The sequence below is a fragment of the Streptantibioticus parmotrematis genome, from assembly GCF_019890615.1.
GTDB classification, from domain to species: Bacteria; Actinomycetota; Actinomycetes; order Streptomycetales; family Streptomycetaceae; genus Streptantibioticus_D; species Streptantibioticus_D parmotrematis.
On record NZ_JAINVZ010000016.1, the window covers coordinates 1 to 57,671 of the forward strand.

The window sequence follows — 57,671 nt, forward strand, 5'->3', positions numbered from 1 at the left end:
CCGCCCCCCCCCCCCCGCCCCCCCCCGGCCCCCCCCCCCCCCCCGCGCCCCCCCCCCCCCCCCCCCCCCCCCCCGGGGGGCGGGCCCCCCCCCCCCCCCCCCGCCCCGCCCGCCCCCCCCCGCCTCAAGCGCGACCGCGACGGCCTGGTGCCCGCCATCGCCCAGCAGTACGACACCGGGGAGGTGCTGATGCTCGGCTGGATGGACGACGAGGCGCTGCACCGCACGCTGACCACCGGCCGCTGCACGTACTGGAGCCGCAGCCGCCAGGAGTACTGGGTCAAGGGCGACACCTCCGGGCACGCGCAGCACGTCAAGTCCGTGGCGCTGGACTGCGACGGGGACACCCTGCTGGTCAAGGTCGACCAGGTCGGCGCCGCCTGCCACACGGGCGAGCGCACCTGCTTCGACGCCGCGCCGCTGCCGCTGGGCTGAGCCGCGCGGAGCCGGACGGCCCGCGCCGCCGTGTGAGCCGGACGGCGCGGGCTCCGGGACGCACTACGCTGCCTCGCATGACGACGGGCACTGTCACCCCTGATCTTGAGACGTTTCGGGCGCTGGCGCGCGACCGCCGGGTCATCCCGGTCACCCGGCGACTGCTCGCCGACGGCGACACCCCGGTCGGGCTGTACCGCAAGCTGGCGGGGGAGCGGCCCGGGACCTTCCTGCTGGAGTCCGCCGAGCACGGCCGCTCCTGGTCGCGCTACTCCTTCGTCGGGGTGCGCAGCGACGCCACGCTGACCGAACGCGACGGCCGGGCGCACTGGCTGGGCAACCCGCCGGTCGGCGTGCCCGTCGACGGCGACCCGCTGGCCGCCCTGCGGGCCACCGTCGAGGCCCTGCACACCCCGCGCGACCTGCACTCCGACGGCACGCTGCCGCCGTTCACCGGCGGCATGGTCGGCTACCTCGGCTACGACGTCGTACGCCGCCTGGAGAAGCACGTCGGCGACCACGCCAAGGACGACCTGGGCCTGCCGGAGCTGACGATGCTGCTCACCTCCGACCTCGCGGTGCTCGACCACTGGGACGGCACGGTGCTGCTGATCGCCAACGCGATCAACCACAACGACCTGTCGACCGGCGTCGACGAGGCCTACGCGGACGCGGTGGCCCGGCTGGACATCATGACCGCCGACCTGGCCCGCCCGGTGCCCGCCTCGGCCTGCGAACTGCCCCCCTCCCGGCTGCCGGAGTACACCGCGCTGTGGGGCGGGGAGGCCTACCAACGGGCCGTCGAGGACGTCAAGGAGCGCATCCGGGCCGGTGAGGCGTTCCAGGTGGTGCCCTCGCAGCGGTTCGAGACGCCCTGCCCGGCGAGCGCGCTGGACGTCTACCGGGTGCTGCGCGCGACCAACCCCAGCCCGTACATGTACCTGCTGTGCTTCGACGGCTTCGAGGTGGTCGGCTCCTCGCCCGAGGCCCTGGTGAAGGTCGAGGACGGGCACGCGATGGTGCACCCGATCGCCGGGACCCGGCCGCGCGGGGCCACCCCGCAGGAGGACACCGCGCTCGCCGAGGAACTGCTCGCCGACCCCAAGGAGCGCGCCGAGCACCTGATGCTGGTCGACCTCGGCCGCAACGACCTGGGCCGGGTGTGCGAGCCGGGCAGCGTGGAGGTCGTCGACTTCATGTCCGTCGAGCGCTACAGCCACGTCATGCACATCGTCTCCACCGTCACCGGCAAGGTGGCCGAGGGCCGGACCGCGTTCGACGTGCTCACCGCCTGCTTCCCGGCGGGCACCCTGTCGGGTGCGCCCAAGCCGCGCGCGTTGCAGATCATCGACGAGCTGGAGCCGACCCGGCGCGGTCTGTACGGCGGCTGCGTGGGCTACCTGGACTTCGCAGGCGACTCCGATACCGCGATCGCCATCAGGACCGCGCTGCTGCGCGACGGCACCGCCTACGTCCAGGCGGGCGCGGGCGTGGTCGCCGACTCCGACCCGGTCGCGGAGGACACCGAGTGCCGCAACAAGGCGGCCGCGGTACTGCGCGCGGTGGCCACGGCGGCGGGCCTGTGACCGGCCGCCGCTGAGGCGCCTCGCCCCCGGGAACGCGGCCGTGCCGCTCCCCGGGGGTCGGGAGCGGCACGGCGCGGTGTCCGGGCCCGGGCGGGCCCTGGACCTTCGGTCAGCCCATGAAGGCGGTCAGACCGTTGGGGGTGCCCAGGCCCGTCGGGCCGTCGTAGCCGGGCTTGGCGGTGCACAGGTAGCTGCCGCCGCACGAACCGTTGGAGCCGGAGGTCACGTCGTTCAGCGACGAGGTGTGGCTGTACGGGAACGACGCCGGGGTCGAGCCGGAGGACGGGGTGCCCGCGTCCGCGTAGACCGAGGCGATGATCGGCGACGAGGCGCTGGTGCCGCCGAAGACCTCCCAGCCCGGGTCACCGCCGTAGGTGTCGTAGACCGCGACACCGGTGGCCGGGTCGGCGACCGCCGAGACGTCCGCGATGGTGCGCTTGGAGCAGCCGGTGTCCTTCTGCCAGGACGGCTTGGCGTCGTACGCCGAGCAGCCGGAGCCGGTGCCCTCGTCGGAGGAGGTGTTCCACACCGACTCGGACCAGCCGCGGGAGTTGGACGCCTTGCTCAGCGCCGTGCCGCCGACCGAGGTGACGTAGCGGGACGCGGCCGGGTACTCCGCGCCGTAGCCGCCGTCACCCGCGCTCGCGGTGACCGCGACGCCCGGGTGGTTGAAGTAGCTGCTGTCGTAGGAGGTGTCGGAGGACGACTCGCCGCCGCCGTAGGAGTTGGAGACGTACTTCGCGCCCAGCTTCACGGCCTCGTTGACCGCCGCGCCGAGGTTGGCCATCGACGCCGACTTCGCCTCGACCAGGATGATGTGGGCGTTCGGCGCGACCGCGGAGACCATGTCGACGTCGAGCGACTCCTCCTCCGCCCAGCCGGCGTCCGCGCTCGGCACCGAACCGCCGGTCTGGCCGACCTTCTTGAAGCAGCCGCTGGAGCTGCTGCAGGCGGGCAGCCCGAACTGCGAGCGGTAGGCCGCCATGTCCTTCTCGGCGTTGGGGTTGTCGTACGCGTCGACGATGGCGACGGTCTGGCCCGAGCCGCCGTTCGCCGGCAGGTTGTAGGCGCTGCGCAGGTCGGACGGGCCGTAGCCGGACGGCGCCGAGGCGAACGGGGAGACGCCGGAGGCGTGGGCGGCCACGGCGCCGCCGGTCACCTTCAGCGCGTCGCACGCCGCCCAGCCGGCCTGACGCGGCACGGCACAGGAGCGGACGGTGGACACGCCGTGCGTGGTTCTGGCGGCGCCCGCGGGCTGGGCGCCGGCCTGCGGAGCGGCGGCGAGGCCGGCGAGCGCGAGGCCCGCCACGGCGGTCAGGGAGAGCGTGGAGCGACGGAGCGTCTTGGGCATGGAGCTGCGCAACGTACTGCCTCCTGTGGCTGTCAGACCGGGAGTACATGGGGGTGACGGCCCGGGGCCGGGTCAGGGGTGGCCCGGGGCCGTTGTGCGCTGTGGTGCGGACGTGCGCTGTGCGGATGGCGCTGTGCGGTCGCGGTGCGTGGCCCGCGAAATGGTGTCGCGGTGCGTGTCGCACGGTGTGCGGTGTCGCGGTGCGGTGTCGCGTTGCGTTTCCAGCGGTGCGGTTTCGCGGTGCGAAACCGGCTGTGCGTGTCCGGCCGTGCGTGGAGCCCGTGCGGATCCGCCGGTCCGCGGGGCCCGGCGCGGGTCCGGGGAGGTCCGGAGCCGGGTCCGATATGCGGAAGCGGATCGCCGGAGAACGTATTATGACGAGCACACGTCAACAAGACGCTGTTGGGATTCCTTGCGTGTGCTTTACCGGTGCATGACATTCCGTTGGGGTTCCGCCGCCCCCGGCTGCCGGGCCCGCGAGGACAGGGGCGATAGTGGAAGGCGTGAGTCCCGCCGCCGTACCCCCGCCCCGCCCGTCCGCCACCGCCGAGCCGTCCGCGGGCGGCGCACCCGTAGAGACCGCGGAGCCGTCCGCGCCCGCCGGGACCGCGGACCCGTCTGCGGGCGGCGCGTCCGCCCAGCCGTCCTCGGGCGCCGCGCCGCGCCGACGTGCCCCCGGCCGCCGCAGCCTCGCCGCCGCGCTGGTCTCCGGCGCCGCCGGGGCCTCGGTCGTCCTGCTCGCGGCGGGCAAGACGTGGGCCACCGGATCGACCCTGGCCGCCGGGAGCCTCATCGCGATCAAGGCCTCGGGCAAGGACGTCACCGGGCTGCCGGACGCCCTCGCGCTGGTCGCCCTCGCCGCGCTGGTCGCGGTCTTCGCGGTGCGCGGCACCGGGCGCGTCGTGGTCTCCGCGCTCCTCACGCTCTGCGGCGCGGGCACGGTGGCGGCGTGCGTCGCCGGCGCCTCGGCCACCGGCGCGCTCAACGCCGCGGCCACCCGGGCCTCAGGGCTGAGCGACAGCACCGTGCGGCACGCCGCGCACACCGGCTGGCCGTGGGTCGCCGCGCTGGGCGGACTGCTGCTGCTGGCGGCCGGGGTGCTGGCGCTGGCGCGCGGCGCCGCGTGGCCGGCCATGGGGAGCCGCTACGAACGCCCCGGAGGCCCGCGCGCCGGGCGTCCCGGACGCACCGCACCCGACCCGGAGAACCCCGGCGAGATGTGGAAGGCGCTGGACCGCGGCGAGGATCCGACGGAGGACTGACCGCGCTCCGGCCGGGGCCGGGGCCCGGGCACCGGTCCGTCGCACGCCGCACCGGTGCCCCGCGCGACACCCGCCCGCGCGGTGCCACCCCCGCGCACGGCGGAGCCCACCCGCAGGGGACAATGGGGGGCGAGCGCGCGGAGTACGGCGCCGGAGCACACATCGAGGAGCATTGATGGCGGAAAACAGCCACAATCACGGACACACCCTGGCCGCTTGGACGGGCGTGACCATCGCCTTCATCGGTTTCTGCGTCTCGGCCGTCTTCACGGTCGCCGCCAAGCCGGTCGGTTTCTGGGCGGGTCTCGTCGTCGTCGTCCTCGGCGGCGTCGTCGGCATGGTCATGCGCGGCATGGGCCTGGGTGCCACTCCGAAGACGCAGAAGGCCGGGCACTGACCCTTCCGGCCGACGCCGCTTCCCGCTCGGTACGTCGCCCTCCCCGTGCCGTTCGGCCGGGCGCGGGGGAGAATCGGCTCCGTGCCGTCGATCGAGAAGCACCGTCCGCCGGTCGCGCGGGCGGGGACCACGCCGGTCCCCGCGCCGCGCGCCGCCGCCCCCACGACCGCCCGCAGGGTGGCCGTCCCGCTGACCACGCTCGCGGGCGCCGGGGCGGCTTTCGCGTACGTGGGCGCGGTCAACCCCAACCAGCCCGGCCACTACCCCGGCTGCCCCTTCCACGCCGTCACCGGGCTGTACTGCCCGGCCTGCGGCGGAACGCGCTGCGCGTGGGCCCTGGTCCACGGTGACCTGGGCACCGCCCTGCGCGACAACGCGCTGGCCGTCGTCGGCTTCGGGGTGTGCGCGGTGCTGTGGGCGCTGTGGCTGCGCCGCGAGGCACTCGGACGGAGCGCGTCCGGACGGCTGAGGATGCCGCGCGCCGGGTGGTGGGCGCTGGGCGCCGTGGTGCTGGCCTTCACCGTCGTACGGAACCTGCCGTTCGGCCACGCGCTGGCGCCCTGAGCGGACCCGCGCCGCCCCGGCGCCCGACCCGTGTCGTCCGCCGTCCACCGGGGTCCACGGAGCGAGACCCGTGGTCACCGGATGACGGACTGCCGCCGCCTGGCGGTTACCATCGCATTACCCGCGCACGATCGCGCTGGTGAACCGCAACGCCACCGGAAGGGGGCCGCTCGCGTGAGTGTGCTCGACGAGATCATCGAGGGAGTCCGCGCCGACCTCGCCGAGCGGCAGGCCCGCGTCTCCCTCGACGAGCTCAAGGAGCGGGCCGCCAGGGCACGCGCGGCCAAGGACGGCGTCGCCGCACTGCGTGGCGAGGGCGTCACGGTGATCTGCGAGGTCAAGCGGTCCAGCCCCAGCAAGGGCGCGCTCGCCGCGATCGCCGACCCGGCCGGACTCGCCGCCGACTACGAGGCGGGCGGCGCCGCCGTCATCAGCGTCCTCACCGAGCAGCGCCGGTTCGGCGGCTCGCTCGCCGACCTGGAGGCGGTCCGCGCCAAGGTCGACATCCCCGTGCTGCGCAAGGACTTCATCGTCACCTCGTACCAGCTGTGGGAGGCCCGCGCGTACGGCGCCGACCTCGCCCTGCTGATCGTCGCCGCGCTGGACCAGTCCGCGCTGGTCTCGCTGATCGAGCGCGCCGAGTCCATCGGGCTGACCCCGCTGGTCGAGGTGCACGACGAGGACGAGGTCGAACGCGCGCTGGACGCCGGGGCCCGGATCATCGGCGTCAACGCCCGCAACCTCAAGACCCTCCAGGTCGACCGCGGCACCTTCGCGCGCCTCGCGCCGGAGATCCCCGACCACATCGTGAAGGTCGCCGAGTCCGGCGTGCGCGGGCCGCACGACCTGATCGCCTACGCCAACGACGGCGCCGACGCGGTGCTCGTGGGCGAGTCCCTGGTCACCGGCCGCGACCCCAAGGCGGCCGTCGCCGACCTGGTCGCCGCCGGTGCCCACCCCGCGCTGCGGCACGGCAGGGACTGAGCGGGGAGAAGGACCGGACATGCGTATCGCCGCCCGACTGGCCAAGGGGTGCAAGCCCCGAGGCTGCCGCGCGCCCGCCCGCCGGGTGCTGGGCCGACGCGTGCGCTACGTCATCGGCGGCGAACCGGGCCAGGTCAACGGCATGCGATGGCGACGCGCCCGATAGGGGCGCGATGAGCCACCACGGGCGGGCGGGATGCCACTGTCCGGGGACGGACGGGCAGATGCCACTGTCCGAGGGGCTCACGGTCGTTTTGGGACCCACCGGCCGGTTGTGGCCGAGCGCGCAGTTCCCCGCGCCCCTTTCGGGGCGGGGGCGCCCCCATCAGGGGCGCGGGGAACTGCGCGACCAGCCACAACCCACCCGCGGTCGAGCGACCACCTCGAGCCCCACGGCGCCCGACCCCCCTCAAGACACCCACCGTGAGGTCCCCGCATGGCCACCGACAACGACTTCTTCATCCCGGACCCAGAGGGTCTGATCCCCACCCCCGCCGGTTACTTCGGCGCGTACGGCGGCAAGTTCATCCCCGAGGCGCTGGTCGCCGCCGTGGACGAGGTCGCCGCCGAGTACGAGAAGGCGAAGGCCGACCCGGCGTTCGCCGCCGAACTCGCCGACCTGCTGGTCAACTACACCGGCAGGCCCAGCGCCCTGACCGAGGTCCCGCGCTTCGCCGAACACGCGGGCGGCGCCCGCGTCTTCCTCAAGCGCGAGGACCTGAACCACACCGGCTCGCACAAGATCAACAACGTGCTGGGCCAGGCACTGCTCACCCGCCGCATGGGCAAGACCCGGGTGATCGCCGAGACCGGCGCCGGGCAGCACGGCGTGGCCACCGCCACCGCCTGCGCCCTGTTCGGCCTGGAGTGCACCGTCTACATGGGCGAGATCGACACCGAGCGCCAGGCGCTCAACGTCGCCCGCATGCGGATGCTCGGCGCCGAGGTCGTCGCCGTGAAGTCCGGCAGCCGCACCCTCAAGGACGCCATCAACGAGGCGTTCCGCGACTGGGTCGCCAACGTCGAGTCCACCCACTACCTGTTCGGCACCGTCGCGGGACCGCACCCCTTCCCCGCGCTGGTCCGCGACTTCCACCGGGTCATCGGCGTCGAGGCCCGCCGCCAGCTGCTGGAGCGCGCCGGACGGCTGCCGGACGCGGTCTGCGCCTGCGTCGGCGGCGGCTCCAACGCCATCGGCATCTTCCACGCCTTCCTGCCCGACGAGGACGTACGGCTGGTCGGCCTGGAGGCGGCCGGGCACGGCGTGGCCTCCGGCGAGCACGCGGCGACCCTGACCGCGGGCGACCCCGGCATCCTGCACGGCTCCCGCTCCTACGTCCTCCAGGACGAGGACGGCCAGATCACCGAGCCGTACTCCATCTCGGCGGGCCTGGACTACCCGGGCATCGGCCCCGAGCACTCCTACCTCAAGGACGTCGGCCGCGCCGAGTACCGGCCGGTGACCGACGACGAGGCGATGCAGGCGCTGCGGCTGCTGTCGCGCACCGAGGGCATCATCCCGGCCATCGAGAGCGCCCACGCGCTCGCCGGCGCGCTTCAGCTGGGCAAGGAGCTGGGGCCCGAGGGCCTGATCCTGATCAACCTCTCCGGCCGCGGTGACAAGGACATGGACACCGCCGCCCGCTACTTCGGGCTGTACGAGGCCAACGCCGTGGTCGAGGAGGACGCCAAGTGAGCGGCACCGTCGAGCTGTTGAACCGGACGCTGGCCGCCGCCCGCGCGGAGGACCGCGCCGCCCTCGTCGGCTACCTGCCGGCCGGCTTCCCGACCGTCGCCGACGGCGTCGCGACCGCGGTGGCGATGATCGAGGGCGGCTGCGACATCGTGGAGATCGGGCTGCCGCACTCCGACCCGGTGCTGGACGGCCCGGTCATCCAGACCGCGGACGACATCGCGCTGCGCGGCGGCGTGAGAATCGTGGACGTGCTGCGCACGGTCGGCGAGGTGCACGCCGCCACCGGCGCGCCCGTGCTGTGCATGACGTACTGGAACCCGGTCGACCGCTACGGCGCCGAGCGCTTCGCCGCCGACCTCGCCGAGGCGGGCGGCGCCGGGTGCATCCTGCCGGACCTGCCGGTCGAGGAGTCCGGGGCGTGGCGGGCGGCCGCCGAACGGCACGGGCTCGCCACGGTCTTCGTGGTGGCCCCCAGCAGCCGCGACGAGCGGCTGGCGACCATCACCGCGGCGGGCTCCGGCTTCGTCTACGCGGCCTCGCTGATGGGCGTCACCGGCACCCGCGCGTCGGTCGGCGCGTCGGCCGAGGACCTGGTGCGGCGCACCCGGGCCACCACGGACCTGCCGGTCTGCGTGGGCCTCGGGGTCTCCAACGCCACCCAGGCCGCCGAGGTCGCCGCCTTCGCGGACGGCGTCATCGTCGGCTCCGCCTTCGTCAAGCGGCTGCTGGACGCGCCGGACACCGCCTCCGGCATCGAGGCGGCCCGGCACCTCGCCGGGGAGCTTGCCGCCGGGGTGCGCAAGCGCGGCTGACGCCTCCCGTCCGGGATCCATCCCTCGTTCGGGCGAATTGAGTGCCGGGGACGCGCGATCGCGCGTCCCCGGCGCGTTGTTCACGGGTGTGACTGAGAACAACCGTGACGCAAAGCGCAGCGCCCGCGAGCGGATGCAGCAGGAGCGCGAGCGGGAGAAGGCCCGGGCCAAGCGCAAACGCGCCGCGCTGGTCGGCGGCTCGATCGTCGCCGTGCTGGTGGTGGCCGCCGTGATCGGCGTCGTCGTGGCGAACAACAAGTCGGGCTCCAGCAGCGGCCCGGTCGCCGCCCCGCCCGGCGCCACCGGCAAGGACGACCTGGCGATCCCCGTCGGAGCCGCCAACGCGCCCTCCACCCTCACGGTGTACGAGGACTTCCGCTGCCCGGCCTGCGACGCCTTCGAGAAGACCTACCGCACCACCGTGCACCAGCTGATGGACAGCGGGCAGCTGCGCGGCGAGTACCACCTCGTCCGCCTCATCGACGGCAACCTCGGCGGCACCGGTTCGCTCAACGCGGGCAACGCGGCGGCCTGCGCGCAGGCGGAGGGCAGGTTCCGCGCATACCACGACGTGCTGTACGACAACCAGCCGAACGAGGAGGACGACAAGTTCGCCGACAAGAACTACCTGATCCAGCTCGCCGGCAAGGTCCCCGGGCTGAAGACCCCCGCCTTCACCTCCTGCGTGGACAAGGGCACGTACAACACCTGGGTCAACAAGTCCAACGCCGACTTCAACAGCGCGGGCTTCGGCTCGACGCCGACCATCCTGCTCAACGGCAAGAACATCTACAACAACCAGAGCAACCCGCTCACCCCGGACAAGCTGAAGGCGATGGTGGCCGCCGCGAACAAGGGCAAGCCGCTGGGTTCGGTGAGCCCGTCGCCCGCCTCCGCCCCGCAGCCCGGCGCCGCCTCGCCCACCCGCACGGGCACCGCCTCCCGCGGCACGGAGGGCACGGAGGGCACGACCGGGACCCGGAGCGGAGCCACCGCCGGGACCGGCCCCGGCCTTGAGCCCCGCACCGGGACGGGCGAGCGGACCGGCTCGGGCGAGCGGACCGTGACCGGAACGGGGACCGGGACCGGCCCTGAGACCGGGAGTGGGACCGGGGCAGGGACCGGCTCGGGCGCCGGGGGATCGGGGGTCGCGGGGCCCGCTCGCAGCGGTGGCGAGGCCCCGGAACAGGGCACTGGAGCGGGCGGCGCCGCGGTGCCCGGAAGCGCCGTCGGCACCGGCTGATCCCGTACGTGTTACGCACCCGTAGCCGGGCGGGTTGCCCCCGCGCCCGCCCGGCACGGTAGCGTCGGAGTCGCCATGGACCTCGCATACATCCCCAGCCCCTCCCGGGGCGTCATCTACCTGGGCCCGATCCCGCTGCGCGGGTACGCCTTCTGCATCATCATCGGCGTCTTCGTCGCCGTCTGGCTGGGCGGGCGCCGCTGGGTGGCGCGCGGCGGGGTCAAGACGACCGTCGCCGACATCGCTGTCTGGGCGGTGCCCTTCGGCCTGCTCGGCGGGCGCCTGTACCACGTCATCACCGACTACGAGCTCTACTTCGGCAAGGGCAAGGACTGGGTCGGCGCGTTCAAGGTCTGGGACGGCGGTCTCGGCATCTGGGGCGCGGTCGCGCTGGGCGCGGTCGGCGCCTGGATCGGCTGCCGCCGCCGCGGCATCCCGCTGCCCGCCTACGCCGACGCGGTGGCCCCCGGCATCGCCATCGCGCAGGGCATCGGGCGCTGGGGCAACTGGTTCAACCAGGAGCTGTACGGCGGCCCGACCAAGCTGCCGTGGGCGCTGAAGATCGATCCGGCGCACCGGCCGGCCGCGACCCCCGACATCGGGCTGTACCACCCGACGTTCCTGTACGAGTCGCTGTGGGACATCCTCATCGTCGCGACCCTGGTCATCTGGGCCGACAGGCGCTTCAAGCTCGGCCACGGCCGCGCCTTCGCCCTGTACGTGGCGTTGTACTGCGTGGGACGCGGCTGGATCGAGCACATGCGGGTCGACTACGCCCACCACATCCTGGGCCTGCGGCTCAACGACTGGACCGCGATCATCGTCTTCCTGCTCGCCGTCACGTACATCGTGATCTCGGCACGCCGCCACCCGGGCCGCGAGGCGGTCGTGGAGCCCACCGCGCAGGCCGCGCGGGAGGAGGCCGACGGCGACGACGCCGAGCCCGGTGCCGCGGACGCCGAGGGCGCGAACGACGAGGCCGCGGACGCCGAGGGCGGGACGCCGGACGCCGCACCCGTACGGGACGACGGCGAGCCGCACGAAGGCACCGCGCACTCCGTGGCGGACGCCGACGCGGGGGCGTCCAAGCGCACCTGAGCACGGCCGGACCCACCTGACCGAGGCCGCCGGAACGACTCGTTCCGGCGGCCTCGGTGTCGGTCACGACCCTCGTGAGCAGGCCCTTTGGGCAGCCTTTCCTTGCTGGCAGCGGGTCGTTGACATGCGTATCTTCGAGGTCGAGGAGGGGGCCGCGCGGTCGCCGCCCGGCCGGAAGGAGAACGCGGGACCATGACCACGACCGTCGAGAACGAGACCGGTAGCGCCGGCTACCACGTGTCGCACCACACCCACCGTGACGTCAACGGCGGCTGGCTGCGTCCCGCCGTCTTCGGCGCGATGGACGGCCTGGTCTCCAACTTCGCGCTGATGACGGGCGTGGCGGGCGGTGACGTCGCCACCAAGACGATCATCATCACGGGGCTCGCGGGTCTCGCCGCGGGCGCGTTCTCCATGGCGGCGGGGGAGTACACCTCGGTCGCCTCCCAGCGCGACCTGGTCCAGGCCGAGCTGGACATCGAGCGCCGCGAGCTGCGCCGCAACCCGCACGACGAGCTGCGGGAGCTCGCCAAGCTCTACGAGTCCCGGGGCGTCGAGCCGGAGCTGGCCGCCGAGGTGGCCCGCCAGCTGTCCACGGACCCGGAGCAGGCGCTGGAGATACACGCCCGCGAGGAACTGGGCATCGACCCCACCGACCTGCCGTCGCCGCTGGTCGCGGCGGTCTCCTCGTTCGGCTCTTTCGCGGTGGGCGCGCTGCTGCCGGTCCTGCCGTACCTGCTGGGGGCCACCAGGCTGTGGCCCGCGCTGATCCTGGCGCTGCTGGGGCTGTTCGCCTGCGGCGCCGTGGTGGCCCGGGTGACGGCGCGCTCCTGGTGGTTCAGCGGGCTGCGGCAGCTGGTGCTGGGCGGGGCCGCCGCGGGCATCACGTTCCTGCTGGGCACCCTCTTCGGCACCGCGGTCGGCTGACCCGGCCCATGGGCGGGGTGTGGGCCGCACCACAGGGTCCTTGTTGTTACCCGCTCGTTTCGACAGGCTTTCGGCGGGGCATCAGACCCAAGCGCCGGGGCAACGCCGCCCTGCGCGCACCCCGGAGCCACTGGGCCCGGAACCCCCGCCCGAAAACCCTTCATTGTCCACATGGTGGAATTCGGTATCCGCTTTTCGAGATCCCGGCCATCATGTAACCTGCACGAACTCGCAGAGGGCCAGCGTCGTCCCTGTTGCGCCGTGACATATCCGGCGGCACTACATGCCACGACGACGGGAGAGCCGATGCGTTCCGCGTCCACGCACTCCGGGCCCGGCACCAGCCGGTCCTTCATGGACGGGCGTCCCGCCCCGCAGGGGATGTACGACCCCCGCAACGAGCACGACGCGTGCGGCGTCGGCTTCGTGGCCACCCTCACCGGCGAGGCGGACCACGCGCTGGTCGAGCGGGCCCTGACCGTCCTGCGCAACCTGGAGCACCGCGGAGCCACCGGATCCGAACCCGACTCGGGCGACGGCGCCGGGATCCTCGTCCAGATCCCGGACGCCTTCCTGCGCGAGACGGTCGACTTCACCCTTCCGGCCCCCGGCGGCTACGCGGCCGGCATCGCCTTCCTCCCGGTGGACGACCAGGCGCGGACCAAGGCCGTCGACTCCATCGCCCGGATCGCCGCCGAAGAGGGCCTGGAGGTCCTGGGCTGGCGCGAGGTCCCGGTCGCCCCCGAGCTGCTGGGCGCGACGGCCCGCTCCACCATGCCGTACTTCTCCCAGCTCTTCGTCGCCGACGCCACCGGCGGCCGCACCGGCCTGGAACTGGACCGCCCGGCGTTCGCGCTGCGCAAGCGCGCCGAGCGCGAGGCGGACGTCTACTTCCCCTCGCTGTCCGCGCGCACCATCGTCTACAAGGGCATGCTGACCACCGGGCAGCTGGAGCCGTTCTTCCCCGACCTGTCCGACCGCCGCTTCGCCACCGCCATCGCGCTGGTCCACTCGCGGTTCTCCACCAACACCTTCCCGAGCTGGCCACTGGCCCACCCGTACCGCTTCGTCGCGCACAACGGCGAGATCAACACGGTGCAGGGCAACCGCAACTGGATGCGGGCCCGCGAGTCGCAGCTCGCCTCCGAGCTGGTCAAGGGCGACCTGGAGCGGCTCTTCCCGGTCTGCACCCCCGACGCCTCCGACTCGGCCTCCTTCGACGAGGTGCTGGAGCTGCTGCACCTCGGCGGGCGGTCGCTGCCGCACAGCGTGCTGATGATGATCCCCGAGGCGTGGGAGAACCACGGCTCCATGGACCCGGCCCGCCGCGCTTTCTACCAGTACCACTCCACGATGATGGAGCCCTGGGACGGCCCGGCCTGCGTCACCTTCACCGACGGCACCCTGGTCGGCGCCGTGCTCGACCGCAACGGACTGCGCCCCGGCCGCTACTGGGTCACCGACGACGGCCTGGTCGTGCTCTCCTCCGAGGTCGGCGTCCTGGACATCGCGCCCGAGAAGGTCGTGCGCAAGGGCCGCCTCCAGCCGGGCCGGATGTTCCTGGTCGACACCGCCGAGCACCGGATCATCGAGGACGACGAGATCAAGGCGTCCCTGGCCGCCGAGAAGCCGTACGCCGAGTGGCTGGAAGCCGGGCTGATCGACCTGACGGAGCTGCCGGAGCGCGAGCACATCGTGCACACCCACGCCTCCGTCACCCGTCGCCAGCAGACCTTCGGCTACACCGAGGAGGAGCTGCGGGTCATCCTGGCGCCGATGGCCAGGACCGGCGCCGAGCCGATCGGCTCGATGGGCACCGACTCGCCGATCGCCGCCCTCTCCTCCCGCCCCCGGCTGCTGTTCGACTACTTCACCCAGCTGTTCGCGCAGGTCACCAACCCGCCGCTGGACGCCATCCGCGAGGAACTGGTCACCTCGCTGATCTCCGCGGTCGGCCCCCAGGGCAACCTGCTGGAGCCCACCCCGGCGGCCTGCCGCAACGTCACCCTGCCGTTCCCGGTCATCGACAACGACGAGCTGGCCAAGCTCATCCACATCAACGCCGACGGCGACCTGCCGGGGCTCGGCGCCGCCACCCTCTCCGGCCTGTACCGGGTCGCGGGCGGCGGCGACGCGCTGGCCGCCCGGCTCGCCGAGATCTGCGCCGAGGCGGACGCCGCGATAGAGGACGGCGCCCGGCTGATCGTGCTGTCCGACCGGCACTCCGACGCCGAGCACGCGCCGATCCCGTCGCTGCTGCTGACCTCGGCCGTCCACCACCACCTGATCCGCACCAAGAAGCGCACCCACGTCGGCCTGCTCGTCGAGGCCGGTGACGTGCGCGAGGTGCACCACGTCGCGCTGCTCGTCGGCTACGGCGCCGCCGCGGTCAACCCGTACCTGGCCATGGAGTCGGTCGAGGACCTGGTGCGCGCGGGGACGTTCCTCGGCGAGACCGAAGCCGAGGCGGCCATCGGCAACCTCATCAAGGCGCTGGGCAAGGGCGTGCTGAAGGTGATGTCCAAGATGGGCATCTCCACCGTCGCCTCCTACCGCGGCGCCCAGGTCTTCGAAGCCGTCGGCCTGGACGAGGCGTTCGTCGACACCTACTTCCACGGCACCACCACCAAGATCGGCGGCGCGGGCCTCGACGTCGTCGCCAAGGAGGTCGCCGCCCGGCACGCCAAGGCCTACCCGGCCTCCGGCATCGCGCCCGCCCACCGCCGCCTGGAGATCGGCGGCGAGTACCAGTGGCGCCGCGAGGGCGAACCGCACCTGTTCGACCCCGAGACCGTCTTCCGGCTCCAGCACGCCACCCGCTCGCGGCGCTACGACATCTTCAAGAAGTACACCGAGCGGGTCAACGAGCAGTCGACGCGGCTGATGACGCTGCGCGGCCTGTTCAACCTCAAGGCGGGCGAGCGGCCGCCGGTGCCGCTGGAGGAGGTCGAGCCGGTCTCCGAGATCGTCAGGCGGTTCTCCACCGGCGCCATGTCGTACGGCTCCATCTCGCTGGAGGCGCACCAGACGCTGGCCGTCGCGATGAACCAGCTCGGCGGCAAGTCCAACACCGGTGAGGGCGGCGAGGACCCCGAGCGCCTCTACGACCCGGCCCGGCGCAGCGCCATCAAGCAGGTCGCCTCCGGCCGCTTCGGCGTCACCAGCGAGTACCTGGTCAACGCCGACGACATCCAGATCAAGATGGCCCAGGGCGCCAAGCCCGGTGAGGGCGGCCAGCTGCCCGGCCACAAGGTCTACCCGTGGGTGGCCAGGACCCGGCACTCCACGCCCGGCGTCGGCCTGATCTCGCCGCCGCCGCACCACGACATCTACTCCATCGAAGACCTCGCCCAGCTCATCCACGACCTGAAGAACGCCAACCCGGCGGCCCGCATTCACGTGAAGCTGGTCTCCGAGGTCGGCGTCGGCACGGTCGCGGCGGGCGTGTCCAAGGCGCACGCGGACGTGGTGCTGATCTCCGGCCACGACGGCGGCACCGGCGCCTCGCCGCTGACCAGCCTCAAGCACGCCGGCGGCCCCTGGGAGCTGGGCCTGGCCGAGACCCAGCAGACGCTGCTGCTCAACGGGTTGCGCGACCGCATCGTGGTGCAGACCGACGGCCAGCTCAAGACCGGCCGTGACGTGGTCATCGCCGCGCTGCTGGGCGCCGAGGAGTTCGGCTTCGCGACCGCGCCGCTGGTGGTCTCCGGCTGCGTGATGATGCGGGTGTGCCACCTGGACACCTGCCCGGTCGGCATCGCCACCCAGAACCCGGTGCTGCGCGAACGCTTCAGCGGCAAGCCGGAGTTCGTCGTCAACTTCTTCGAGTTCATCGCCGAGGAGGTCCGCGAACTCCTGGCCGAGCTGGGCTTCCGTTCGATCGAGGAGGCCGTCGGCCGCGCCGAGCTGATCGACACCGGCCGTGCGGTGGACCACTGGAAGGCCCAGGGTCTCGACCTCGCCCCGCTGCTGCACGTGCCCGACCTGCCCGAGGGCGCCGCCCGCCACCAGGTCGTCGTCCAGGACCACGGCTTGGAGAAGGCGCTCGACAAGGAGCTGATCCGGCTCGCCGCCGACGCCCTCGACAATGGGGCCCCGGTCCGCGCCCAGGTCGCCATCCGCAACATCAACCGCACCGTCGGCACCATGCTGGGCCACGAGGTGACCCGGCGGCACGGCGGCGCGGGCCTGCCCGACGACACCATCGACATCACCTTCACCGGTTCCGCCGGGCAGTCCTTCGGCGCGTTCCTGCCCAAGGGCGTCACCCTGCGGCTGGAGGGCGACGCCAACGACTACGTCGGCAAGGGCCTGTCCGGCGGGCGCGTCGTGGTCCGCCCCGACCGCGGCGCCGACCACCTCGCCGAGTACTCCACCATCGCCGGCAACACCCTCGCCTACGGCGCCACCGGCGGCGAGCTGTTCCTGCGCGGCCGGGTCGGCGAACGCTTCTGCGTCCGCAACTCCGGCGCCACCGTGGTCTCCGAGGGCGTCGGCGACCACGGCTGCGAGTACATGACCGGCGGCCGGGCCGTCGTGCTGGGCGAGACCGGACGCAACTTCGCGGCCGGCATGTCCGGCGGCATCGCCTACGTGCTCGACCTGGACCCCGACAAGGTCAACACCGGCCTGGTCGGCGTCGAGGAACTGGACGCCGACGACATCAAGTGGCTGCACGACGTGGTGCGCCGCCACCAGGAGGAGACCGGATCCACCGTCGCCGAGACGCTGCTCGCCGACTGGGGAACGACCCTCACCCGCTTCGGCAAGGTCATGCCGAGGGACTACAAGGCAGTGCTCGCCGCCAAGGTCGCCGCCGAGCAAGCGGGGCTCACCGAGTCCGAGACCACGGCCAAGATGATGGAGGCGGCACATGGCTGACCCGAAGGGCTTCCTGACCACCGAGCGGCAGATCGCCACCACCCGCCCGGTCGAGGAGCGCGTCAAGGACTGGAACGAGGTCTACGTCCCCGGCTCCCTGCTGCCGATCATCTCCAAGCAGGCCGGGCGCTGCATGGACTGCGGCATCCCGTTCTGCCACAACGGCTGCCCGCTGGGGAACCTCATCCCCGAGTGGAACGACTACGCCTACCGCGACGACTGGCGGGCGGCGAGCGAGCGGCTGCACGCGACCAACAACTTCCCCGAGTTCACCGGCCGCCTGTGCCCCGCGCCGTGCGAGGCCGCCTGCGTGCTGGGCATCAACCAGCCGCCGGTGACCATCAAGAACGTCGAGGTCACCATCGTCGACAAGGCGTGGGAGAACGGCGGCGTCACCCCGCAGCCGCCGGACCGCCTGTCGGGCAAGACGGTCGCCGTCATCGGCTCGGGTCCCGCCGGACTCGCCGCCGCCCAGCAGCTCACCCGGGCCGGTCACACCGTCGCCGTCTTCGAGCGGGCCGACCGCATCGGCGGACTGCTGCGCTACGGCATCCCCGAGTTCAAGATGGAGAAGCGGCACATCAACCGCCGCATCGAGCAGATGCGCGCGGAGGGCACCAAGTTCCGCACCGGCGTGGAGATCGGCCGCGACATCGACGCCGCCGGACTGCGCAGGCGCTACGACGCCGTGGTGATCGCCGCGGGCGCCACCACCGCCCGCGACCTGCCGGTCCCCGGACGCGAACTGAACGGCGTCCACCAGGCGATGGAGTTCCTGCCGCTGTCCAACAAGGTCCAGGAGGGCGACTACGTCACCTCCCCGATCTCCGCCGAGGGCAAGCACGTCGTGGTCATCGGCGGCGGCGACACCGGCGCGGACTGCGTGGGCACCGCCCACCGCCAGGGCGCGGCCTCCGTCACCCAGCTGGAGATCATGACCCGCCCGGCGGACGAACGCCCGGCGCACCAGCCGTGGCCGACGTTCCCGATGACGTACAAGGTCACCTCGGCGCACGAGGAGGGCGGCGAGCGGGTCTACGCCGTCAACACCGTGCGGTTCGAGGGCGACGAGGACGGCAACGTGCAGTGGCTGCACCTCGTCGAGGTCGAGTTCGTCGACGGCAAGTTCGAGCCGAAGCCCGGCAGCGAGCGGAAGATCCCCGCGCAACTGGTCACCCTCGCCATGGGTTTCACCGGCACCGACGCCAAGAACGGCCTGGTCGAGCAGCTCGGCCTGGAGCTGGACGAGCGCGGCAACATCGCCCGCGACGAGCACTTCGCCACCAACGTCGGCGGCGTCTTCACCGCCGGTGACGCGGGCCGCGGCCAGTCGCTGATCGTCTGGGCGATCGCCGAGGGCCGCTCCGCCGCCCGCGCCGTCGACCGCTACCTCACCGGTGCCAGCACCCTGCCCGCCCCGATCCGCCCCACCGACCGGGCCCTGACGGTCTGACGGCCCGACACGCCTTTCCTGGCCCCCTGTCACCCGTCACCCCGTCACGAAGACGGCCGTACAACGACGTACGGAACCGATGCGGCGCCTGCCCTCCCCGACCTGGGCAGGCGCCGTGCCAACCCTGCTGCCTCCCCGGCCTGTTCGGCACCCCCCGGCCCGGACTGCGCCGTCGTCACGCCGTAGCCTGGCGACGCTGACGACAACACACCGGGGAGGGGCCGTGGTCGAGCACCGCGACATCGAAGTGGGCGGAATCCGGCTGCACATCGCGGAGGAGGGCGAGGGGCCGCTCGTCCTGCTGCTGCACGGCTTCCCCGAGTGCTGGTACTCCTGGCGCCACCAGTTCGCGCCGCTGGCCGCCGCCGGATACCGGGTCGTCGCCCCCGACCAGCGCGGCTACGCCCGCAGCGACCGACCCGCCGACGTCGACGCGTACACCATGCTGCACCTGGTCGGCGACGTCATCGGCCTGATCCACGCGCTCGGCGAGGAAGAGGCCGTCGTCGTCGGCCACGACTGGGGCGCCCCCGTCGCCTGGACCACCGCGCAACTGCGGCCCGACGTGGTCACCGCCGTCGTGGGCCTGAGCGTCGCGCCCACCCCGCGCGGCGCGGTGCCGCCGCTGCGGGCGATGGACGAGAAGTTCGACGGCCGGTTCTACTGGAACTACTTCGCCGAGCCCGGCGTCGCCGACGCCGAACTCGGCCGCGACCCGCGCACCACGTTCCGCACCACGCTGTGGGCCGCCAGCGGTGACAACCCGCACAACGACCCGCCCTCCCAGCCGCTGGTCAAGCCCGGCCGGGGCTTCCTGAGCGCCCCGGCGCCGGAGAAGCTGCCGCCGTGGATCAGCGAGGACGACATCGACGTGTTCACCGCCGAGTACGAGGGGGCGGGCTTCACCGGCGGCCTCAACTGGTACCGCAACCTCGACCGCAACTGGGAGCTGACCGCCGCCTGGGACCACGCTCCCATCCGGCAGCCCGCGCTCTACGTCACCGGCGACCGCGACCTGGTGTACCGCTTCCCCGGCATGGACCAGCTGCTGCCCAACCTCACCGCGCTCCACCCCGGGCTGCGCGAGCCGGTCGTGCTGCCCGGCTGCGGCCACTGGACCCAGCAGGAACGCCCCGCCGAGGTCAACGCGCTGTTGCTGGAGTTCCTGGACTCCGTCCACGGCTGAGCGACGGGGCGGGGCACGTCGCCGCGGCCGGCAGGGGGCAGGCGGCTCGCGGCGGGGGCAGGCTGCGCGGGGCAGCGGGGCGCCTCGTCGCGCGCGGCGCGGGGAGCGCGCGGTCGGTAGAGTGCGCCCCATGCCGGACGATCTGCCGCGCCCCGAACCCTTCACCCAGCGCACCGACCCCGCCGCGCTGGAGGACCTGCGCGCACGGCTGCGCGCGACCCGCTGGCCGGACCGGCCCGAGGACGCCGGATGGTCGCTGGGAACGGACCTCGACTACCTGCGCGACCTCGTCGCGTACTGGGCCGACGGCTTCGACTGGCCCGCGCGGGAGGCCGAGCTGGCCCGGCTGCCCCGCTACCGGGTACGGCTCGGCGGCCTCGGCATCCACTTCGTGCACGCGAAGGCCGCCGCGCCCGCCGGGACCGCGCTGCCGCTGGTCCTGAGCCACGGCTGGCCCGACTCGTTCTGGCGCTACACCAAGGTCGTCGACCTGCTGACCGATCCCGGCGCGCACGGCGCCGACCCCGCCGACGCCTTCGACGTGATCGTGCCCGACGCGCCCGGCTTCGGCTACTCCGACCGCCCGGCCGGCGAACCGCTCAACTCCCCCCAGGTGGCGGGCCTTTGGGCGCAACTGATGGACGTCCTCGGTCATCCGCGCTTCGGCGCCGCGGGTGGCGACATCGGCAGCCACGTCAGCCGCTACCTCGCCCTCGACCACCCCGACCGGGTCGTCGCCGTCCACCGCACCGACGCCGGCATCCCCGTCCACACCGGCGACCCGGCCGAGTTGACCGCGTCGGAGCGCGCCTGGTTCGACGAGGTGGCGGCCTGGAGCGCGGCCGAGGGCGCCTACGCGGCGATCCACCGCACCAAGCCGCAGACCGCCGCCGTCGGCCTCAACGACTCACCGGCCGGGCTCGCCGCGTGGATCGTGGAGAAGATGCGCGCCTGGAGCGACTGCGGCGGCGACGTGGAGCGCGCCTTCACCCGGGACGAGATCCTCACCAACGTCACGCTCTACTGGCTCACCGGGACCATCGGCTCCTCGATGCGCATGTACCGCGCCAACTCCCTCATCCCGCCCGCGCAGCTCGCCCGCCGGGTCGAGGTGCCCTCCGGCTTCTCGATCTTCGCCGGTGACGTCGTCCGCCCGCCCCGCGCCTGGATGGAACGCACCGCCAACGCCGTCCGGATCACCGAACCGGAGCGCGGCGGCCACTTCGCCGCGTTCGAGCAGCCCGAGCTGTACGCCGAGGAACTGCGCGCGTTCTTCCGCCCCTACCGGGAAGCCGCGCGCTGAGCCCTGCCATGTGCTGAGTCCGGCCACGCGCTGCCCCGTACCCCGGCCGCTCAGGTGTCGCACTCCAGCTCCGTGCGGCACAGCCCGCACCGCGCGGTGAGCCGCCCGCGCACCGGCACCCGGATGCGCTGGTGGCAGGTCGGGCAGGGGAATGACACCCGCAGCACGCCGCCGGTGCGCTCGAACGCGTAACCGGGGCCGTCCGGCCGGGTCTCCGCCAGCCGCACCCCCGGCGCGCGCAGCACCTGCTCGGCGTGGCGCCGGTCGGCCGCGTACCGGCGGCGGGCCGCCCACCCCGCCCCCAGCAGCGGCGGGCGCCGCAGGTCGTCCCTGGCCCGCGCCAGCCCCGCCCGGTAGGCGTCGCGGGCCTGCGGGCTGGAGAACCACGGCTCGATGTCGTCGCCCAGCGCCAGCGCCCGCTTCGCCAGCACGTAGCCGAACTCCTCCGGCGTCAGGTAACCCAGCTTCAGCGCCTGCCGCACCAGCCGGTCGCCGCGTACGGTGCTCTCCTCGCGGTACGCGTCCAGCAGCAGCCATCCCGCGCCCAGGTAGGCGCTCGTGGTGTCGGTGAGGATCTCGTTGTCCCGCACGCCCGGGTACTCCAGGCCCAGCCGGTGCAGGTAGACGTGCGTCACCTCGTGCGCCAGGCACGCGCCGATGTCCCTGCGGTCGTCCTTGAAACGGGAGTTGAGCTCCACGAAGTACTCCGGGCCCGCCGTCAGCTCCACGCTGCCCGCGTGCACCATGTCGCGGAACGCCACGATCACCCGCGCCCGCGGCAGCCGCAGATGGGCCACCATCGCCGACGCCACCCGCTGCGCCCCCAGGTGCACGTCCTCCTCGGGCCCGATCCACACCTGCTCCGGCAGCACGCTCGCCGGGAACGCGCTGACCGTGTCGTACGACAACCGTTTGTACAGGGCGGTCAGGCTGGAGCGGACGGTCTCCAGATGCGGGAACCCGTGCACGATCGGCCCGGCACCCGGCCCCGACGTCCCCGGATCCTCGGCTCGACGGGTCACGCCCACCTCCCCCGCGACTGTCCGGCGCCCCGGCTTCCCTACCACCCGCGCCGACCCTTACGAGCGTACGTGCTGCGCCCCGCCCGCCGCGCCGTACACCTCGGACGGCGCGGAGCGGCTGACGCGGGCGGTGCGGGACGGCTGAGGCGGTCGGCGCGGGGCGGCTGGCCCGGGCTGCGGCGTCGTACGGCGTCCGCGCGGGTGTTCGCGACGGGAGAACCCACCGGAGTGGGAAAGGGCGTTGGCCGGGGTGCGGGTGTGGGGCAGCATGTGCGCATGTCGCCACTCACCCGTGCCGAGGCCGAGATCCGGGCCCGCCTGCTGACCGTCCACCACTACGCGATCGACCTCGACCTGACCGGGGGCGACGAAACGTTCCGTTCCACCACCCGCGTCACCTTCTCCGCCGCCGAACCGGGCGCCGGGACCTTCGTCCAGGTCAAGCCCGCGACCCTGCGGCGCGTCGTGCTCAACGGCCGGGAACTCGACCCCGCCGCGCTCGACGGCAACCGCCTGCCGCTCACCGGCCTCGCCGCGGACAACGAACTGCTCGTCGAGGCCGACATGCGCTACTCGCGCACCGGCGAGGGCGCCCACCGCTTCACCGACCCCGCCGACGGCGAGACCTACGTCTACTCGCAGTGCTTCCTGGAGGACACCCAGCGCATCTTCGCCTGCTTCGACCAGCCCGACCTCAAGGCCGTCTTCGACCTCACGCTCACCGTCCCGCCCGGCTGGACCGCGCTCGGCAACGGCATCGCCCACCGCGACCCCGACCACGAGGGCCGCTTCACCTTCGCCACCACCCCACCGCTCAGCACCTACCTGATCGCCTTCGCCGCGGGCCCGTACCACAGCGTGCACACCGAACACGCCGGGCTCCCCCTCGGCCTGCACTGCCGCCGCTCCCTCGCCGAGCACCTCGACCGCGACGCCGAGGAACTGTTCGACATCACCCGCCGCTCCTACGACCACTACGCCCGCGTCTTCGACGAGCCCTACCCGTTCGACTCCTACGACCAGGCGTTCGTCCCCGAGTTCAACGCGGGCGCGATGGAGAACCCCGGACTGGTCACCTTCCGCGACGAGTTCGTCTTCCGCTCCGCCGTCACCGACGCCGAACGCCAGTCGCGCGCCATGGTCGTCGCGCACGAGATGGCCCACATGTGGTTCGGCGACCTGGTCACCCTGCGCTGGTGGGACGACATCTGGCTCAACGAGTCCTTCGCCGAGTACATGGGCTTCCAGGTCATCAGCGAGGCCACCCGCTTCACCGGCTCCTGGACCGCGTTCGCCGTCACCCGCAAGAGCTGGGGCTACGACGCCGACCAGCGGCCCAGCACCCACCCCGTCGCCCCCTCCGCGGAGGACGTCGGCGACACCGCCTCCGCCCTCGGCAACTTCGACGGCATCTCCTACGCCAAGGGCGCCTCCGCGATCCGCCAACTCGTCGCCTGGCTCGGCGAGAAGACCTTCCTCGCCGGCGTCAACGACCACATCACCCGCCACCGCTTCGGCAACGCCACCCTCGCCGACTTCACCGACTCCCTCGCCCGCGCCGCCACCGACCGCGACGTGCGCGACTGGGCGGAACGCTGGCTGCGCACCACCGGCGTCGACACCCTCACCGCCCACGTCGACGAGACCACCGACGACGGCTGGCGGCTGCGGCTGGAACGGGACGGCTCCCGGCCGCACCACCTCGCCGTCGCTCTCCACGACCGCGCCGCGGACGGCACCCTCGTACCGCGCGGGACGGACGGGCTCGACCTGCCCGGCGACGCCGTCCTGGCCGGCTCCGGCCCGCGCCCGGCGCTCGTGCTGCCCAACGCGGGCGACCTCACGTACGCCAAGGTGCGCCTCGACCCCGGCTCGTGGACCACCGTCACCGAGTCGCTGTCCGCCGTCCCCGACCCGCTCGACCGCGCCCTGCTGTGGACCACCGCCCGCGACCTGGTACGCGACGCCGAACTCCCGCCCGCCGCCTACCTCGACCTGATCGACGCCCACCTGCCCGCGGAGACGGACGTCTCGGTCGTCAGCGGCGTCCTCACCTTCGCCCGCACCGTCCTCGCCGACACCTATCTCGCCCCCGCCCGCCGCGACGACGCCCTGGACGTCATCGCTAGCGTCGCCCGGCGTCTGCTGGAGACGGCCGGCGACCCGGGCCTGCGGCTCGCCGCCCTGCGCTCCCTCATCACGAGCGCCACCCCCGGCGAACGCGCCGCCGAACTCGACGACTGGCTGCGCACCGGCCAGGCCCCCGGCGGCCTCGTCCTCGACCCCGAACTGCGCTGGCGGGCCCTGGCCCGGCTCAGCACGCTGGGCCTCGCCGACGAGACGCGCATCGCCGCCGAACTCGACCGCGACCCCAGCTCCACCGGACACGAATCCGCCGCCACCTGTCGCGCCGCGCTCCCCGACGAACAGGCCAAACGCGCCGCCTGGCACGCCCTGTTCGAGGACGACACCACCACCAACAACCTCACCATCGCCCTCGCCACCGGCCTGTGGCAGCCCGAACAGCACGCGCTGCTGGGGGAGTTCGTCCCCCGCTGGTTCGACGCCGCCGCCGCGAGCGCCGCCCGGCGCGGACCCGCCATCGCGGCCGCCCTCACCCGCCACGGCTTCCCCGGCCACGCCGCCGAACCCGCCGTGCTCGCCACCGGCCGCGCCCACCTCGACCGCGACGACCTCACCCCCGCGTTCCGCCGCGGTCTGACCGACTGCCTGGACGACCTGGCCCGGGCGATCCGCGTACGGGAGGCGATCCCCGTACGGGAGGCGTGACGGCCTCGCGCTGAAGGGGGCGCGCGGCGGCTTGAGTTGAGGGGGCGTGCTGCGGCTCCGGATGCGGTGCGGAGGGCGCGCGGCGGCTTGAGTCGAAGGGGGCGCGCGGCGGATCGCGGTCGTCGTGCGGAGGGCGCGCGGCTGCCCCGGCGTTCGAGCCGTCGCGCGCCCCAACACCCCCGATACGCCGCGATTCCCGGACCGATCGGAAGCTTCCGCGCGATCCAGGCGATACCCCTACCGGCCCGGCGTCGTTGTGCCCTGCGGACCAGCACGCGCCCAGGCCAGGAGGAGCCCATGACACCCGCGGGCACCTCCGGCCGGGCTCCGTCGCCGCACCGCGGCGTTCGGCGGGACGAAGGGCGGCCGTCACCCATGCCGACGACGCACGACGACGGCACACCCGGCCTGCCCGCGCTCGCCGGGGGAGCGGACGGCGCCCAGGCCCTCGGCCCGCTGCTCGACACCGTCCTGGCCGCCCTCGCGGACGGCGCCACCGCCCGGCGCGGCCCCCTCCCGCCCGGCGGCCCCGACCGCGTCGCCGACCGGCTGCGGCACACCGTGCCCCCGGGCATCCCCGCCCTCGGCACCGACCCCCACGAGGCCCTGCGCACCGTCGTACGCGCCGTCACCGAAGGCGCCGCCGACCCCGCGGACCCCCTGTGCGCCGCCCACCTGCACTGCCCGCCCCTGGCCGTCGCCGTCGCCGCCGACCTCGCCGCCAGCGCCCTCAACGCCTCCCTCGACTCCTGGGACCAGGCCCCCGCCGCCACCACCCTCGAAGCCGACACCACCGCCGACCTCGCCGCCCTGGTCTACCCCGACCTGCCGCAACCCGACGCCCTCGTCACCACCGGCGGCACCGAGGCCAACCAACTCGCCCTGCTGCTCGCCAGGGAACGCGCCCGCGCCGCCGGAGCCCGGAGCGTCCACGTGGTCTGCGGCGCCGCCGCCCACCACAGCGTGCACCGCGCCACCTGGCTGCTCGGCCTGCCCGAACCCACCGTGCTGCCCACCCCCGCCGGCACCCTCGACCCCGTCGACGCCCACGTCGCCCTCGGCGCGCTGCACGGACCCGCCCTGCTCGTCGCCACCGCCGGCACCACCGACACCGGCGCCATCGACCCGCTGCCCGCGCTCGCCGAGACCGTCGCCGCCCACCACGCCGAACTCCACATCGACGCCGCCTACGCCGGACCCCTGCTGTTCAGCCGCCACCGCCGCGCCCTGCTCACCGGAGTACAGTCCGCCAGCTCCGTCGGCCTCGACCTGCACAAACTCGGCTGGCAGCCGATCGCCGCAGGCCTGCTCGCCGTCCCCGACACCGCCGCGCTGCGCCCCCTGCACCACGAAGCCCACTACCTCAACGCCGCCGACGACACCGACGCAGGGCTTCCCGACCTGCTCGGCCGCTCCCTGCGCACCACCCGCCGCGCCGACGTCTTCAAGATCGCCGTCACCCTGCGCGCCCTGGGCCGCGAAGGACTCGGCCAACTCGTGGACCGCGTCTGCGACCACGCCCAACGCCTCGCCGAACTTGTCGACGCCCACCCCGCGTTGACCCTGTACGCCCACCCCGTCACCAGCACCGTGCTGTTCCGCCCCAAGGACGCCGACAACGCCCACGTCGCCGCGATCCGGCGCCGCCTGATGACCAAGGGCACCGCCGTCCTGGGCCGCGCCCACGCCGCGGGACGCCTGTGGCTCAAAGCCACCCTGCTCAACCCCGCCACCACCGACGCCGACCTGACCACCCTCCTCGACCGGGTCGCCGGCGCCACCCCGGAAGGACACACCCCCTGATGAGCACGGACCGCGACCCGGCGCCCGACACCGCCGCACCGCTCGACCTGCTCGGCATCGGCATCGGCCCGTTCAACCTCAGCCTCGCCGCACTCGCCGACGGCGTGCCCGCCCTGCGCACCGCCTTCCTCGACCAACGGCCCGCCTTCCACTGGCACCCGGGACTCCTCATCCCCGGGGCCACCCTCCAGGTCCCCTTCCTCGCCGACCTGGTGACCCTCGTCGAACCCGCCAGCCGCTGGTCGTTCCTGTCCTACCTCAAGAACCGCGAACGCCTCTTCCCCTTCTACTTCGCCGAGCGCTTCCACATCCCGCGCACCGAGTACGACGCCTACTGCCGCTGGGCCGCCGACGCCCTGCCCAGCTGCCACTTCGGCCACCGCGTCGACGCCGTGCGCTGGAACCCCGATCGCGCCGAGTTCGACGTCGACTTCACCCGCCTCACCGACGACGGCACCGGGACCCCGCACCGCGCCAGGGCCCGCAACCTCGCCGTCGGCATCGGCACCGTCCCCCACATCCCCGACCCCCTGCGCCCGCTCGCCGAGACACCCGGCGTCGCCGTACTCCACTCCGCCGACTACCTCGGCCACCGCGACCGGCTGATCGCCGCACCCCACGTCACCGTCGTGGGCTCCGGACAGTCCGGCGCCGAGGTCTTCCTCGACCTGCTGCGGGGCCGCCCCGCCGGACAAGAGGGACTCGCCTGGATCGCCCGCACCGAGTCCATCGCCCCCATGGAATACAGCAAACTCGGCCTCGAACACTTCACCCCCGACTACACCCGCTACTTCCACCACCTCCCCGAACCCGTCCGCGACCGGCTCCTGCCCCAGCAGTGGCAGCTCTACAAGGGCATCGACCACGACACCATCGCCGCCATCCAGGAAGAGCTCTACCAGCGCACCCTGACCGCCGACCCGGCCGGCGCACCCCACTGGCCCGACGTCACCATCACCCCCGGCGTCGCCGTCCGCACCGCCGGACGCATGGGCGCCGACCGCCTCGAACTCCACCTGGAACACGACCAGCAGGGCACCCGTACCCGCCTCACCACCGACGCCGTCGTCCTCGCCACCGGCTACCGCGAACGCCCCATGGAACCCCTGCTCGCCGCCCTCGACCCCTACCTGCGCCGCGACTCGCGCGGCCGCCCTCGTGTCGACGCCGATCACCGCCTCGTCCTCGACCCCTCGGTGCACGGCGCCGTCCACGTGCACAACGCCGCCTCGTACACCCACGGCGTCGGCACCCCCGACCTGGGCCTGGGCGCCTGGCGCTCCGCCGTCATCCTCAACTCCCTGCTGGACCAAGCCCCTTACCCGCTGCCACGCCGCACCGCCTTCACCACCTTCGGCCTGAGTCCCGACCGCGACCCCGGCCACCGCCCGGCCCGGCTGGGCGCCCAACGCGGCCCCTGCCACCAACCGGCCTGACGCGCGGGTGCGTTGCCGGGCCTGGCACAGTGGGCGCATGACGACCGAGCCGACCACCGCAGCGACCGCCACCCCGCACGGCACCCCCGCCGCCCCGCACGTCTCCGTACGCGGCGAGGCCCGCCTGGAGACCGCCCCCGAACTCGCCCGCCTGGACATCACCGTCACCGCCCGCGGCACCGACCGCCAGGCCACCCTGGACGACCTGACCCGCCGCCACAACGCCGTCCTCGACCTGCTGCGCACCCATGACTCCGCCGTGGAGAAGATCGAGAGCGGCGCCCTGGTCGTCGCCCCCGAACTCGCCAAGGGCCGCGGCGAGCGGGTCCGCGCCCACCACGGCCACGCCCGGCTCACCGCCACCCTCACCGACTTCACCGACCTCGGCCGCCTCGCCGCCCGGCTCGCCGCCCTCGACCTCACCCGGCTCGACGGTCCCTGGTGGTCACTGCGCCCCGACTCGCCCGTGCACCGCGACGCGCGCACCCAGGCTGTCCGCGACGCCGTGCGACGTGCCCGGGAGTACGCCGACGCCCTCGGCGCCCGGCTCGACGCACTCCTGGAACTCGCCGACGAGGGCCTCGACACCGGAGTCGTCCACCGTGCCCGCGCCCGGGCCTTCGGCGCCGCGGCACCGGCCCCGGGCGGCTCCGCCTCCGGTGAACCGGCCGAGCTCGACCTCGTACCGCAGACGCAGACCGTTCACGCGCAGGTCACCGCGGTGTTCACCATGACGCCACCCGACCTTCGCGGATGAGCGTCCACCAGCTCACCTGAGACCACAGGCACTGATGCGGCGTGTCGTCGGAAGATGTACGTATGCCGGTCAACAACCTTTAACGCAGCGGTCGTTCGCCCTTCCCCGGCAACCGTCTCCCTACCGGGCGGTAAGTCGTAGGCTCGATGGTATGCGCCGAGCGAAGATCGTCTGCACCCTTGGGCCCGCGACCGACTCGTACGACCAGATCAAGGCCCTGGTCGAGTCGGGCATGGACGTGGCGAGACTCAACCTCAGCCACGGATCGCACGCCGACCACGAGGAACGCTACCGACGCGTGCGCAAGGCCGCCGAGGAGACCGGCCGCAGCGTCGGCGTCCTGGTCGACCTTCAAGGCCCGAAGATCCGGCTGGGCCGCTTCGCCGGCGGACCGGTACTCCTTGAACGCGGCGACGAGTTCACCATCACCATGGACGACGTCGACGGCGACCACCAGATGTGCGGCACCACCTACAAGGGCCTGGCCACCGACGTCAGCCGAGGCGAACGCATCCTCGTCGACGACGGCCGGGTCACCCTGGAGGTCACCGACGTCGAAGGCCCCCGCGTCCACACCATGGTCATCGAAGGCGGCCTGGTCTCCGACAACAAGGGCCTCAACCTCCCCGGCGTCGCCGTCTCCGTCCCCGCGCTGTCCACCAAGGACATCGAGGACCTGCGCTGGGGCCTGCGCGCCGGAGCCGACATCATCGCGCTCTCCTTCGTCCGCTCCGGACAGGACATGGACGACGTCCTGCGGATCATGGAGGAGGAAGGCCGCCGGGTCCCGGTCATCGCCAAGATCGAGAAGCCGCAGGCGGTCGAACGCATCGAGGAGATCGTCGCCGCGTTCGACGGCATCATGGTCGCGCGCGGCGACCTGGGCGTCGAAATGCCGCTGGAGACCGTGCCGTTGGTGCAGAAGCGCGCCGTCAAGCTCGCCAGGCGCAACGCCAAGCCCGCCATCGTCGCCACCCAGATGCTCGACTCGATGATCGAGACGTCCCGGCCCACCCGCGCCGAGGCGTCCGACGTCGCCAACGCCGTCATGGACGGCGCCGACGCGGTCATGCTGTCGGGGGAGACCAGCGTCGGCAAGTACCCCGTCGAGACGGTCAAGACGATGGGACGGATCGTCGCGGCCGCCGAGGAGGACATGCTCGCCGGGGGACTCCCGCCGCTCAGCGAACGCGGCAAGCCGCGCACCCAGGGCGGCGCGGTGGCCCGCGCGGCGGCCGAGATGGGCGACTTCCTCGGCGCCAAGTTCCTCGTCGCCTTCACCCAGAGCGGCGACACCGCCCGCCGCCTGTCCCGCTACCGCTCGCCCATCCCGGTCCTCGCGTTCACCCCCGAGGAGGCGACCCGCTCGCAACTGAGCCTGACGTGGGGCGTCGAGACGTTCCTCGGGCCGGTCGTGCAGACCACGGACGAGATGGTCGACCAAGTCGACGAGCACCTGCTGCGCATCGGCCGCTGCAAGCGGGGCGACGTCGTCGTCATCACGGCGGGCTCCCCGCCCGGCATCCCCGGCACGACGAACATGGTCCGCGTCCACCACATCGGCGAGGACGACGCGCCCAAGTAGGCGGTGGGGGCGCGCCGTTGGGCGGGTGCGGGCGGCGGGGCGCAGTGGGTGGCGAGCGGCGGGGGCGCGTGGTGTGCGCGCCCAGGAGGCGAGCGGCGGGGCGTGTGGTGCACGCGCCTCACCCCTTGGGCCCGACGTAGGCGTCCATCAGCGCCACGGAGGGACGGCGGGCTACGGATATGTTGTACGCGACGGTGCCCCGCCTGGTGACCCGCCAGTCGACGCCCACCATGTCGAGGGTGTCCGTGTAGAGCCGCCGGATGTCGTCGGACTTGTTGGTGAAGAGATATCGGGCGTACTCGTACCTCTTCGGCTCGCCGGCGACCTTTCTGATCGTCCAGTTGGTGACGCGGCATCCGTCGGAGTGCACGAGGCCTCGCACGAATTCCCACGGGTGGGCATCGACGATGTCCTGTTGCCAGGGCTGGAGCAGAATGCGTCGCTCGTGCTTCTTGCCCGGCCCATGCTGGGGGAAGAGGCACCACAGGTGGCAGGAGGAGACCTTGACGTCGTGGCACCCTTTGCGTCGGAGGCGACAGGGTCGGTTGTGCGGAAACACCCGGCGCATGGCCTCCTCGGCGGCGTCCATGAGGCCGGGCCACTTGTCGTCACACGAGATCATCAGGCTCGGGGCGCGTTGCTGGGGCGACCACATGATGTAGCCGTCCCCCAGGTAGAGGCCCAGTAAGTAGGCGTACGCGGCGCGGTCGAGCGGACGGCCGCCGCACCGCGGGCAGAGCAGGTTGGGGCGCCCCGGAAGGGCTCCGCGACCCGCGCGGTCCACATGGAGCCAGTAGCCCACCGTGCCCACGGGGACATCGAGGAGGCGGGCGACCTCGGCATTGGTGACGCCCTTGGCGAGGAGGGCGAGGGCCTCGTGGCGCATCGAACTGCTGTGTTGGTTCATGTACACAGCGTGACCCGAGAGTCAGGCGAATGCCATGGAAAGGGGAATCATCTACCCGAACGAGTGATCGAGTGCCGGGTGCGGGATTCGAACCCGCAAGCCCTCTCGGGCAGATGTGTTTGAGACATCCGTGTATGCCATTCCACCAACCCGGCAGGGAACGCAGGCCACAGCCTACAGGTTGGGAGCGGCGGGAGTCACACAGGTAGGCTCGGGAAGGTGCACCCCGCCCCCCGAAACGAGGAGCCCAGTGAGCGCCGCTGACGCCCCCGACGAGTTCGCTACCGCCGCTGCGGAGGAGACGGCCGCCGCCGGAGGCGACCACGTGCCGCCGCACACCACCCGCGTCGTCATCGCCGAGGACGAGGCCCTGATCCGGCTCGACCTGAAGGAGATGCTGGAAGAGGAGGGCTACTCCGTCGTGGGCGAGGCCGGCGACGGACAGCGCGCCGTCGAGCTCGCCGAGGAGCACCGCCCCGACCTGGTCATCCTCGACGTGAAGATGCCCGTCCTCGACGGCATCTCCGCCGCCGAGCGCATCGCCAACGACCGCATCGCGCCCGTCCTGATGCTGACCGCCTTCTCCCAGCGCGAGCTGGTCGACCGCGCCCGCGAGGCCGGGGCGATGGCCTACCTGGTCAAGCCGTTCAGCAAGAGCGACCTGGTCCCGGCCATCGAGATGGCCGTCTCCCGCTTCACCGAACTGCGTGCCCTGGAAGCCGAGATCGCCGATCTCTCGCTGCGCCTGGAGACCCGCAAGCTGGTGGATCGCGCCAAGAGCGCGTTGCAGACCAAGTACGGGCTGAGTGAGCCGGCCGCGTTCCGCTGGATCCAGAAGACCTCGATGGACCGTCGGATGTCCATGCAGGCGGTGGCCCAGGCCGTGATCGACGAGGTCGGCGGCGACACCGACGGCTGACCCGCCTGCCGGGAACCCGGAAGCCACGAACGCCCGCGTCGGGATCGACGCGGGCGTTCGGCGTAGCGGGGCCCCGCCGCAACGGGGCCCCGTGGCTCAGGCCGCCGGGCCGTTGGGCGCGACCGGACGCAGCATGCAGGTCAGCCGGGCCGAACACACCCTGCGGTCCTGCTCGTCGGAGATCACGATCTCGTAGGTGGCGCTGGAGCGGCCCCGGTGGACGGGTGTGGCGACACCGGTGACCAGGCCGGAGCGCAGGCCCCGGTGGTGGGTGCAGTTGAGGTCCACACCGACCGCGACCTTGTGCGGCCCGCCGTGCAGCATCGCGCCGACCGAGCCGAGGGTCTCGGCGAGCACGGCGGAGGCCCCGCCGTGCAGCAGGCCGTACGGCTGGGTGTTGCCCTCGACCGGCATGATGCCCACGACGCGCTCGGCGGAGGCTTCGGTGACCTTCACGCCCATCCGCTCGCCGAGGTGACCCGCCGAGAAGAGCGCGGGCAGGTCGATGCCGAGCCCGGCGTACTCCTCGACGACGTCCGGCGGGAACTTGGTTGTGGCCTGCTCGCCCATGGGGGTCGGCTCCGATCCTCCTCGCCCGGTCATCCTCGGCCGGGAACTGCCACCGTCCTATCAGGAGTCGGCCGCCGCCAGACGATCACCACCCGGTGTTCTGCGTCACGTGCGTGTAGCCGTCACGTACCCGGCGCCGGGCCGCCTTGGCGGCTACGCCTCGCGCGTCGGCTCCAGGCGTATCACCACCGACTTCGACGCCGGGGTGTTGCTGGTGTCGGCGGTGTGGTCGAGGGGGACCAGCACGTTGGTCTCCGGGTAGTAGGCGGCGGCGCAGCCGCGGGTGGTCGGGTAGTGCACGACGCGGAAGCCCTCGGCGCGCCGTTCCACCCCGTCCGCCCACTCGCCGACCAGGTCGGTGTACGCGCCGTCCGCGAGGCCGTGGGCGGCGGCGTCGTCGGGGTGGAGCAGCACGACCCGGCGGCCGCCCTTGACGCCGCGGTAGCGGTCGTCGAGGCCGTAGATGGTGGTGTTGTACTGGTCGTGCGAGCGCAGCGTCTGGAGCAGCAGGCGGCCTTCGGGCACCTCGGGGTACTCGACGGGCGCGGCGGTGAAGTTGGCCTTGCCGGTGGCGGTGGGGAAGGTGCGGCTGTCGCGCGGGCCGTGCGGCAGGGCGAAGCCGCCGGGGGCGCGCACCCGGGTGTTGAAGTCGTCGAAGCCGGGGACGACCCGTGCGATGCGGTCGCGCACCTGGTCGTAGTCGGCCTCGAACTCCTCCCAGGGCACGACGCTCTCCGGCCCCAGCACGGCGCGGGCCAGGCGGCAGACGATGGCGGGCTCGGACAGCAGGTGGGGGCTCGCGGGGTCCAGGCCGCCGCGCGAGGCGTGCACCATGCCCATGGAGTCCTCGACGGTGACGAACTGCTCTCCGCCCGCCTGGTGGTCCTTCTCGGTGCGGCCGAGGGTGGGCAGGATCAGCGCGCGGGCGCCGGTGACGACGTGGGAGCGGTTGAGCTTGGTGGAGACGTGGACGGTGAGCCGGGCGCGGCGCATCGCGGCCTCGGTGACGTCGGTGTCGGGGGAGGCGGAGACGAAGTTGCCGCCCATGGCGAAGAACACCTTGGCGTCGCCGTCGCGCATCGCCTCGATGGCGCGGACCACGTCGTAGCCGTGCTCGCGGGGTGGCGTGAAGCCGAACTCCTTCTCCAGGGCGTCGAGGAAGGCGTCGGCGGGCCGCTCGAAGATGCCCATGGTGCGGTCGCCCTGGACGTTGCTGTGGCCGCGGACCGGGCAGACGCCGGCGCCGGGGCGGCCCACGTTGCCGCGCAGCAGCAGGAAGTTGACGACCTCGCGGATGGTGGGCACGGAGTGCTTGTGCTGGGTGAGGCCCATCGCCCAGCACACGACGACGCTGCGGGCCTGGAGCACCATGGTGAGCAGTCGCTCGATGTCGCCGCGCTCCAGACCGGTGGCGCGTATCGTCTCGTCCCAGTCGGCGGCGCGCGCGGCGGCGGCGAACTCCTCGTATCCGTGGGTGTGTTCGTCGATGAACGCGGTGTCGAGCACGGTGCCGGGGGCGCGGTCGTCGGCTTCCAGTAGCAGCCGGTTGAGCAGGCGGAAGAGCGCCTGGTCGCCGCCGAGGCGGATCTGGAGGAACAGGTCGGTCAGCGAAGTGCCGCCGCCTGCGAGGCCCTTGGGGGTCTGCGGGTTCTTGAACCGTTCGAGTCCCGCTTCCGGCAGCGGGTTGACGCTGACGATCCGGGCGCCGCCGGCCTTGGCCTTCTCCAGCGCGGAGAGCATGCGGGGGTGGTTGGTGCCGGGGTTCTGGCCCGCGACGATGATCAGGTCGGCGCGGTAGAGGTCTTCGAGCAGGACGCTGCCCTTGCCGACGCCGAGGGTCTCGGTGAGCGCGGAACCGGACGACTCGTGGCACATGTTGGAGCAGTCCGGCAGGTTGTTGGTGCCGAACTCGCGGGCGAAGAGCTGGTAGAGGAAGGCGGCTTCGTTGCTGGTGCGGCCCGAGGTGTAGAAGAGGGCCTCGTCGGGGGAGTCCAGGGCGCGCAGTTCGTCCGCGACGATCTCGAAGGCGCGTTCCCAGGGGACCGGTTCGTAGTGGTCGGCGCCTTCGGCGAGGTACATGGGCTGGGTGAGGCGGCCCTGCTGGCCGAGCCAGTAGCCGCTGCGCCGGGTGAGGTCGGAGACCGGGTGGCGGGCGAAGAAGTCGGGGGTGACGCGGCGCAGGGTGGCTTCCTCGGCGACCGCCTTGGCGCCGTTCTCGCAGAACTCGGCGCGATGGCGGTGGTCGGGCTCGGGCCAGGCGCAGCCGGGGCAGTCGAAGCCGTCCTTCTGGTTGACCTTCAGGAGGGTCAGGGCGGTGCGCTTGACGCCCATCTGCCGGGTCGCGATGCGCAGGGAGTGGCCGACCGCGGGCAGTCCCGCCGCGGCGTGCTGCGGCGCGGTCACCTCGGGCGCGTCCTGTACCGGGTCCCCTGCGGGTGGCTTCGTCGCCATCGCCGTGTCCCTCCGTCGTGCTGCTTTCCGTCCCTGTCCGCATCGATCCTCCCACGGCGGCGCGGCGGCGCCCTGGGCCTGTGGATAACTTCGCCGCACCCGCGCCCGGGCCGGTCCGCGCCCCGGCCCGAGCCTCGCCCCACCCCGGGTCCGCGTCTGCGGCGCGCCCGGGTCCGCGCCCGACGACGCGCCCGGTTCTCTACCGGGACCGCGCCGTGCCGGACAGGAGTGTCAGTGGTCCGTGGGAGGATCGGGGACGTGGCACAGAAGGCATCGAAGACGACGACAGCGGCGACCGGCACCACGCGGAAGGCGGACCGGCCGCGCCTGCTCCTGCTGGACGGGCACTCCCTGGCCTACCGCGCGTTCTACGCGTTGCCGGTGGAGAACTTCAACACCGCCACCGGCCAGCCGACGAACGCGATCTACGGCTTCACGTCGATGCTGTCGAACACGTTGCGTGACGAGGCCCCGACGCATCTGGCGGTCGCGTTCGACGTGTCCCGCAAGACGTGGCGCTTCGACGAGTACCCGGAGTACAAGGCGACCCGTTCCGCCACGCCGGACGAGTTCCGCAGCCAGGTGGAGCTGATCGGCGAGCTGCTCGACACGATGCGGGTGCGGCGCTTCGCGATCGAGGGCTTCGAGGCGGACGACATCATCGCCACGCTGGCCACCCAGGCGGAGGCCGCCGGATTCGAGGTGCTGATCGTCACCGGTGACCGCGACGCGTTCCAGCTGGTCACCGAGCACGTGACGGTGCTGTACCCGACCAAGGGCGTCTCGGAGCTGACGCGCTACACCCCGGAGAAGGTCGAGGAGCGCTACGGGCTGACCCCCGCGCAGTACCCGGACTTCGCGGCGCTGCGCGGCGACCCGTCGGACAACCTGCCGGGCATCCCGGGCGTGGGCGAGAAGACCGCCGCGAAGTGGATCACCCAGTTCGGTTCGTTCGCGCAGCTGGTGGAGCGGGCCGAGGAGGTCAAGGGCAAGGCCGGGCAGAGCTTCCGGGACCACCTGGAGGCGGTCAAGCTCAACCGCCGTCTGACCGAGATGGTGCGTGACGTCGAGCTGCCGGTCGGCCCCGAGGGCCTGGTCCGCGAGCCGTACGACCGGGCGGGGCTGGACGTGGTGCTGGACGCCCTGGAGTTCCGCCACCCGAACTTCCGGGAGCGGCTGTACGCGGCCGATCCCGGCGCCGAGCAGGACGCGCAGGCGCAGGTCGCGGCCGGGGTCGAGATCGACGGGCGGGTGCTGGGCGCGGGCGAGCTGCCGGCGTGGCTGGCGGAGCACGGCACGGACCCGCTGGGCGTGGCCACGGTGGACTCCTGGGCGCTGGGCGCGGGCACGGTGACCGAGGTCGCGCTGGCCACTGCCGAGGGACCGGCCGCCTGGTTCGACCCGGCGCACCTGGTGGAGGAGGACGAGAAGGCGTTCGCCGCCTGGATCGCCGACGCCGGGCGCCCGAAGGTGATGCACGACGCCAAGGGCGCGATGCGGGTCTTCGCCGAGCACGGCTGGAGCGTCGGCGGCGTGGCGATGGACACGGCGCTGGCCGCGTACCTGATCAAGCCGGGTCGCCGCTCGTTCGCGCTGGACGTGCTGTCGGTGGAGTACCTCGGGCGGGAGCTGGAGCACGCCGAGGAGGGCGGCGGTCAGCTGGCGTTCGGCGTGGAGGACGGCGCCGAGGCGGAGAAGCTGATGGCGAAGGCGCGCGCGGTGGCGGATCTGGCGGAGGTGTTCGCCGGCAGGCTGGAGCAGGACGGCGCGCTGGGTCTGCTGCGTGACGTGGAGCTGCCGACCTCCGTGCTGCTGGCCCGCATGGAGCGGCACGGCATCGCGGCCGACCGCGACCATCTGGAGCGGCTGGAGCGGCAGTTCGCCGACGCCGTGAAGCAGGCCGTGAAGGAGGCGCACGGGGCGGTCGGCCACGAGTTCAACCTCGGCTCGCCCAAGCAGCTCCAGGAGGTCTTCTTCGGGGAGCTGGGCCTGCCCAAGACCAAGAAGACCAAGACCGGTTACACCACGGACGCCGACGCGCTGGCCTGGCTCGCCCAGCAGACCGACCACGAGCTGCCGGTGATCATGCTGCGCCACCGCGAGCAGGCGCGGCTGCGCTCGACGGTCGAGGGCCTGATCAAGACGATCGCGCCGGACGGACGCATCCACACCACGTTCAACCAGACGGTCGCCGCCACCGGTCGCCTGTCGTCCACCGAGCCCAACCTGCAGAACATCCCGGTGCGCACGGACGAGGGCCGGGCGATCCGCCGCGGTTTCGTCGTCGGTGAGGGCTACGAGTCGCTGCTGACGGCGGACTACAGCCAGATCGAGCTGCGGGTGATGGCGCACCTTTCGGAGGACGAGGGGCTGATCGCCGCGTTCACCTCCGGCGAGGACCTGCACACCACGGTGGGCTCGTACGTCTTCGACGTGCCGAAGGACGCGGTGGACGCGGAGATGCGCCGCAAGATCAAGGCGATGTCGTACGGGCTGGCCTACGGGCTGTCCGCGTTCGGCCTGTCGCAGCAGTTGGCCATCGGCCCGGACGAGGCGCGCGGGCTGATGGACACCTACTTCGAGCGGTTCGGCGGGGTCCGGGACTATCTGCGCCGCGTGGTGGAGGAGGCCCGGGTCACCGGCTACACCGAGACGCTGCTCGGGCGGCGGCGCTACCTGCCGGACCTCAACAGCGACAACCGCCAGCGGCGCGAGATGGCAGAGCGGATGGCGCTCAACGCGCCCATCCAGGGCTCGGCGGCGGACATCGTGAAGCTGGCGATGCTCCGGGTGGACGCGGCGCTGACGGAGGCGGGCCTGCGCACGCGCACCCTGCTCCAGGTGCACGACGAAATCGTGCTGGAGGTCGCCCCTGGTGAGCGTGAGCGGGTGGAGACGCTGGTGCGCGACGAGATGACGGCGGCGTACCCGTTGCGGGCGCCGCTGGACGTGTCGGTGGGTTCGGGCGGCGACTGGGAGTCGGCCGCGCACTGATCGCATGCGTGAGGGGGCCGTCGGCGACGCGGCCCCCTCAGGCACGCTTCCGCGCCGCGCGGCTCACTGGTCCCTCAGGCACGCGTCCGCGTCCCGCGACTCGCCTGCCCTTCAAGCGTGCCTCCGCGTCCCGCGACTCACCGCCCCCTCACCGCCCGCCACGTCCTGACCCCTCCCGCGTACGCGCCCGCCGCCACGGCCGTCGCCGCTCCCGCGCCGAAGGTCGCCGACGCGATCAGGGACGACAGGCCGCGCGGCCGGTCCCGTACGCACCGCAGCACCGCGCCCGCCACCGCGCAACCGGCCACCCCGGTGACCGCGACACGCCGCGCGACCGTGCCGGGGTACGACCGCTCGCCGGAATCCGCCACCTCCGTCGGCCGTGGCGCGTCACGCACCGCGCGGCGGGACCAGACCGCGAGCGTCACGAGTCCGGCCGCCGAACTCCCGTACTGCGCCCAGTGGTGCAGCGGCACCCCGGCCACCTCGCGCCGCAGCACCGGGAAGCGCCGCACCCCCCACCGCCCGCCGTGCGTGAACGCGTCCCACCCCACGTGCGTCGCGGCGCCCACCGTCGCCGACAGCCAGAAGCGGGCCGCGTCGGCCACCGGCTCCCGTCCGGTATGCGGCAGCGGTCGCGCCGCGGGCAGCAGTCGCGTTCCCGGCGGCAGGAGTTCCGTCAGCGGCCCGCGGGCCACCGTCCAACCCCCGGCCAGCGCCGCCGCGATGAGCGGGTCGAGGGTCGGCACGCCCGCCGGGCGGTGCGTGATCCGGCCGAATCCGTACGTGCCGGGCAGCACCGAGTCGAGGAAGAACGGCACGTCGGGCGCGAGCGAACCGGCGACCAGCCCCGCGACCAGCAGCGGACCGCGCCCGCGCACGGATCCGTCACCGGCGGCGCGCAGCGCGGGCAGCACGGCGGCGGGGTGGCTGAAGGTGAAAGGCATCGTCCTGGTCCTGTTCTCGCCGTGTTCACGCCGTTGTTCCGTGTTGTCCCGTGTACAGACGGTGGAACCCTTTCCCGAGTTGACGTAGGGTCCGTTCCGGTGTCGCGCCGGGGGCGCGCGCCCGACGACTCGACGGGGTACGGAGGGGATCGGCGTATGGCTGTGCGGTTCGGCCGACGGGTACGCAAGGGGGCCGCGGGCACCGCGGTCGCGGCGATGGCGATGGCGGCGCTCACCGCGTCGCAGGCGCCCGGCCTGGCGGCCGGCGTGACGCACGGTTCGGCCGTCTCGCCCCCCGGTACCGGGATCGACGGCGGTTCCGCCCCGTACATCACCGACCTGCCTCCGCTCAACTCCCCGACCAAGCCCGGCAGCCCGGGTACCCAGCCGGGCACCGGCGTCACCGTCACGCCGGGCGGCGCCGGCATCCCCGCGACCGTACTCGCCGCGTACAAGAACGCCGAGGCGACACTGCGCGGGACCGAGCCGGGGTGCGGGCTGCCGTGGCAACTGCTCGCCGGCATCGGCCAGGTGGAGTCCGGCCAGGCCGACAACGGCGACGTGGACGCGCAGGGCACGACGCTGCGCCCGATCTACGGTCCCGAACTGGACGGCCACGGCTTCGCGCTGATCCCGGACACCGACGGCGGCCGCTACGACGGCGACCCGCGCTACGACCGGGCGGTCGGGCCGATGCAGTTCATCCCGTCGACCTGGGCGACCTGGGGCGCGGACGGCAACCACGACGGCAAGAAGGATCCCAACAACGTCTTCGACGCGGCGCTGGCCGCGGGCGACTACCTGTGCGCGGTCGGCGGCGACCTGACCACCACCGCGGGCGTGGAGAAGGCGATCCTGGGCTACAACCACTCCGACGCCTACCTCGCCAGCGTCATGTCGTGGTTCCAGTACTTCCGCGACGGCACGCACGAGGTGCCGGACGACCCGAGCGGCGGCGCGGGCTCGGGCCCGGGGCTGCTGCCGACCGCGACGCCGTCGCCGTCCGCCTCGCCCTCGCACAGCGCCGCGCCCGGGCACTCGCCCTCGCCGAGCCACAGCCCGCGGCCGACCGCGTCCGCCAGCGGCAGCATCGGGCCCGCCCCGTCGAAGTCGCCGAAGCCGAAGCCGTCGCCCACCGGCACGTGCTCCAGCGGTTCGCCGTCGCCGTCCCCGTCGCCCTCCGGCAGCGGACCGGCCTCGCCGTCGCCTTCGCCCTCGCCGAGCGGTTCGGCCTCGGGCTCCCCGTCGCCGTCGGGCAGTTCCTCGCCGTCGCCGACCGGCAGCCCGAGCCCGTCGCCCAGCGGCACCTGCACGCCGTCCCCGAGCCCGTCCCACAGCTGACGCCGCGCCCTCGGGAGTCCGTCCGGGCCCGCACCGCACGCCGGTGCGGGCCCGGACGCGTTCGCAGGGCGGCCCGGTGGACGGCTCGGCGTCTACCGCCTGGTGTTCGTACGGCCGGTCGGCCGCGCCGTCGTCGGGTCCTCGGGCCACGGGTGGCGCGGATACCGGCCGCGCAGTTCGGCCCGTACGGCCTGGTAGCCGTTGGCCCAGAACGAGGCCAGGTCGGCGGTGACGGCGGCGGGACGTCCGGCCGGTGACAGCAGGTGCACCAGCAGCGGCACGCGCCCGTCCGCGATGCGCGGCGACCGGCTCAGGCCGAACAACTCCTGGAGTTTGACCGCCAGTACGGGCTGCGGGCCCTCGTAGTCCACGCGGACGCGCGAGCCGCTCGGCACGGTGATCCGCTCCGGCGCCAGTTCGTCGAGGCGGGCCGCCTCGCCGCTCGCCCAGGGCAGCAGCCGCGTCAACGCCGCGCCTGCGTCCACCCGTTCGAGGTCGGCGCGGCGGCGGGCGGCGGCCAGTTCCGGGCCCAGCCACTCGTCGGCCCGCGCGAGCAGCGCCTCGTCCGACACCTCCGGCCACGGATCGCCCAGCACCTCGCGCAGGAACGCCAGCCGCCGCCGCAGCGTCACCGCGTCCCGGCTCCACCGCAGCAGCCCCGGGCCCTCCCGGCGCAGGCCGTCCAGCACGGCGGCACGCACCGCCTCGGGCGCGGGGGAGCGCAGCGGGCGTGACGCCAGCTCGACCGCGCCCAGCCGGGTCACGCTCCGGGCCACCACGTCGCCGTCCACCCAGGCCACCTCGTCGTACGAGGACAGCAGCGACGCCGCGGCGGTGCGGGCGGTCGCCTCGTCGACGACGGCCGCGGACCGCACCCGGGCCGAGGCGGCTCCGGCGGGCCGGTCGGCCACCGCCACCGCGATCCACTCGGCGCCGCCCAGCGTGGCGCCCGCGCCCTCGCCCACCTCGGCGGCGGTCCCGGACACCATCAGATACCCGGCGCCGCGCCGCCGCGCGAGCCGCTCGGGGAAGGCCAGCGCCACGACCGCACCGAGGGCGGCGTCGTCGGTGAGTCCCGCGGAGGAACCCCCGCCGGGCGCGTGCTCGTCCGCCAGGGACCGCAGCCGCCGCACCTCCGTCCTCCACCGCGCCGCGTACCCTTCGCCACCCCGGCGCGCGGTGCGCCACGCCGCCGCCAGGTCCACCCCGTACTCCCGGGGCGGCTCCTCGCTCAGCAACGCCACCGCCTCGGCGGCCCGGCCGGCGCCCACCACCGGCGCGCCGTCCAACAGGGCCCGCGCCAGCCGGGGGTGCAGCCCGAGCCGGGACATCCGCGCACCGCGTTCCGTGGCCCGGCCGTCCGCCGTCACGGCGTCCACCACGCGCAGCGTCTCGCGGGCCGCCGCCATCGCCCCGGCCGGGGGACGGTCCAGCAGCGCCAGCCCCGCCGCGTCCGGGTCACCCCAGCAGGCGGCGTCCAGCGCGAACGCGGTCAGGTCGGCCACCGCGATCTCGGGCGAGGGACGCCGGGGCGCCCGCGTCTGCTGCCCCTGCGACCAGCAGCGGTAGACCGTGCCGGGGCCCTCCCGCCCTGCCCGTCCGGCACGCTGGTCGGCCCCGGCCCGCGACACCGGCACCGTCGCCAGCGAACTCAGACCCCGCGCGTGGTCGGTGCGCGGCTCGCGGGCCAGGCCGCCGTCGACCACCACGCGCACGCCCGGCACCGTCAGGCTGGACTCGGCGACCGCGGTGGCCAGCAGCACCCTGCGGCGTGCGCCCGGCGCCAGCGCGGCGTCCTGCACCGCGGCCGGGGCGCGGCCGTGCAGCTGGAGGACGTCCGTGTCACCAAGGCCGCCCAGGTCGCCCAGCAGCCGTGCGACCCGCGCGATCTCGCCGACCCCCGGCAGGAAGCACAGCACGTCGCCGTCCCGCTCGCCCAGCGCGCGCCGTACGACCGAGGCCACGTGGTCGAGCAGCGCCGGGTCGACCCGGGTGCCGTGCGGCGGGCGCACCGGACGCCCGGGCGGCGCCCACACCACCTCCACCGGATGCGTGACGTCCCGCGCCTCGACCACCGGCACGCCGCCCATCAGCTCCGCCCAGGCCGCGGTGTCCGACGTCGCCGAGGCGGCCAGCAGCCACAGGTCCGGCCGCAGCGTCGCGCGCACGTCCAGCAGGAACGCCATCGAGGTGTCCGCGTCCAGGTGGCGTTCGTGGCACTCGTCCAGCAGCACGGCGTCCACGCCCGGCAGTTCGGGATCGCGGCCCAGCCGCTGGAGCAGCACGCCGGTCGTGACGACCTCGACGGCCGTGCGCCGCGACACCCTGCGCTCACCGCGCACCGTGAAGCCGACCGTCTCCCCGGCCGCCTCGCCCAGCAGCCACGCCATCCGCCGCGCCGCCGCCCGTACCGCCATCCGCCGCGGCTCGGCGACCAGCACCCGGCGCACCGGCGCGCCGCCGTCCGTCAGCCCGGCCAGCGCCAGCGGCACCAGCGTCGTCTTGCCGGTCCCCGGCGGCGCGGCCAGCACCGCCCCGCCGTGGCCCTCCAGGGCCGCCAGCAGCGCGGGCAGCGCGTCGCGCACCGGAAGCCGCAGCCCCTCCGGCCGGATCCCGCTCACGCCGCCACCCCTGAAATCCCGCTCACGCCGCCACCCCCGAATCGGAACGCTTCAGTCCCGTACGCACTCAGTCCCGTACGCACACGAAGACCGCCGTCCCCGGGATCAGCGCGCCGCGCAGCGGGGACCAGCCGCCCCACTCCTGGCTGTTCCAGTGCGGCCACTCGGGCTCCACGAGATCGGCCAGCCGGAAGCCGGCCGCCGCGATCTCTCGCACCCGGTCGCCCAGGGTGCGGTGGTGCTCGACGTAGACCGCGCGACCCGTCTCGTCCTGCTCGACGTACGGCGTGCGGTCGAAGTACGACGCCGACACCGTCAGGCCCTCAGGCCCCGGCTCGTCGGGGAAGGCCCAGCGCACCGGATGCGTGACGGAGAAGACCCAGCGCCCACCGGGCCGCAGCACCCGGTGCACCTCCCGCATCACCCGGGCGGAATCGGCCACGAACGGCACTCCGCCGTACGCCGAGCAGGCCAGGTCGAAGGAGCCGTCGGCGAAGGGCAGCGTCCCGGCGTCCGCCTGGACCAGCGGGAAACCGGGCCGCCCGTCGTCGATGCGCAGGGCGTGCTGGAGCTGGCGGTGCGACAGGTCGAGCGCCACCGGCCGGGCGCCGCGTGCGGCGAGCCAGCGGGAGCACTGCGCGGCACCGCAGCCGATCTCCAGCACCCGGGCGCCGGCCAGTGCCGCCGCGGGCCCGAGCAGCGCCGCGTCGGCCTCGTCCAGGCCTTCGGGGCCCCACACGAAGCGGTCGTCGCCGAGGAAGGCGCCGTGCTCGCCCTGGTACTCGTCCGCGTTCCGGTCCCACCAGCCCCGGCTGGCCCGGCTGCTCTCGGCGACGTCCACCGCGCGACGGGTGGCCTCGGCGTCGTCGGCGTCGTCGGCGTCATCGGAGCCGCCGTGGACGTCCGCGGGCGGGCCGTCCTCCTCGTACGCGCCGTGGGCGTACTCGTACGCCCCGCTTCCGCCCCGTTGCGCGAATCCGGCGGGTTCCGGCGGCGTGGCGCCCGGTGAGTCTTGGATCATCGCGGCAGTCGTCGTACTCTCATGTCGGCGTGAGGCGGACCCGCGTGCGGCTCGGGCCGCGCCGTTTATGGGGCGTTGCGTCCCGTTGGGTCACTGGTGCGCTCTTCGCGCATTGACCGACCACGGCCGCCCCCGTATGCTACAAGTTGCGCTGCGGGCCTGCGCACCTCGGACGGAGCAGGCTGCGCTCGCGTCTGTTGCAGACCCTCGGTTGATGAGGCGAATCCGGTGCCCTCGTGGCATCGCGGATCCACCGCCTCGAAGCTGTCCGGAATCGGCAGAAGCGATACGGGCTCCCGGCGTAGCAGTACCTACGACTTACTGTCCGTACCGGAGTCCTTTCCCTAATGACGAGCAGCACCGAGGCCCCTCGTACCACCCCGCAGGTGGCGGTCAACGACATCGGTTCCGAGGAAGCCTTCCTCGCCGCGATCGACGAGACGATCAAGTACTTCAACGACGGCGACATCGTCGACGGCGTCATCGTGAAGGTCGACCGGGACGAGGTCCTGCTCGACATCGGTTACAAGACCGAAGGCGTCATCCCCTCCCGCGAGCTGTCGATCAAGCACGACGTCGACCCCAACGAGGTCGTGGCCGTCGGTGACGAGATCGAGGCCCTGGTCCTCCAGAAGGAGGACAAGGAGGGTCGCCTGATCCTGTCCAAGAAGCGCGCTCAGTACGAGCGTGCCTGGGGCACGATCGAGAAGATCAAGGAAGAGGACGGCATCGTCACCGGTACCGTCATCGAGGTCGTCAAGGGCGGCCTCATCCTCGACATCGGCCTGCGCGGCTTCCTCCCGGCCTCCCTGGTCGAGATGCGCCGTGTCCGCGACCTCCAGCCGTACGTCGGCAAGGAGCTCGAGGCCAAGATCATCGAGCTGGACAAGAACCGCAACAACGTGGTCCTGTCCCGCCGTGCCTGGCTGGAGCAGACCCAGAGCGAGGTCCGTCAGACCTTCCTCACCACCCTCCAGAAGGGCCAGGTGCGCTCCGGCGTCGTCTCCTCGATCGTCAACTTCGGTGCCTTCGTGGACCTGGGTGGCGTCGACGGTCTGGTGCACGTCTCCGAGCTGTCCTGGAAGCACATCGACCACCCGTCCGAGGTCGTCGAGGTCGGCCAGGAGGTCACGGTCGAGGTCCTGGACGTCGACATGGACCGCGAGCGCGTCTCCCTGTCGCTGAAGGCGACCCAGGAAGACCCGTGGCAGCAGTTCGCCCGCACCCACCAGATCGGTCAGGTCGTCCCGGGCAAGGTCACCAAGCTCGTGCCGTTCGGTGCGTTCGTCCGCGTGGACGAGGGCATCGAGGGCCTGGTCCACATCTCCGAGCTGGCCGAGCGCCACGTGGAGATCCCGGAGCAGGTCGTCCAGGTCAACGACGAGATCTTCGTCAAGGTCATCGACATCGACCTGGAGCGCCGCCGCATCAGCCTCTCGCTGAAGCAGGCCAACGAGTCCTTCGGCGCCGACCCGGCCTCGGTCGAGTTCGACCCGACGCTCTACGGCATGGCCGCGTCCTACGACGACCAGGGCAACTACATCTACCCCGAGGGCTTCGACCCGGAGGCCAACGACTGGCTGCCCGGTTACGAGAAGCAGCGCGAGGAGTGGGAGCGCCAGTACGCCGAGGCGCAGCAGCGCTTCGAGCAGCACCAGGCGCAGGTCATCAAGTCCCGCGAGGCCGACGAGCAGGCCGCTGCCGAGGGCGGCACCGCCGCTCCGGCCCCGGCCGCCGGTGGCGGTTCGTACTCCTCGGAGTCGGCCGACAACTCCGGTGCGCTCGCGTCGGACGAGGCGCTTGCCGCGCTCCGCGAGAAGCTCGCGGGCGGCCAGAGCTGAGGCTCTGACCCGGTAGTCGCTTAGGCAGTGCCGTAAGGGCCGCTCTCCATGGAGAGCGGCCCTTACGCATGCCCGGGAGCCGACAGCCCGGGCGGAGGGCGCGGTGCCCAGGGTGAAGGCGATCTGTGAAGCCGCGCGCCCGGTGGGTCGTCAGGTTCCAACCGGCGTACGAATCGTTCTCATTGGTATGCCGCGACGGGCGATCGGCGGGAACGCCGTCGTGCGCGAGCGGAATTGTCAAGGCAACGTCAACTATGCGGTCCGGGCGCGGTCGGCCGGGTGGGAATGTCGGTGCCCGGGCTTACGTTGGTACCGGGGAGGAAGCGAGAAGGGGCGTCATGCTGGAACCACGGGATCTGTACGAGTTCGAGCCGGACGGTGCGGCGGCGGTGGACGCCCTCGACACCGACGGGCTGGTGCTGCTGTACCACCTGGAGGGGTTCATCGACGCGGGCGACACCGGTGAGCAGCTGGTCGCCGAGCTCCTGGACAACCTCGACAGCCAGGTGGTGGCCCGCTTCGACGTCGACCGGCTCCTGGACTACCGTGCGCGCAGGCCGCTGATGACCTTCCGCCGCGACCACTGGGCCGAGTACGAGGACCCCGACCTGGCGCTGCGCCTGGTGCACGACAGCACCGGCACGCCCTTCCTGCTGCTCGCGGGACCCGAGCCGGACAGCCAGTGGGAGCGCTTCGCCGCCGCCGTGCGGGAGCTGGTCGAGCGTTTCGGGGTGCGCCTGTCCATCAACTTCCACGGCATCCCGATGGGCGTGCCGCACACCCGCCCGGTCGGCCTGACACCGCACGGCAACCGCACCGACCTGATGCCCGGCCACCGCAGCTGGTTCGACGAGGCCCAGGTGCCGGGCAGCGCCGAGGCGCTGGTCGAGCTGCGGCTGTCCGACACGGGCCACGACGTGCTGGGCGTCGCCGCCCACGTGCCGCACTACCTCGCACGCTCGCCCTACCCGGACGCCTCGCTCGCCGTCCTGGAGGCCATCACCGCCGCCACCGGCCTCGTGCTGCCCGAACCCGCCCACGCGCTGCGGTCCGAGGCGCACAGCGTCCAGGACGAGATCGAACGCCAGATATCCGAGGGCGACGCAGAGCTGGTCTCCGTGGTGCGCGGGCTGGAGAGCCAGTACGACGCGATCGCCGGTGCCGCCGGGCGCGAGAGCCTGATCGCCGAGCCCGCCGACCTGCCGTCGGCCGACGACCTGGGCGCGGAGTTCGAGCGCTTCCTCGCCGAGCGCGAGGCAGACGGGGAGTAGCGCAGGCGCGCCGGTCGGCGGGACGGGCACGGGCACTGGTCGGCGGGACGTCGCGGGCGGGCCCACGCGCCCGTCCGGACAGCGCCCGCCGGACAGCCCTCGCGAGGCACCGCTCGCCGGACGACGCCCGTAGGGCAAGGCAGGCCGGGGTGCCGTCCGAGCCTGGGCTTCGCCTACGCTGGCGGCATGCTGAAGGTGGGCCTGACCGGCGGGATCGGCGCCGGCAAGAGCGAGGTGTCGCGGCTGCTCGCGGCGTACGGCGCGGTCGTCGTGGACGCGGACCGGATCGCGCGGGAGGTCGTGGAGCCCGGCACCCCCGGACTGGCCGCCGTGGTCGCCGAGTTCGGGCCCGAGGTACTGCGCGCCGACGGCACGCTCGACCGGCCCAGGCTCGGCGGCATCGTCTTCGCCGACCCCGGCCGCCTCGCCGCGCTCAACGCCATCGTCCACCCGCTGGTCGGCCGCCGCTCCGCCGAACTGGAGGCCGCCGCGGGCCCCGACGCCATCGTCGTTCACGACGTGCCCCTGCTCACCGAGAACGGACTCGCCCCCCTGTACGACCTCGTGGTCGTCGTCGACGCGTCCTCCGGGACCCGGCTGGAGCGGCTGACGCGGCTGCGCGGCATGAGCGAGGAGGAGGCGCGCTCCCGGATGGCCGCGCAGGCCACCCGCGAACAGCGGCTCGCCGTCGCCGACTTGGTGATCGACAACGACGGTCCGCTGGAGGCGCTGGAACCGCGGGTCAAGCGGGTCTGGGAGACGCTGCGGGAGCGGGCGTCGGACGGTGGGGAAACGCCGGGACGGGACGACGCGGCCGGCCGTCGGGACGCGCCGGGACGAGACGACGCGGCGGGCGCGGGCGGCTGAGGTCCGGCCGCAGGCCCGCCCGCGACCGGGGCCTCGGGAGGGCGCCCCGCAGCCCGGGGGCGCTCACCACAGGTCGCGCTTGGCCCACGTCGGGTCGCCGTCGTACGGGTGGTAGGTGTCCAGGTTGTCCTTCGCCGGGTGCTTCAGCCCCGCCGGGCCCTCGGCGAACGCCCGGAACAGGTTGCTGGTCACCTGAGTGGTGAACGCGCCCGTGGAGTGCGGCATGTCGTGGCTGCCGTCGCCCTTGAGCCCCTCGACCCAGCGCATGGTCCCGGTGTTGAAGACCCCGGCGCCGCTCTTGGTGGTGTAGTACGCCGAGTCGGAGAAAGACCGCACGCCCCGGCAGACCAGTTTGGAGTGGGCGATGATCTCGATCGGACGCGGCGTCAGGGAGCCGGAGTTGACCCGGTCGTACTCGGTGCCGACCAGGTTGGCGAAGCTGGTGCCGCGCTTGGCGCCGGTGCCCTCGAAGAGCCAGTGCCCGGGCTCCGCGACGACGTAGGCCGCGTTCGTCGGGTTCGACTCGTACAGCGTCCCGGTCATCGAGTTCTCCGGGTGCGCGCCGGGCGGCTCGCGCCAGTCGGTGGTGACCGCCGCGTCGTCCTTGCCGTACATCGGGTCGTGCATCCAGTCGGTCTTGTAGCAGACCACCAGCCGCCGGTCACCGGCGCTCGTGCCCTCCAGGCGGATGCGGCGGAAGCAGGCGTTGGCGCCGAGGAAGGCCAGGTTGGTGCCCGCGTCCCGGGCCGCCGTCACCCGCTGGCGCATCACCGGGGTCCAGTACTCGTCGTGCCCGAGCGAGACGATCGCGTGCGCCCCGCGCAGCAGGTCCGGCTCGCTGTCGATGTCCATCGACGTCACGTACGCCAGCTTCAGGCCCAGCTTCTCCGCCAGGGCGATCGCGGGCTGCTCGTAGGTGGTGAACAGCAGCGCCCCGTTGTCGTCGAACGGCCGGTCGCAGGAGACCGCCAGCGAACGGTTCGCGTAGTCGGACTTGCCGCCCGGCCCCTGGTAGAGGCTGTGGCCGCCCCAGGTGTTGTACGCCTGCCAGGTCGCGGCACCGTTCACCAGCACCAGGCGGCCGCTCGTGCTCGCCGACCGCACGGTCATCGGAACGTAGCGCTGGGCGCCGGAGTCGGCGGTGAGCCGGATGAGGTAGGCGCCCTCCGGCCAGCCCTTGGTGGCGACCTCCACGGTGGGCTCCCAGCCCGCCGTCACGGTACGCGTGCCGCCCTTCGGACCGGGGACCTGGCGGGCGGCGCCGGCTATTCGCTCCGAGGCCCACACCTTTCGGGCCTGCGCCCCGCCGTACCAGCCCATGCGGAACGCCTCGGCGCGAAAGCCCTTGGACGTCGTGGAGACGTGCAGCCGGAACGATTCGCCGGGCAGCACGCTCACCCGGTCGGCGTACCCCTCGACCGCCCGGTCGTCGCCGTGGCTCCGCAGCCGCCAGTCGCTGTCGCCGGGAAGGTCGTTCTCCGCCTTGGCGCCCTCGCCGACCGGGTGCGCGGCGGTCCCCCGGGAAGTGCCGTTCTGCCCGTCCGCCGAGCAGCCGGCGGCCAGCGCGCCCGCGCCGACGCCCGCCGCGGCGCCCAGAAAGTGCCGCCGATTCCATTCAGCCTTGTTCATCGCACGCTCCGTGCCCACGGTGTCCCATGTCCTCACAGTGCAATGAGTCGGGCCGGGCCGCAGAGGTTGCGTCGCCGTCCGGGCGAAAGCGAGAGCTTCACTCTCCGTGTGCGCACTTGTCCGGGAATGCCACGCAGTGGTACGCCGTTGCCTACTCCTGGAAGGGAGGCCCCTGTGCCCGACCGCACTCCGGAGACGAACGTCATCGACTACCGCGCGGCCGAACAACTCCTGGCCGCCCGCGACCCGCGCGGCGCCGTCAAGCTGCTCGACCCCGTCATCACCGCCCACCCCGAGAACACGGCGGCGCGCCTGCTGCGCGCCCGCGCCTTCTTCATGGCGGCCCAACTGCGTGCCGCGGAACTGGAGTTCCAGGTCGTCCTGGAACGCGAACCGGCCAACGCCTTCGCCCACTTCGCCCTCGCCCGCACCCTGGAACGCGCCCTGCGCCCCACCGAGGCCCAACGCCACTTCCGCCTGGCCGCAGCCCTGGACGCCAACCCGGAATACCTGCGGGCGGCACGCTTCGAGGACGGCGCGGGCTCGTCCTGAGGCGGCTCGGTACAGACGGCTCAGAACAACGGTTCCGGCAAAACGCCCTCCAGGGCGAGGAGGGTGCGTTTGGTCTCCAGGCCGCCGCCGAAGCCGCCTATGCCGCCGCCGCTCTCCACGACGCGGTGGCAGGCGACGACCACGGGCAGCGGGTTCGAGCCCATCGCGACGCCGACCGCGCGGGCCGCGCCGGGCTCGCCCACCCGGTCGGCCAGCGTCTGGTAGCCGACGACCTCGCCGTACGGGACGCCCGCGGCCAGCTCCAGCAGCACGCGGTGGTTGAAGCCGCCGCTGAGGGACCAGTCAAGCGGCAGGGTGAAGCGCTTCAGCCGACCGGCGAAGTACGCGTCGATCTGGCGCGCTGCCTCCGCCAGGTGCGGCGCGCTCTCCAGGGGCGCGGCGCCGTCCCCCACGCGTATCGCCTCGCCGCTGAAACGCCCGGCCAGCCGCCGCACGGCCGCGGGGACGACGAGCCGGTCGGCGTGGAAGGCCACGTTGACCAGCCCCTGCCGCGTGGCCGCCAGCAGCAGGGGTCCGATCGGGGTGTCCCGCACCGTCCACCAGGCGGCCGGGGCAGGCTTCGATTCCGTCACGCCGCCAGCGTAGGACCCGGCACTGACAACGGGCGCCGGTTTCGGGAGCGGGGCGGTCCCCGGTCCGGGCCGGGGACCCGAGTCACTCGACGAGATTTTCCGCTTCCGCGCAGGTCAGCGGCGTATCGGAGGTGAAGGTTCGGTCCGGCGGCGGCCGGTTGTCAGTGGCTGGTCGTACGGTGTTTTCATGCGGCCCGTATCTGATATCGAACGCAAGGTGGCGCCCTTCGAGGTCGTCAGCCCCTACCAGCCCAGCGGTGACCAGCCGGCGGCCATCGCCGAGCTGGAGCGGCGCGTGCGAGCGGGCGAGAAGGACGTCGTGCTGCTCGGCGCCACCGGTACGGGCAAGTCGGCCACCACCGCGTGGATGGTGGAGAAGCTCCAGCGGCCGACCCTGGTCATCGCGCCCAACAAGACCCTCGCGGCCCAGCTCGCCAACGAGTTCCGCGAGCTGCTGCCCAACAACGCCGTCGAGTACTTCGTCTCGTACTACGACTACTACCAGCCCGAGGCGTACGTCCCCCAGACGGACACCTACATCGAGAAGGACTCCTCGATCAACGAGGAGGTCGAGCGGCTGCGCCACTCCGCCACCAACTCCCTGCTCACCCGGCGTGACGTGATCGTCGTCGCGTCCGTGTCGTGCATCTACGGCCTGGGCACGCCGCAGGAGTACGTGGACCGCATGGTCCGACTGCGGGTCGGCGAGGAGATCGACCGCGACCAGCTGCTGCGCCGCTTCGTGGACATCCAGTACACGCGCAACGACATGGCGTTCACCCGGGGCACCTTCCGGGTGCGCGGCGACACCATCGAGATCTTCCCGGTCTACGAGGAGCTGGCCGTCCGCATCGAGATGTTCGGCGACGAGATCGAGGCCCTGTCCACCCTCCACCCGCTCACCGGCGAGGTCGTCACCGACGACCAGGAGCTGTACGTCTTTCCCGCCACCCACTACGTCGCCGGTCCCGAGCGCATGGAACGTGCCATCACCGGCATCGAACAGGAGCTGGAGACCACCCTCGCCACCCAGGAGAAGCAGGCCAAGCTGCTGGAGGCCCAGCGGCTGCGCATGCGCACCACGTACGACATCGAGATGATGCGCCAGATCGGCACCTGCTCCGGCATCGAGAACTACTCCCGGCACATCGACGGCCGCGACCCGGGCTCCGCGCCCAACACCCTCCTCGACTACTTCCCGGAGGACTTCCTCCTGGTCATCGACGAGTCGCACCAGACGGTGCCGCAGATCGGCGCGATGTACGAGGGCGACGCCTCCCGCAAGCGCACCCTGATCGAGCACGGCTTCCGCCTCCCGTCCGCGCTGGACAACCGCCCGCTGAAGTGGGAGGAGTTCCTGGAGCGCGTCGACCAGACCGTCTACCTGTCGGCCACCCCCGGTCCGTACGAGCTGTCCCGCTCCGACGGCGTCGTGGAGCAGGTGATCCGCCCCACCGGGCTGGTCGACCCGCAGGTGATCGTCAAGCCGACCGAGGGCCAGATCGACGACCTGGTGCACGAGATCAGGCTCCGCGCCGAGCGCAACGAACGCGTCCTGGTCACCACCCTCACCAAGAAGATGGCCGAGGACCTCACCGACTACATGCTGGAACTCGGCATCCAGGTGCGCTATCTGCACAGCGACATCGACACCCTGCGCCGGGTCGAGCTGCTGCGCGAGCTGCGCGCGGGCGAGTTCGACGTGCTCGTCGGCATCAACCTGCTGCGTGAGGGCCTCGACCTGCCCGAGGTCTCGCTGGTCGCGATCCTCGACGCCGACAAGGAGGGCTTCCTGCGCTCCGGCACCTCGCTGATCCAGACCATCGGCCGCGCCGCGCGGAACGTCTCCGGCGAGGTGCACATGTACGCCGACAAGGTCACGCCGGGCATGGCGCGCGCCATCGACGAGACCAACCGGCGCCGCGAGAAGCAGATCGCGTACAACACCGAGAACGGCATCGACCCGCAGCCGCTGCGCAAGAAGATCGCCGGCATCCTCGACTCCTTCGCCCGGGAGGACGCCGACACCGAGGAGCTGCTCGGTTCCGGACGGCAGCGTTCGCGCGGCAAGGCACCGGTGCCGGGGCTGTCGGCGAAGGCCGGGGAGAAGCGGGCCGCGAAGAGTCTGCCCGCCGCGGAACTCACGGAGCTGATCGAGGAGTTGACAGAGCAGATGCACACCGCCGCAGCCGAGTTGCAGTTCGAGGTGGCGGCCCGCATCCGCGACGAACTGGGTGAACTGAAGAAGGAGTTGCGGCAGATGAGGGAGGCGGGGGTCGCCTGACGGGCGCGTTCCGGACGCCGTACGGGACGTCCCGCCGCCGGTAATCGTCGCAGGAATGCCACAAACGGCGCCCGGGGGAGGGCGCCGCGCGCTCGCCTGCGTAGGGTTTGCGACGAGCGGCGCGACGAACAGAGGGGACAGGCGCGTGACGGTGAACTTGGCCAAGGGACAGCAGGTCAGCCTGACGAAGTCCGGTGGCGGCACGCTGAGCGCGGTGCGGATGGGCCTGGGCTGGCAGGCGGCGCCCCGTCGCGGTCTGTTCGGCAGCCGCACCCGGGAGATCGACCTCGACGCCTCCGCCGTGCTCTTCGCGGACGGGCAGCCGGTCGACGTCGTCTACTTCCGCCACCTGATCAGCGACGACGGCTCGGTGCGGCACACCGGCGACAACCTCGTGGGCGGCGCGGGACAGGGCGGCGACGACGAGTCGATCCTCGTCGACCTGGAGCGGGTGCCGGTCCACGTCGACCAGATCGTCTTCACCGTCAACTCCTTCACCGGCCAGACCTTCGCCGAGGTGCGCAACGCGTTCTGCCGCCTGGTGGACGAGACATGCGGCCAGGAGCTGGCGCGTTACACGCTCGACGGCGGCGGCCCGTACACCGCGCAGATCATGGCGAAGGTGCACCGCGGCGCCAGCGGCTGGTCCATGACCGCGATCGGCACTCCGGCGAACGGCCGTACGTTCCAGGACCTGATGCCGTCGATCGTGCCGCACCTGTAGCGGTACGGCGGCCGGCCTAGGGGAGGGGCTGAGGGGATGGGCGTCGAGCTGGTACGCGGGCAGAACCGTCCGTTGACGCGGACCCGGCTGGAGATCCGGGTGCGGGCGGCCGTCCCGCTGCCCACCGCGGTGATCGTGGACGGCACGGACGACCAGGATCCGGTCCGCCTGGCACATCAGGGCGGGCCCGCGCTGCCCGGGGTGGAGTTCCGCGCGGCCGCGGACCGGCCGCTCATCGTCGATCTGGCCGCGGTCCCGCCCGGGACCCCGCGGCTGACGGTGCTGCTCGCGCTGCCGCAGGGCCAGGACGCGCCGACGTGCTTCGGCCGGATCACACCGCCGCCGCACGTGGCGGTGGTCGGCGTCGGCGACGAGGAGCTGGCCCGCTTCACGTTGCACGGCCTCGACACGGAGACAGCGGTGGCCGCGCTGGAGCTGTATCGCAGGCAGGGGGCCTGGCGGATCCGCGCCGTGGGCCAGGGCTACGCGGCGGGCCTGCGCCGCATGCTGGAGGAGTACGGCGTCCCGGACGCGGAGCGGGATGCCGGGCGGATGCGCGGCACGACCGCCTCGGATCGCTCGTCCCCCGCCATACCCGCCCAGCGCAGCGGCCCGCCCACGCAGCCCGGCACGTCTCCGTCCGCGCACGCCACGCCCCCGTCCGCCACGCCGCCCCCCGGGCCCGCTGCCGCAGCCGACCCGCACCCGGCAGCGGCCCTCAGCGCCGAGGACCGTCCTGACCCGAGTCAGCCCGTCGCGGGGGACGCCGTCGGATGGACGCTGGAGGAACGTCTGTACAACCAGGTCGGCGGCGTGTTCGAAGACCTGACGAGGCGCATCGCCGCCTACCGGGGCGCTGTCGACTTCGCGCAGTCGCGGCTCGACGCCGAACTCGACGCCCTGCTGGCCGACCCCGCGGACCGGACCGGAGCCGCCCACGACGCCTCGCGCGAACGAGCCCAGGCGCGCCGCGACGCGCTCACCGACCAGGCCCGCGCCGCGCTCGACCACGACCTGCGCGGGCTCACCGCCGAGTCCGAGGTGGTCGAGCCCGCGCTGCCCCCGGCCATGGCCGGCTGGGAGAGCCCCGCGTGGCACGGTTACCGCGTGCCGTCGGCGGCGGACGCGACGCCGCTGGCCGTACGCCTCGGGGACCTCCACCTGCCCGAGGTGCCGGAACTGCGCGTCCCGATGCTGCTGCCGCTGCCTCTCGACGAGGGGCTGTGGATCGACACCGGCCAGGGGTACGGCGCCGCGGCGGCGGCCGAGCCCGACGTGCCGCGCCGCAGGGCCGCCGAGATGGCGGCGGCGCTCGCGCTGCGGCTGCTGGCCGCACATCCGGTGGACGGGCTCACGGTCCACCTGGCGGCGGCCGGTGACCGGGACGCGGTGTCGGACGCGTTCGGCCCGCTGGGGGTGACGGGGTCGCTGCGGCAGTGGGACGAGGCGGCCGGGCTGCTGGCGGCGATGACGCGGCACGTGGACCTCGTACAGCTGGCGCTGCGGGCCGGGGCGCCGGACGCGTTGCCGCCCGATCTGGACCCCGGCCGCCATCTGCTGGTCGTCGGCGACTTCCCGTACGGCGTGGACGACCGCGCGATCACCCAGCTGCGTTATCTGCTGGACGAGGGGCCCGCCGCCGGGGTGCACGTGATGCTGCTGGCGGACCGTGCCGACGCCCAGGCGTTCGGGCCCGTGCTGGACCCGTTGTGGCGCTCGCTGCTGCGGCTCACCCCGCTGCCCGACGATCACCTGGCGGATCCGTGGGTCGGGCACGCCTGGACCTACGAGCCGCTGATGGTGCCGGACGGCAGCCGGGTGCTGGAACACGTCGCGCTCGAGCTGGCGGCGGCACGCCAGGCGTACGGCGAAGGACGGACCGGCCACTGAACTGCACATTTGAATAGTACTTTACCTCCACTTGGTGATTCCTGTACCGTCTTCGGTGTGGACGTTTCCCTCGCCCTCTGGGGGCTCACCATCGCGGGCCTGTGCGCCCTGATCGCGGTCGACTTCCTCGTCGGCGGCCGCAAGCCGCATGACGTGTCCCTCAAGGAAGCCGGGCTGTGGACGGCGGTGTGGGTCGCCCTGGCCGGGCTCTTCGGGCTCGGTCTGCTGGTCTTCGGAGGCGGACGACCCGCCGGTGAGTTCTTCGCGGGCTTCGTCACCGAGAAGGCGCTCAGTGTCGACAACCTCTTCGTGTTCGTCCTGATCATGGCGAAGTTCGCCGTGCCCCGTGTGCTCCAGCAGCGGGTGCTGCTCGTGGGCGTCCTGATCGCGCTGGTGTTGCGCGCGGTCTTCATCGCCGCGGGCGCCGCGCTGATCGCCAGTTTCTCCTGGGTGTTCTACCTGTTCGGAGCCTTCCTGGTGTGGACCGCGTGGAAGCTCCTGCGGGAGGCGCGCGCGGACCGGACACCCGCGGACGGGAAGCCGGCGCACGGGAAGCCGGCGACGGGAGAGAAGGCGGAGTTCGAGGAGAACCGACTGCTCAAGGCCATCGAACGGCGCATCCCGACGACCGACAGGTTCCACGGCACCGCGCTGTTCGTGATCGAGGGCGGCAAGCGGCTGGTGACGCCGATGCTGATCGTCATGCTGGCGATCGGCATGACGGACGTGCTCTTCGCCCTCGACTCGATACCGGCCATCTTCGGCCTCACCCAGGACCCGTACATCGTCTTCACCGCCAACGCGTTCGCGCTGATGGGTCTGCGGCAGCTGTACTTCCTGCTCGGCGGCCTGCTCGACCGGCTGGTCCACCTGTCGTACGGGCTCTCGGTCATCCTCGGCTTCATCGGCGTCAAGCTCGTGCTGCACGCGATGCACGAGTCCGGTGCCCACGTGCCCGAGATATCCGTGCCCGTCTCGCTCGGCGTCATCGGCGCCGTCCTGGCGGTCACCACGGCCACCAGCCTGATCGCCTCCGGGCGGCGGACGGAGGCCGAGGCGGCGCGGGACGAGGCCGCGGAGGTGGGCGAACCCGAGCCGGAGTCGGAGCCGCAGCCGGAGCCCGAGACCGCGGCGCGCGTCTGACCCCCGCACCGCACGGGCCACGCCACCGCGCTCCGCCGGACCCGCCACGCCGGACTCCCACCCCGGCGCGCGGGCGCCACCCACCGGGCGTCTAACCTGGTTGCCGCAATCGAGCCGGTATCGCACCGGTCGGTACGAGGGCGTCCGATATGAGGGCAGGTGGGTGCCGGTGAGCGCCGTGGCGGCGACGTTGGCGGTGACGGAACTGCCGGAGCTGACGGGCTCCCGCTTCCTGACCTCGTGGGAGCTCGACCCGGTCGCGCTCGCGTTCGTGGTGCTGCTCGGCGCGCTGTACGCGGCGGCCGTGCTGAAGCTGCGGCGACGCGGTGAGAGCTGGCCGGTGGCGCGGACGGCGGCGTTCGCGGTGCTCGGCCTCGGCGTGATCGTCCTCGCGACGATGTCCGCGCTGATGGTCTACAGCCGGGTGCTGTTCTGGCCCGCCGCCGTGCAGAACATCATGCTGGACCTGCTCGCCCCGCTCGGCCTCGCGCTCGGCGATCCGGTGACGCTGGCCGGGCGCGCGCTGTCACCGTCC

42 protein-coding genes, 1 tRNA gene and 1 pseudogene (1 of these 44 running past the window's edge) are annotated in these 57,671 nt (G+C 73.1%); 33 read left to right on the forward strand and 11 right to left on the reverse strand.

Annotated features, from left to right (window positions below):
* Positions 1-114 precede the first annotated feature (114 nt).
* Positions 115-435, forward strand: a pseudogene (hisI, locus tag K7472_RS21335) (phosphoribosyl-AMP cyclohydrolase); the annotation flags it as partial.
* Positions 436-512: 77 nt separating this feature from the next.
* Positions 513-2,021, forward strand: coding sequence for an anthranilate synthase component I (locus K7472_RS21340; RefSeq protein WP_222980119.1), 1,509 nt, complete (start codon positions 513-515; stop codon positions 2,019-2,021).
* 109 nt (positions 2,022-2,130) lie between these two features.
* Here the strand turns inward: K7472_RS21340 and K7472_RS21345 are convergent, their stop codons facing one another.
* Positions 2,131-3,372, reverse strand: coding sequence for a S53 family peptidase (locus tag K7472_RS21345; protein WP_252396009.1), 1,242 nt, complete (start codon positions 3,370-3,372; stop codon positions 2,131-2,133).
* A gap of 494 nt (positions 3,373-3,866) precedes the next feature.
* Here K7472_RS21345 and K7472_RS21350 point away from each other — a divergent pair, with 494 nt between their 5' ends.
* From K7472_RS21350 to K7472_RS21415, 14 genes are all read left to right on the forward strand, one after another.
* Positions 3,867-4,634, forward strand: coding sequence for a TIGR02234 family membrane protein (locus tag K7472_RS21350; RefSeq protein WP_372458010.1), 768 nt, complete (start codon positions 3,867-3,869; stop codon positions 4,632-4,634).
* Positions 4,635-4,809: 175 nt separating this feature from the next.
* Positions 4,810-5,031 (forward strand): HGxxPAAW family protein, encoded by a 222-nt coding sequence (locus K7472_RS21355; RefSeq protein ID WP_222980122.1) that lies wholly within the window; start codon positions 4,810-4,812, stop codon positions 5,029-5,031.
* A gap of 81 nt (positions 5,032-5,112) precedes the next feature.
* Positions 5,113-5,595, forward strand: a complete 483-nt coding sequence (locus tag K7472_RS21360) for a DUF2752 domain-containing protein (protein WP_372458011.1) — start codon at positions 5,113-5,115, stop codon at positions 5,593-5,595.
* A gap of 174 nt (positions 5,596-5,769) precedes the next feature.
* Positions 5,770-6,579, forward strand: a complete 810-nt coding sequence (gene trpC / locus K7472_RS21365) for an indole-3-glycerol phosphate synthase TrpC (protein ID WP_222980123.1) — start codon at positions 5,770-5,772, stop codon at positions 6,577-6,579.
* Positions 6,545-6,745, forward strand: coding sequence for a tryptophan biosynthesis modulator TrpM (trpM, locus tag K7472_RS21370; protein ID WP_372458012.1), 201 nt, complete (start codon positions 6,545-6,547; stop codon positions 6,743-6,745). Before trpC ends, trpM begins: the two co-directional genes overlap by 35 nt.
* Positions 6,746-7,015: 270 nt before the next feature.
* A complete protein-coding gene (gene trpB, locus K7472_RS21375; protein WP_222980124.1) occupies positions 7,016-8,275 on the forward strand; it encodes a tryptophan synthase subunit beta in 1,260 nt (419 codons plus the stop codon).
* Entirely contained in the window at positions 8,272-9,087 is an 816-nt protein-coding gene (gene trpA, locus K7472_RS21380; RefSeq protein WP_222980125.1) for a tryptophan synthase subunit alpha, read from the forward strand. Before trpB ends, trpA begins: the two co-directional genes overlap by 4 nt.
* 88 nt (positions 9,088-9,175) lie before the next feature.
* The gene (locus tag K7472_RS33520) at positions 9,176-10,330 is read left to right on the forward strand and encodes a DsbA family protein (protein WP_222980126.1); all 1,155 of its coding nucleotides are present in this window, start codon (positions 9,176-9,178) and stop codon (positions 10,328-10,330) included.
* A gap of 75 nt (positions 10,331-10,405) precedes the next feature.
* Positions 10,406-11,428, forward strand: coding sequence for a prolipoprotein diacylglyceryl transferase (lgt, locus tag K7472_RS21390; protein ID WP_222980127.1), 1,023 nt, complete (start codon positions 10,406-10,408; stop codon positions 11,426-11,428).
* A 192-nt stretch (positions 11,429-11,620) separates the two neighbouring features.
* On the forward strand, positions 11,621-12,355 hold the full coding sequence (locus tag K7472_RS21395; RefSeq protein ID WP_222980128.1) for a VIT1/CCC1 transporter family protein: 735 nt from the start codon (positions 11,621-11,623) through the stop codon (positions 12,353-12,355).
* 306 nt (positions 12,356-12,661) lie between these two features.
* Positions 12,662-17,236: a glutamate synthase large subunit gene (gene gltB, locus K7472_RS21400; RefSeq protein ID WP_222980129.1), complete on the forward strand. Its 4,575-nt coding sequence runs from the start codon at positions 12,662-12,664 to the stop codon at positions 17,234-17,236.
* Positions 17,229-18,689, forward strand: a complete 1,461-nt coding sequence (locus tag K7472_RS21405; protein ID WP_222980130.1) for a glutamate synthase subunit beta — start codon at positions 17,229-17,231, stop codon at positions 18,687-18,689. Before gltB ends, K7472_RS21405 begins: the two co-directional genes overlap by 8 nt.
* A gap of 223 nt (positions 18,690-18,912) precedes the next feature.
* The gene (locus tag K7472_RS21410) at positions 18,913-19,875 is read left to right on the forward strand and encodes an alpha/beta fold hydrolase (RefSeq protein WP_308014017.1); all 963 of its coding nucleotides are present in this window, start codon (positions 18,913-18,915) and stop codon (positions 19,873-19,875) included.
* 130 nt (positions 19,876-20,005) lie between these two features.
* Positions 20,006-21,178 carry an epoxide hydrolase family protein gene (locus tag K7472_RS21415; RefSeq protein ID WP_222980132.1) on the forward strand — a complete coding sequence of 391 codons (1,173 nt, stop codon included), beginning with the start codon at positions 20,006-20,008 and terminating at the stop codon, positions 21,176-21,178.
* A gap of 50 nt (positions 21,179-21,228) precedes the next feature.
* Here K7472_RS21415 and K7472_RS21420 read toward each other — a convergent pair whose 3' ends face one another.
* Complete coding sequence (locus K7472_RS21420) at positions 21,229-22,200, reverse strand: hypothetical protein (RefSeq protein WP_222980133.1); 972 nt, start codon at positions 22,198-22,200, stop codon at positions 21,229-21,231.
* 276 nt (positions 22,201-22,476) lie between these two features.
* Here K7472_RS21420 and pepN point away from each other — a divergent pair, with 276 nt between their 5' ends.
* The 5 genes from pepN to pyk all read left to right on the forward strand — a co-directional run bounded on the left by pepN (position 22,477) and on the right by pyk (position 30,571).
* Positions 22,477-24,990 carry an aminopeptidase N gene (pepN, locus tag K7472_RS21425; protein WP_222980134.1) on the forward strand — a complete coding sequence of 838 codons (2,514 nt, stop codon included), beginning with the start codon at positions 22,477-22,479 and terminating at the stop codon, positions 24,988-24,990.
* Between the two features lie 375 nt (positions 24,991-25,365).
* Positions 25,366-26,793: a pyridoxal phosphate-dependent decarboxylase family protein gene (locus K7472_RS21430; protein ID WP_222980135.1), complete on the forward strand. Its 1,428-nt coding sequence runs from the start codon at positions 25,366-25,368 to the stop codon at positions 26,791-26,793.
* Positions 26,793-28,229 carry a lysine N(6)-hydroxylase/L-ornithine N(5)-oxygenase family protein gene (locus K7472_RS21435; protein WP_222980136.1) on the forward strand — a complete coding sequence of 479 codons (1,437 nt, stop codon included), beginning with the start codon at positions 26,793-26,795 and terminating at the stop codon, positions 28,227-28,229. The genes K7472_RS21430 and K7472_RS21435 overlap by 1 nt, the downstream gene beginning before the upstream one ends.
* A gap of 37 nt (positions 28,230-28,266) precedes the next feature.
* On the forward strand, positions 28,267-28,986 hold the full coding sequence (locus K7472_RS21440) for an SIMPL domain-containing protein (protein WP_222980137.1): 720 nt from the start codon (positions 28,267-28,269) through the stop codon (positions 28,984-28,986).
* A gap of 151 nt (positions 28,987-29,137) precedes the next feature.
* Positions 29,138-30,571: a pyruvate kinase gene (gene pyk, locus K7472_RS21445; RefSeq protein WP_222980138.1), complete on the forward strand. Its 1,434-nt coding sequence runs from the start codon at positions 29,138-29,140 to the stop codon at positions 30,569-30,571.
* A 118-nt stretch (positions 30,572-30,689) separates the two neighbouring features.
* On the opposite strand, the gene K7472_RS21450 is transcribed toward pyk, so the two are convergent.
* Both K7472_RS21450 and K7472_RS21455 read right to left on the reverse strand, forming a co-directional pair.
* Positions 30,690-31,478 (reverse strand): helix-turn-helix domain-containing protein, encoded by a 789-nt coding sequence (locus tag K7472_RS21450; RefSeq protein ID WP_222980139.1) that lies wholly within the window; start codon positions 31,476-31,478, stop codon positions 30,690-30,692.
* Between the two features lie 72 nt (positions 31,479-31,550).
* A tRNA-Leu gene (locus tag K7472_RS21455) sits at positions 31,551-31,633 on the reverse strand.
* A 95-nt stretch (positions 31,634-31,728) separates the two neighbouring features.
* On the opposite strand from K7472_RS21455, the gene K7472_RS21460 reads away from it, so the two are divergent.
* The gene (locus K7472_RS21460) at positions 31,729-32,397 is read left to right on the forward strand and encodes an ANTAR domain-containing response regulator (RefSeq protein ID WP_222980140.1); all 669 of its coding nucleotides are present in this window, start codon (positions 31,729-31,731) and stop codon (positions 32,395-32,397) included.
* A 96-nt stretch (positions 32,398-32,493) separates the two neighbouring features.
* On the opposite strand, the gene K7472_RS21465 is transcribed toward K7472_RS21460, so the two are convergent.
* Complete coding sequence (locus tag K7472_RS21465; RefSeq protein WP_222980141.1) at positions 32,494-32,967, reverse strand: PaaI family thioesterase; 474 nt, start codon at positions 32,965-32,967, stop codon at positions 32,494-32,496.
* 153 nt (positions 32,968-33,120) lie between these two features.
* Positions 33,121-35,418, reverse strand: a complete 2,298-nt coding sequence (locus K7472_RS21470; RefSeq protein ID WP_222980142.1) for an FdhF/YdeP family oxidoreductase — start codon at positions 35,416-35,418, stop codon at positions 33,121-33,123.
* Between the two features lie 258 nt (positions 35,419-35,676).
* On the opposite strand from K7472_RS21470, the gene polA reads away from it, so the two are divergent.
* Positions 35,677-38,412: a DNA polymerase I gene (gene polA, locus K7472_RS21475; protein ID WP_222980143.1), complete on the forward strand. Its 2,736-nt coding sequence runs from the start codon at positions 35,677-35,679 to the stop codon at positions 38,410-38,412.
* Positions 38,413-38,549: 137 nt separating this feature from the next.
* On the opposite strand, the gene K7472_RS21480 is transcribed toward polA, so the two are convergent.
* Entirely contained in the window at positions 38,550-39,359 is an 810-nt protein-coding gene (locus K7472_RS21480; RefSeq protein ID WP_222980144.1) for a DUF4184 family protein, read from the reverse strand.
* A gap of 156 nt (positions 39,360-39,515) precedes the next feature.
* Here K7472_RS21480 and K7472_RS21485 point away from each other — a divergent pair, with 156 nt between their 5' ends.
* Positions 39,516-40,700, forward strand: a complete 1,185-nt coding sequence (locus K7472_RS21485; protein WP_222980145.1) for a lytic transglycosylase domain-containing protein — start codon at positions 39,516-39,518, stop codon at positions 40,698-40,700.
* Between the two features lie 92 nt (positions 40,701-40,792).
* Here the strand turns inward: K7472_RS21485 and hrpB are convergent, their stop codons facing one another.
* Together hrpB and K7472_RS21495 are read right to left on the reverse strand one after the other, a co-directional pair.
* Positions 40,793-43,321 carry an ATP-dependent helicase HrpB gene (hrpB, locus tag K7472_RS21490; protein ID WP_222980146.1) on the reverse strand — a complete coding sequence of 843 codons (2,529 nt, stop codon included), beginning with the start codon at positions 43,319-43,321 and terminating at the stop codon, positions 40,793-40,795.
* Between the two features lie 67 nt (positions 43,322-43,388).
* Complete coding sequence (locus tag K7472_RS21495) at positions 43,389-44,342, reverse strand: class I SAM-dependent methyltransferase (protein ID WP_222980147.1); 954 nt, start codon at positions 44,340-44,342, stop codon at positions 43,389-43,391.
* Positions 44,343-44,689: 347 nt separating this feature from the next.
* Here K7472_RS21495 and rpsA point away from each other — a divergent pair, with 347 nt between their 5' ends.
* The 3 genes from rpsA to coaE all read left to right on the forward strand — a co-directional run bounded on the left by rpsA (position 44,690) and on the right by coaE (position 48,321).
* Complete coding sequence (gene rpsA, locus K7472_RS21500; RefSeq protein ID WP_222980148.1) at positions 44,690-46,183, forward strand: 30S ribosomal protein S1; 1,494 nt, start codon at positions 44,690-44,692, stop codon at positions 46,181-46,183.
* Positions 46,184-46,521: 338 nt separating this feature from the next.
* Positions 46,522-47,454 carry a PAC2 family protein gene (locus K7472_RS21505; protein ID WP_222980149.1) on the forward strand — a complete coding sequence of 311 codons (933 nt, stop codon included), beginning with the start codon at positions 46,522-46,524 and terminating at the stop codon, positions 47,452-47,454.
* A gap of 186 nt (positions 47,455-47,640) precedes the next feature.
* On the forward strand, positions 47,641-48,321 hold the full coding sequence (coaE, locus tag K7472_RS21510; RefSeq protein ID WP_222980150.1) for a dephospho-CoA kinase: 681 nt from the start codon (positions 47,641-47,643) through the stop codon (positions 48,319-48,321).
* Positions 48,322-48,384: 63 nt separating this feature from the next.
* Here the strand turns inward: coaE and K7472_RS21515 are convergent, their stop codons facing one another.
* Complete coding sequence (locus tag K7472_RS21515) at positions 48,385-49,950, reverse strand: N,N-dimethylformamidase beta subunit family domain-containing protein (protein ID WP_222980151.1); 1,566 nt, start codon at positions 49,948-49,950, stop codon at positions 48,385-48,387.
* 174 nt (positions 49,951-50,124) lie between these two features.
* On the opposite strand from K7472_RS21515, the gene K7472_RS21520 reads away from it, so the two are divergent.
* Positions 50,125-50,502, forward strand: a complete 378-nt coding sequence (locus tag K7472_RS21520; RefSeq protein ID WP_222980152.1) for a tetratricopeptide repeat protein — start codon at positions 50,125-50,127, stop codon at positions 50,500-50,502.
* A gap of 20 nt (positions 50,503-50,522) precedes the next feature.
* Here the strand turns inward: K7472_RS21520 and K7472_RS21525 are convergent, their stop codons facing one another.
* Positions 50,523-51,095 (reverse strand): methylated-DNA--[protein]-cysteine S-methyltransferase, encoded by a 573-nt coding sequence (locus K7472_RS21525; RefSeq protein WP_222980153.1) that lies wholly within the window; start codon positions 51,093-51,095, stop codon positions 50,523-50,525.
* A 187-nt stretch (positions 51,096-51,282) separates the two neighbouring features.
* Here K7472_RS21525 and uvrB point away from each other — a divergent pair, with 187 nt between their 5' ends.
* The 5 genes from uvrB to K7472_RS21550 all read left to right on the forward strand — a co-directional run.
* The gene (gene uvrB, locus K7472_RS21530) at positions 51,283-53,379 is read left to right on the forward strand and encodes an excinuclease ABC subunit UvrB (RefSeq protein WP_252396012.1); all 2,097 of its coding nucleotides are present in this window, start codon (positions 51,283-51,285) and stop codon (positions 53,377-53,379) included.
* A gap of 145 nt (positions 53,380-53,524) precedes the next feature.
* Positions 53,525-54,103 (forward strand): TerD family protein, encoded by a 579-nt coding sequence (locus K7472_RS21535; protein WP_222980154.1) that lies wholly within the window; start codon positions 53,525-53,527, stop codon positions 54,101-54,103.
* 36 nt (positions 54,104-54,139) lie between these two features.
* Entirely contained in the window at positions 54,140-55,993 is a 1,854-nt protein-coding gene (locus K7472_RS21540; RefSeq protein ID WP_222980155.1) for a TerD family protein, read from the forward strand.
* A 57-nt stretch (positions 55,994-56,050) separates the two neighbouring features.
* Positions 56,051-57,136 carry a TerC family protein gene (locus K7472_RS21545; RefSeq protein ID WP_222980156.1) on the forward strand — a complete coding sequence of 362 codons (1,086 nt, stop codon included), beginning with the start codon at positions 56,051-56,053 and terminating at the stop codon, positions 57,134-57,136.
* 169 nt (positions 57,137-57,305) lie between these two features.
* A protein-coding gene (locus K7472_RS21550; RefSeq protein ID WP_308014018.1) for a cytochrome c oxidase assembly protein crosses the window boundary here: on the forward strand, positions 57,306-57,671 show its 5' portion. Its footprint extends 849 nt past the window's final position; only the first 366 of its 1,215 coding nucleotides appear in the window; it begins with the start codon at positions 57,306-57,308; its stop codon lies beyond the right edge, outside the window.

Coding starts and splice junctions, on each gene's coding strand:
- K7472_RS21340 (WP_222980119.1), top strand. CDS start 513: ATGACGACGGGCACTGTCACCCCTGATCTTGAGACGTTTCGGGCGCTG.
- K7472_RS21345 (WP_252396009.1), bottom strand. CDS start 3,372: ATGCCCAAGACGCTCCGTCGCTCCACGCTCTCCCTGACCGCCGTGGCG.
- K7472_RS21355 (WP_222980122.1), top strand. CDS start 4,810: ATGGCGGAAAACAGCCACAATCACGGACACACCCTGGCCGCTTGGACG.
- trpB (WP_222980124.1), top strand. CDS start 7,016: ATGGCCACCGACAACGACTTCTTCATCCCGGACCCAGAGGGTCTGATC.
- lgt (WP_222980127.1), top strand. CDS start 10,406: ATGGACCTCGCATACATCCCCAGCCCCTCCCGGGGCGTCATCTACCTG.
- K7472_RS21395 (WP_222980128.1), top strand. CDS start 11,621: ATGACCACGACCGTCGAGAACGAGACCGGTAGCGCCGGCTACCACGTG.
- gltB (WP_222980129.1), top strand. CDS start 12,662: ATGCGTTCCGCGTCCACGCACTCCGGGCCCGGCACCAGCCGGTCCTTC.
- K7472_RS21405 (WP_222980130.1), top strand. CDS start 17,229: ATGGCTGACCCGAAGGGCTTCCTGACCACCGAGCGGCAGATCGCCACC.
- K7472_RS21415 (WP_222980132.1), top strand. CDS start 20,006: ATGCCGGACGATCTGCCGCGCCCCGAACCCTTCACCCAGCGCACCGAC.
- pepN (WP_222980134.1), top strand. CDS start 22,477: ATGTCGCCACTCACCCGTGCCGAGGCCGAGATCCGGGCCCGCCTGCTG.
- K7472_RS21430 (WP_222980135.1), top strand. CDS start 25,366: ATGCCGACGACGCACGACGACGGCACACCCGGCCTGCCCGCGCTCGCC.
- K7472_RS21435 (WP_222980136.1), top strand. CDS start 26,793: ATGAGCACGGACCGCGACCCGGCGCCCGACACCGCCGCACCGCTCGAC.
- K7472_RS21440 (WP_222980137.1), top strand. CDS start 28,267: ATGACGACCGAGCCGACCACCGCAGCGACCGCCACCCCGCACGGCACC.
- pyk (WP_222980138.1), top strand. CDS start 29,138: ATGCGCCGAGCGAAGATCGTCTGCACCCTTGGGCCCGCGACCGACTCG.
- K7472_RS21450 (WP_222980139.1), bottom strand. CDS start 31,478: ATGAACCAACACAGCAGTTCGATGCGCCACGAGGCCCTCGCCCTCCTC.
- K7472_RS21465 (WP_222980141.1), bottom strand. CDS start 32,967: ATGGGCGAGCAGGCCACAACCAAGTTCCCGCCGGACGTCGTCGAGGAG.
- K7472_RS21470 (WP_222980142.1), bottom strand. CDS start 35,418: ATGGCGACGAAGCCACCCGCAGGGGACCCGGTACAGGACGCGCCCGAG.
- K7472_RS21480 (WP_222980144.1), bottom strand. CDS start 39,359: ATGCCTTTCACCTTCAGCCACCCCGCCGCCGTGCTGCCCGCGCTGCGC.
- K7472_RS21485 (WP_222980145.1), top strand. CDS start 39,516: ATGGCTGTGCGGTTCGGCCGACGGGTACGCAAGGGGGCCGCGGGCACC.
- K7472_RS21495 (WP_222980147.1), bottom strand. CDS start 44,342: ATGATCCAAGACTCACCGGGCGCCACGCCGCCGGAACCCGCCGGATTC.
- rpsA (WP_222980148.1), top strand. CDS start 44,690: ATGACGAGCAGCACCGAGGCCCCTCGTACCACCCCGCAGGTGGCGGTC.
- K7472_RS21505 (WP_222980149.1), top strand. CDS start 46,522: ATGCTGGAACCACGGGATCTGTACGAGTTCGAGCCGGACGGTGCGGCG.
- coaE (WP_222980150.1), top strand. CDS start 47,641: ATGCTGAAGGTGGGCCTGACCGGCGGGATCGGCGCCGGCAAGAGCGAG.
- K7472_RS21515 (WP_222980151.1), bottom strand. CDS start 49,950: ATGAACAAGGCTGAATGGAATCGGCGGCACTTTCTGGGCGCCGCGGCG.
- uvrB (WP_252396012.1), top strand. CDS start 51,283: ATGCGGCCCGTATCTGATATCGAACGCAAGGTGGCGCCCTTCGAGGTC.
- K7472_RS21540 (WP_222980155.1), top strand. CDS start 54,140: ATGGGCGTCGAGCTGGTACGCGGGCAGAACCGTCCGTTGACGCGGACC.